Source organism: Streptomyces sp. NPDC053665, from assembly GCF_055585285.1.
Map to the genome: position 1 here is coordinate 1,679,405 of NZ_JBVJKK010000001.1, position 57,671 is coordinate 1,737,075.

General features: G+C 71.8%; 48 protein-coding genes (2 of these 48 running past the window's edge). 19 read left to right on the plus strand and 29 right to left on the minus strand.

Features of this window, described 5'->3' with window-relative positions; genetic code table 11:
• Both ACZ6ZN_RS07310 and ACZ6ZN_RS07315 read left to right on the plus strand, forming a co-directional pair.
• Positions 1-1,151: the 3' portion of a trypsin-like serine peptidase gene (locus tag ACZ6ZN_RS07310; RefSeq protein ID WP_469643798.1), read on the plus strand. Its footprint begins 73 nt before the window's first position; the window shows 1,151 of its 1,224 coding nt (coding positions 74-1,224); its start codon lies off the left edge, out of view; its stop codon occupies positions 1,149-1,151.
• Positions 1,152-1,206: 55 nt separating this feature from the next.
• Positions 1,207-2,418, plus strand: coding sequence for a trypsin-like serine peptidase (locus ACZ6ZN_RS07315; protein WP_469643800.1), 1,212 nt, complete (start codon positions 1,207-1,209; stop codon positions 2,416-2,418).
• 103 nt (positions 2,419-2,521) lie between these two features.
• On the opposite strand, the gene hflX is transcribed toward ACZ6ZN_RS07315, so the two are convergent.
• The 6 genes from hflX to miaA form a co-directional block, all read right to left on the minus strand.
• Positions 2,522-4,015 (minus strand): GTPase HflX, encoded by a 1,494-nt coding sequence (gene hflX, locus ACZ6ZN_RS07320; RefSeq protein ID WP_398109880.1) that lies wholly within the window; start codon positions 4,013-4,015, stop codon positions 2,522-2,524.
• Between the two features lie 454 nt (positions 4,016-4,469).
• Positions 4,470-6,194, minus strand: coding sequence for a M1 family metallopeptidase (locus ACZ6ZN_RS07325; protein WP_469643803.1), 1,725 nt, complete (start codon positions 6,192-6,194; stop codon positions 4,470-4,472).
• Between the two features lie 187 nt (positions 6,195-6,381).
• Positions 6,382-8,571, minus strand: a complete 2,190-nt coding sequence (locus ACZ6ZN_RS07330) for a RelA/SpoT family protein (RefSeq protein WP_469643805.1) — start codon at positions 8,569-8,571, stop codon at positions 6,382-6,384.
• Between the two features lie 299 nt (positions 8,572-8,870).
• Positions 8,871-9,743, minus strand: coding sequence for a diaminopimelate epimerase (gene dapF / locus ACZ6ZN_RS07335; RefSeq protein ID WP_469643808.1), 873 nt, complete (start codon positions 9,741-9,743; stop codon positions 8,871-8,873).
• Positions 9,744-9,853: 110 nt separating this feature from the next.
• Positions 9,854-10,366: a hypothetical protein gene (locus tag ACZ6ZN_RS07340; RefSeq protein ID WP_451876901.1), complete on the minus strand. Its 513-nt coding sequence runs from the start codon at positions 10,364-10,366 to the stop codon at positions 9,854-9,856.
• Between the two features lie 108 nt (positions 10,367-10,474).
• A complete protein-coding gene (gene miaA, locus ACZ6ZN_RS07345; protein WP_469643812.1) occupies positions 10,475-11,413 on the minus strand; it encodes a tRNA (adenosine(37)-N6)-dimethylallyltransferase MiaA in 939 nt (312 codons plus the stop codon).
• Positions 11,414-11,595: 182 nt separating this feature from the next.
• Between miaA and ACZ6ZN_RS07350 the strand changes: the two genes are divergently transcribed.
• Together ACZ6ZN_RS07350 and ACZ6ZN_RS07355 are read left to right on the plus strand one after the other, a co-directional pair.
• Complete coding sequence (locus ACZ6ZN_RS07350) at positions 11,596-11,886, plus strand: hypothetical protein (protein ID WP_469643813.1); 291 nt, start codon at positions 11,596-11,598, stop codon at positions 11,884-11,886.
• A 28-nt stretch (positions 11,887-11,914) separates the two neighbouring features.
• A complete protein-coding gene (locus tag ACZ6ZN_RS07355; RefSeq protein WP_469643816.1) occupies positions 11,915-12,298 on the plus strand; it encodes an antitoxin in 384 nt (127 codons plus the stop codon).
• 201 nt (positions 12,299-12,499) lie between these two features.
• Here ACZ6ZN_RS07355 and ACZ6ZN_RS07360 read toward each other — a convergent pair whose 3' ends face one another.
• The 4 genes from ACZ6ZN_RS07360 to ACZ6ZN_RS07375 form a co-directional block, all read right to left on the minus strand.
• A complete protein-coding gene (locus ACZ6ZN_RS07360) occupies positions 12,500-13,213 on the minus strand; it encodes a class III extradiol dioxygenase subunit B-like domain-containing protein (RefSeq protein ID WP_469643817.1) in 714 nt (237 codons plus the stop codon).
• A gap of 60 nt (positions 13,214-13,273) precedes the next feature.
• Positions 13,274-14,791, minus strand: a complete 1,518-nt coding sequence (gene miaB, locus ACZ6ZN_RS07365) for a tRNA (N6-isopentenyl adenosine(37)-C2)-methylthiotransferase MiaB (protein ID WP_398109888.1) — start codon at positions 14,789-14,791, stop codon at positions 13,274-13,276.
• A 63-nt stretch (positions 14,792-14,854) separates the two neighbouring features.
• A complete protein-coding gene (locus ACZ6ZN_RS07370; RefSeq protein ID WP_398109889.1) occupies positions 14,855-15,508 on the minus strand; it encodes a response regulator in 654 nt (217 codons plus the stop codon).
• 25 nt (positions 15,509-15,533) lie between these two features.
• Positions 15,534-16,481: a sensor histidine kinase gene (locus ACZ6ZN_RS07375; protein WP_469643820.1), complete on the minus strand. Its 948-nt coding sequence runs from the start codon at positions 16,479-16,481 to the stop codon at positions 15,534-15,536.
• 367 nt (positions 16,482-16,848) lie between these two features.
• On the opposite strand from ACZ6ZN_RS07375, the gene ACZ6ZN_RS07380 reads away from it, so the two are divergent.
• From ACZ6ZN_RS07380 to ACZ6ZN_RS07390, 3 genes are all read left to right on the plus strand, one after another.
• Positions 16,849-17,334 carry a cation:proton antiporter regulatory subunit gene (locus tag ACZ6ZN_RS07380; protein WP_333935699.1) on the plus strand — a complete coding sequence of 162 codons (486 nt, stop codon included), beginning with the start codon at positions 16,849-16,851 and terminating at the stop codon, positions 17,332-17,334.
• Positions 17,335-17,338: 4 nt separating this feature from the next.
• The gene (locus tag ACZ6ZN_RS07385; RefSeq protein WP_469643823.1) at positions 17,339-18,580 is read left to right on the plus strand and encodes a cation:proton antiporter; all 1,242 of its coding nucleotides are present in this window, start codon (positions 17,339-17,341) and stop codon (positions 18,578-18,580) included.
• 168 nt (positions 18,581-18,748) lie between these two features.
• A complete protein-coding gene (locus ACZ6ZN_RS07390; RefSeq protein WP_398109892.1) occupies positions 18,749-19,750 on the plus strand; it encodes a TAXI family TRAP transporter solute-binding subunit in 1,002 nt (333 codons plus the stop codon).
• 100 nt (positions 19,751-19,850) lie between these two features.
• On the opposite strand, the gene ACZ6ZN_RS07395 is transcribed toward ACZ6ZN_RS07390, so the two are convergent.
• Positions 19,851-21,257 carry a sensor histidine kinase gene (locus ACZ6ZN_RS07395; protein WP_469643826.1) on the minus strand — a complete coding sequence of 469 codons (1,407 nt, stop codon included), beginning with the start codon at positions 21,255-21,257 and terminating at the stop codon, positions 19,851-19,853.
• Positions 21,258-21,266: 9 nt separating this feature from the next.
• A complete protein-coding gene (locus tag ACZ6ZN_RS07400) occupies positions 21,267-21,953 on the minus strand; it encodes a response regulator transcription factor (protein WP_398109894.1) in 687 nt (228 codons plus the stop codon).
• A gap of 290 nt (positions 21,954-22,243) precedes the next feature.
• On the opposite strand from ACZ6ZN_RS07400, the gene ACZ6ZN_RS07405 reads away from it, so the two are divergent.
• From ACZ6ZN_RS07405 to ACZ6ZN_RS07440, 8 genes are all read left to right on the plus strand, one after another.
• Positions 22,244-23,020 (plus strand): amino acid ABC transporter ATP-binding protein, encoded by a 777-nt coding sequence (locus ACZ6ZN_RS07405; RefSeq protein WP_398109895.1) that lies wholly within the window; start codon positions 22,244-22,246, stop codon positions 23,018-23,020.
• 77 nt (positions 23,021-23,097) lie between these two features.
• Complete coding sequence (locus tag ACZ6ZN_RS07410; RefSeq protein WP_469643830.1) at positions 23,098-23,937, plus strand: glutamate ABC transporter substrate-binding protein; 840 nt, start codon at positions 23,098-23,100, stop codon at positions 23,935-23,937.
• Between the two features lie 128 nt (positions 23,938-24,065).
• Positions 24,066-24,743 carry an amino acid ABC transporter permease gene (locus tag ACZ6ZN_RS07415; protein ID WP_451876890.1) on the plus strand — a complete coding sequence of 226 codons (678 nt, stop codon included), beginning with the start codon at positions 24,066-24,068 and terminating at the stop codon, positions 24,741-24,743.
• Positions 24,740-25,648, plus strand: a complete 909-nt coding sequence (locus ACZ6ZN_RS07420; RefSeq protein ID WP_469643833.1) for an amino acid ABC transporter permease — start codon at positions 24,740-24,742, stop codon at positions 25,646-25,648. The genes ACZ6ZN_RS07415 and ACZ6ZN_RS07420 overlap by 4 nt, the downstream gene beginning before the upstream one ends.
• A 275-nt stretch (positions 25,649-25,923) precedes the next feature.
• The gene (locus ACZ6ZN_RS07425) at positions 25,924-27,543 is read left to right on the plus strand and encodes an FAD-dependent monooxygenase (RefSeq protein ID WP_469644022.1); all 1,620 of its coding nucleotides are present in this window, start codon (positions 25,924-25,926) and stop codon (positions 27,541-27,543) included.
• A 108-nt stretch (positions 27,544-27,651) separates the two neighbouring features.
• Positions 27,652-27,723: a putative leader peptide gene (locus tag ACZ6ZN_RS07430; protein WP_309544753.1), complete on the plus strand. Its 72-nt coding sequence runs from the start codon at positions 27,652-27,654 to the stop codon at positions 27,721-27,723.
• Positions 27,724-27,820: 97 nt separating this feature from the next.
• The gene (locus ACZ6ZN_RS07435) at positions 27,821-28,378 is read left to right on the plus strand and encodes a cupin domain-containing protein (RefSeq protein WP_469643835.1); all 558 of its coding nucleotides are present in this window, start codon (positions 27,821-27,823) and stop codon (positions 28,376-28,378) included.
• A 2-nt stretch (positions 28,379-28,380) separates the two neighbouring features.
• Positions 28,381-28,794 carry a rhodanese-like domain-containing protein gene (locus ACZ6ZN_RS07440; protein ID WP_469643839.1) on the plus strand — a complete coding sequence of 138 codons (414 nt, stop codon included), beginning with the start codon at positions 28,381-28,383 and terminating at the stop codon, positions 28,792-28,794.
• 130 nt (positions 28,795-28,924) lie between these two features.
• On the opposite strand, the gene recX is transcribed toward ACZ6ZN_RS07440, so the two are convergent.
• The 4 genes from recX to ACZ6ZN_RS07460 form a co-directional block, all read right to left on the minus strand.
• The gene (recX, locus tag ACZ6ZN_RS07445; RefSeq protein ID WP_469643840.1) at positions 28,925-29,743 is read right to left on the minus strand and encodes a recombination regulator RecX; all 819 of its coding nucleotides are present in this window, start codon (positions 29,741-29,743) and stop codon (positions 28,925-28,927) included.
• Between the two features lie 3 nt (positions 29,744-29,746).
• A complete protein-coding gene (recA, locus tag ACZ6ZN_RS07450) occupies positions 29,747-30,871 on the minus strand; it encodes a recombinase RecA (RefSeq protein ID WP_469643842.1) in 1,125 nt (374 codons plus the stop codon).
• 227 nt (positions 30,872-31,098) lie between these two features.
• Entirely contained in the window at positions 31,099-32,373 is a 1,275-nt protein-coding gene (locus ACZ6ZN_RS07455; RefSeq protein ID WP_469643843.1) for an AI-2E family transporter, read from the minus strand.
• A 147-nt stretch (positions 32,374-32,520) separates the two neighbouring features.
• Positions 32,521-32,715, minus strand: a complete 195-nt coding sequence (locus ACZ6ZN_RS07460; RefSeq protein ID WP_398109903.1) for a DUF3046 domain-containing protein — start codon at positions 32,713-32,715, stop codon at positions 32,521-32,523.
• A 79-nt stretch (positions 32,716-32,794) separates the two neighbouring features.
• On the opposite strand from ACZ6ZN_RS07460, the gene ACZ6ZN_RS07465 reads away from it, so the two are divergent.
• Entirely contained in the window at positions 32,795-33,739 is a 945-nt protein-coding gene (locus ACZ6ZN_RS07465) for a hypothetical protein (protein WP_469643845.1), read from the plus strand.
• Here the strand turns inward: ACZ6ZN_RS07465 and ACZ6ZN_RS07470 are convergent, their stop codons facing one another.
• The 3 genes from ACZ6ZN_RS07470 to ACZ6ZN_RS07480 are packed head-to-tail and all read right to left on the minus strand — an operon-like array spanning position 33,740 to position 35,660.
• Positions 33,740-34,048: an AzlD domain-containing protein gene (locus ACZ6ZN_RS07470; RefSeq protein ID WP_398109905.1), complete on the minus strand. Its 309-nt coding sequence runs from the start codon at positions 34,046-34,048 to the stop codon at positions 33,740-33,742. It abuts the gene before it with no gap.
• Positions 34,045-34,806, minus strand: coding sequence for an AzlC family ABC transporter permease (locus ACZ6ZN_RS07475; protein WP_469643848.1), 762 nt, complete (start codon positions 34,804-34,806; stop codon positions 34,045-34,047). The genes ACZ6ZN_RS07470 and ACZ6ZN_RS07475 overlap by 4 nt, the downstream gene beginning before the upstream one ends.
• 23 nt (positions 34,807-34,829) lie before the next feature.
• Positions 34,830-35,660: an AraC family transcriptional regulator gene (locus tag ACZ6ZN_RS07480; protein ID WP_467740918.1), complete on the minus strand. Its 831-nt coding sequence runs from the start codon at positions 35,658-35,660 to the stop codon at positions 34,830-34,832.
• Between the two features lie 91 nt (positions 35,661-35,751).
• On the opposite strand from ACZ6ZN_RS07480, the gene ACZ6ZN_RS07485 reads away from it, so the two are divergent.
• On the plus strand, positions 35,752-40,680 hold the full coding sequence (locus ACZ6ZN_RS07485; RefSeq protein WP_469643851.1) for an ATP-dependent helicase: 4,929 nt from the start codon (positions 35,752-35,754) through the stop codon (positions 40,678-40,680).
• Between the two features lie 28 nt (positions 40,681-40,708).
• Positions 40,709-41,539, plus strand: a complete 831-nt coding sequence (locus ACZ6ZN_RS07490; RefSeq protein WP_469643853.1) for an Fpg/Nei family DNA glycosylase — start codon at positions 40,709-40,711, stop codon at positions 41,537-41,539.
• Positions 41,540-41,649: 110 nt separating this feature from the next.
• Here the strand turns inward: ACZ6ZN_RS07490 and ACZ6ZN_RS07495 are convergent, their stop codons facing one another.
• The 10 genes from ACZ6ZN_RS07495 to ACZ6ZN_RS07540 form a co-directional block, all read right to left on the minus strand.
• Positions 41,650-41,907 (minus strand): hypothetical protein, encoded by a 258-nt coding sequence (locus ACZ6ZN_RS07495; protein ID WP_451876877.1) that lies wholly within the window; start codon positions 41,905-41,907, stop codon positions 41,650-41,652.
• Between the two features lie 235 nt (positions 41,908-42,142).
• Entirely contained in the window at positions 42,143-42,613 is a 471-nt protein-coding gene (locus ACZ6ZN_RS07500) for a Dps family protein (RefSeq protein ID WP_398109910.1), read from the minus strand.
• Between the two features lie 283 nt (positions 42,614-42,896).
• Positions 42,897-43,277, minus strand: coding sequence for a helix-turn-helix domain-containing protein (locus ACZ6ZN_RS07505; protein ID WP_003993396.1), 381 nt, complete (start codon positions 43,275-43,277; stop codon positions 42,897-42,899).
• 109 nt (positions 43,278-43,386) lie between these two features.
• On the minus strand, positions 43,387-43,932 hold the full coding sequence (locus tag ACZ6ZN_RS07510; RefSeq protein WP_469643855.1) for a CinA family protein: 546 nt from the start codon (positions 43,930-43,932) through the stop codon (positions 43,387-43,389).
• Positions 43,929-44,741 carry a CDP-diacylglycerol--glycerol-3-phosphate 3-phosphatidyltransferase gene (gene pgsA, locus ACZ6ZN_RS07515; protein WP_469643856.1) on the minus strand — a complete coding sequence of 271 codons (813 nt, stop codon included), beginning with the start codon at positions 44,739-44,741 and terminating at the stop codon, positions 43,929-43,931. The genes ACZ6ZN_RS07510 and pgsA overlap by 4 nt, the downstream gene beginning before the upstream one ends.
• Before the next feature lie 221 nt (positions 44,742-44,962).
• Positions 44,963-46,465 carry a 30S ribosomal protein S12 methylthiotransferase RimO gene (gene rimO, locus ACZ6ZN_RS07520; protein WP_469643858.1) on the minus strand — a complete coding sequence of 501 codons (1,503 nt, stop codon included), beginning with the start codon at positions 46,463-46,465 and terminating at the stop codon, positions 44,963-44,965.
• Between the two features lie 93 nt (positions 46,466-46,558).
• Positions 46,559-47,407, minus strand: coding sequence for a helix-turn-helix domain-containing protein (locus ACZ6ZN_RS07525; protein WP_398109913.1), 849 nt, complete (start codon positions 47,405-47,407; stop codon positions 46,559-46,561).
• A gap of 257 nt (positions 47,408-47,664) precedes the next feature.
• On the minus strand, positions 47,665-50,424 hold the full coding sequence (locus tag ACZ6ZN_RS07530) for a DNA translocase FtsK (RefSeq protein ID WP_469643862.1): 2,760 nt from the start codon (positions 50,422-50,424) through the stop codon (positions 47,665-47,667).
• Positions 50,425-50,553: 129 nt separating this feature from the next.
• Positions 50,554-51,234: a response regulator gene (locus ACZ6ZN_RS07535; RefSeq protein ID WP_398109915.1), complete on the minus strand. Its 681-nt coding sequence runs from the start codon at positions 51,232-51,234 to the stop codon at positions 50,554-50,556.
• A 345-nt stretch (positions 51,235-51,579) separates the two neighbouring features.
• Positions 51,580-57,048, minus strand: coding sequence for a HAMP domain-containing protein (locus ACZ6ZN_RS07540; RefSeq protein WP_469643866.1), 5,469 nt, complete (start codon positions 57,046-57,048; stop codon positions 51,580-51,582).
• Positions 57,049-57,427: 379 nt separating this feature from the next.
• Between ACZ6ZN_RS07540 and ACZ6ZN_RS07545 the strand changes: the two genes are divergently transcribed.
• Positions 57,428-57,671: the 5' portion of a SpoIIE family protein phosphatase gene (locus ACZ6ZN_RS07545; protein WP_469643869.1), read on the plus strand. 2,510 nt of this gene lie beyond the right edge of the window; 244 of the gene's 2,754 nt are visible here — the first part of the coding sequence; the start codon lies at positions 57,428-57,430; its stop codon lies beyond the right edge, outside the window.

Here is a 57,671-nt window from a genome sequence, read left to right on the forward strand (position 1 = left end):
CCGCCGTGGCCCTGGCCTCGGCCCTCGCGCTGACCGCCACCGCCTGTGACTCGGGCGACGCCGAGGCCGGCGGTGAGGCATCGGCCTCCGCTTCGGCGTCGGACGACGGCAAGTTCAAGCTGCCGGACGACATCCGCGACCGGCTGCGGGAGCACGGGATCGACATCGACAAGTGGAAGGACGGCGCCTGGAAGAATTGGGACCGGGACGACTGGCTGCGCGAGGCCAACGAGTACATCAACCCGATCATCGAGGGCCTGTGGAACCCGGACCGCATGCGGGACGCCGAGGAGCCCGAGCAGGGCGTCGGCGAAAGCGACATCTCCGGTGACCAAGGGGTCACGGACCCGGCGCCCAAGCCTGTCCGGGCGGAGGGGGTCGCGTCGTCGTACCACGCCAACGAGCCCACTGCCGGGAAGGTGTTCTTCGACTCCCCGGAGGGCTCGGCGGTCTGCTCGGCGACGGTGGTGGAGGACCCGGCCCACCCGGGCAAGTCGAACCTGGTGTGGACGGCGGGGCACTGTGTGCACGCGGGCAAGAAGGGCGGCTGGTACCGCAACATCGCGTTCGTGCCCTCGTACAACGACGGCGGCAAGGCGGTCGAGGAGCTGGAGAACGCGACCCGTGAGGAGGTCGCCCCGTACGGCGTCTGGTGGGGTGACTGGGCGCAGACCTCGGACCAGTGGATCGAGCAGGGCGGTTCGACGGGCGGGGACGGCGCGCAGTACGACTTCGCGGTGATCCACGTGACTCCCGAGAAGGGCAGTGGCGGCAAGTCGCTGGAGGAGATGGTGGGTTCGGCTCTGCCGGTCGACTTCAAGGCGCCTGCCGTGCCCGATGTCCAGAGCGTGACGGCGATCGGTTACCCGGCCGCGCCGCCGTACGACGGGCAGAAGCTGTACCGGTGCCAGGACCGGCCCGGACGGCTGTCCATCACCGAGTCGGACCCGACGATGTACCGCATCGGATGCACCATGACCGGCGGTTCGTCGGGCGGTGGCTGGGTCGCGACGCGGTCGGACGGCAAGCCGGCGCTGGTGTCCAACACCTCGATCGGCCCGGTGACGTCCGGCTGGCTCGCCGGGCCGCGCCTGGGCGAGGTGGCCAAGGGCGTGTACGACTCGGTGAGCAAGAAGTTCGCGGGGCAGTGAATCGGCGCTGAGCGTACGGAGCACCAGCGCGCACCATCAACGGGGGATCAGCACCATGCGTTCACGTTCCACACTTCTGTCCATGCCCAGGCGCGGGCGGCGCTCCGTCCTGGCCGCGATCGGCCTCGTCGGCGCACTGGGCTTCACCGCCACCGCGTGTGGTGGTGCGGCGGACTCGGCGAGCGACAAGCCCGACGCCACGAGCTCGCGGACCGCTGACGCCGCCGGCGGCGGCAAGGTCGAGATCCCGGCCGACCTGGCGGGCCGACTCAAGGAACACGGCATCGACGTCGACCGGTGGAAGGACGGCGGCTGGAAGCACTGGGACAGGGACAAGTGGCTCAGTGACGCCGAGGACTTCGTCAACCCGGTGATCGAGGGGCTGTGGAAGCCGGAGCGGATGCAGTCCGCGGAAGAGGCCAACAAGACGGTCACGACCAAGGACGCCGCGGCCGGCCAGGGTGTCAGCGACCCCGACCCGGCGCCCGTGCGGGCCCAGGCCGAGAAGACGCCGTACCACCGCAACGCTGCGCCGGTCGGCAAGGTCTTCTTCGACTCGCCCGACGGCCCGGCGGTCTGCTCCGGCACCGTGGTCAAGGACGTCAATCACCCGGGCAAGTCCAACCTGGTGTGGACGGCGGGCCACTGCGTGCACGCCGGCGGCAACGGCGGCTGGTACCGCAACCTGGTCTTCGTCCCCGCCTACAACGACCTCGACAAGTCCGAGGCGGAGCTGAGCAACGCGAACCCGACGGAGATCGCCCCCTACGGCAACTGGTGGGCGGACTGGGCCTCCACCTCGAACCAGTGGATCCGGGGAGGTTCGGAGTCCGGCGGTGACGGTGCCGCCTACGACTACGCCGTGCTGCACGTGAAGCCCGAGCGGGGGACGAAGTCCCTGGAGGAGACGGTCGGCGCCGCCCTGGACGTGGACTTCTCCGCTCCGTCCGCCGCCGAGGCGGCCAAGATCGGCGCCTGGGGTTACCCGGCCGCGCCGCCGTACAACGGGCTGCAGATGTTCCGGTGCGTCGACGTCCCGGGCCGGTTCTCCCTGTCCCCGGCCCTGCCGACCATGTACCGCATCGGCTGCACCATGACCGGCGGTTCCTCGGGCGGCGGCTGGTTCCGCGTGCTGAACGGCAAGTCCGTGCTGGTCTCCAACACCTCGATCGGCCCCGCCGACAACACCTGGCTGGCCGGCCCGCAGTTGGGCCGCGACGCCGAGGCGCTCTACCAGAACATGAGCAGGACCTACGGCGGTCGCTGATCCCGGCAGACAGATCCGCACACGGCGCCGAGCGCCCGGACGAACGAACGAAGGCCCGCCCCCGATGACCTCGGGGGCGGGCCTTCGCGATGACCGGGAGGGGTCAGGCGAGCGGTGCGGGGACGTACGGCGCGAGTTCCGCCGCCAGTTCCTCGTGCACCCGCAGCTTGAGCAGCGTGCCCTCCGCGGTGTGCTCCTCGGAGAGGACCTCGCCCTCGTCGTGCGCACGGGCGACCAGCTTGCCGTGGGTGTACGGCACGAGCGCCTCGATCTCGACCGACGGGCGCGGCAGCTCGCTGTCGATCAGCGCGAGCAGTTCCTCCATGCCCTGGCCGGTACGGGCCGAGACGGCGATGGACCGCTTCTCGACACGCAGCAGCCGCTGCAACGTGAGCGGGTCGGCCGCGTCGGCCTTGTTGATCACGACGATCTCGGGCACGCCGGTGGCGCCGACGTCCCTGATCACCTCGCGCACGGCCGCCAGCTGCTCCTCCGGCGTCGGGTGCGAACCGTCGACCACGTGCAGGATCAGGTCGGACTCGCCGACCTCCTCCATCGTGGAGCGGAACGCCTCGACGAGGTGGTGCGGAAGATGGCGTACAAAACCGACCGTGTCGGCCAGCGTGTACAGCCGTCCACTCGGGGTCTCGGCCCGGCGTACGGTCGGGTCGAGAGTCGCGAACAGCGCGTTCTCGACGAGCACGCCCGCGCCCGTGAGGCGGTTGAGCAGCGAGGACTTGCCCGCGTTGGTGTAGCCGGCGATGGCGACCGAGGGCACCTTGTGACGCTTGCGCTCCTGGCGCTTGATCTCGCGGCCGGTCTTCATCTCCGCGATCTCACGGCGCATCTTCGCCATCTTCTCGCGGATCCGTCGCCGGTCCGTCTCGATCTTGGTCTCACCGGGACCACGGGTGGCGAGGCCGCCGCCCTTGCCGCCGCCCATCTGACGGGACAGCGACTGACCCCAGCCGCGCAGCCTCGGCAGCATGTACTGCATCTGCGCCAGCGCCACCTGCGCCTTGCCCTCTCGGGACTTGGCGTGCTGGGCGAAGATGTCCAGGATCAGGGCCGTACGGTCGATGACCTTGACCTTGACGACGTCCTCGAGGTGGATGAGCTGGCCCGGGCTGAGCTCACCGTCGCAGATGACGGTGTCCGCGCCCGTCTCGAGGACGATGTCGCGCAGTTCCTCGGCCTTGCCGGAACCGATGTACGTGGCCGCGTCGGGCTTGTCGCGGCGCTGGGTGACACCGTCGAGCACCAGCGCGCCGGCCGTCTCCGCGAGGGCGGCGAGCTCCGCGAGGGAGTTGTCCGCGTCCTGCACGGTTCCCGAGGTCCAGACACCGACGAGGACGACCCGCTCCAGGCGGAGCTGGCGGTACTCGACCTCGGTGACGTCCTCGAGCTCGGTGGAGAGGCCCGCCACGCGGCGCAGGGCCGCGCGCTCGGAGCGGTCGAACTGGTCGCCGTCCCGCTCTCCGTCGATCTCGTGGCTCCAGGCGACGTCCTCTTCCATCAGGGCATCGGCCCGAAGACCCTCGGGGTGGCTGTGCGCGAAGCGCTTGGTGTCCTGGGAAAAGGAAGAAGAGGAGGTCATTGGATCCTTACGTAGCTGGGAAACCGACTTCTGCGACGGAGTGCGGTGTGCCTGCCGTCACTGTCCACAACGCACGGGCGGTCCGGGAGATTCCCGGCGATCCGTGCCGCGCCGACCTGAAGATGGTCGCACGGCACGGGTCGTCTCGTCACCGGGTTATCGGGCGGGAGCAACGCCCCGTCCGGGTGGATTCCGGGGCGCGCTCCAGCCCACTCCGCTGCGTTTTCGGGAAGCGGCGGGCCGCATGGCAGCTGCACGCCCGCCCGGTCCGGCGGGCTGACCGGAACGACAGGCACGCCAGTGGGCGGCGGCCGGCCTGCCCGGCCACCACAGCGTGCCCGGTCGACCCTGCGGGCCAGGCCCGGTCCCAGACACACCCCGGCCGACGCGGTATCCCCGGCCACGTGGCAAGCCCGGCGCAAGCCGTACTCCTGCCCTACTCCACACTCCGGACCTAGGCCGCGCTCCCGGCCGACACGGTCCGCCCCACCCCACCGGCCCCACCGCCCGGCCCCGGCCCCGGCCCCCCAGCCGCCGCGGGTGTCGCGGGCGACGACGGCCCTTCAGCCGACTCCGACCCCACTGCCGACTCAGGCCCCACTGCCGACTCCGGCCTGGCAGCCGGCTCCGGCTTCCCGGGCGACTTCGGCTGTGCGGACGACTCCGGCTTCGCGGGCGACTCCGGCTTCCAGTCCGGGTGCCCCGGCATCGGCGGGGTCTTCTCCCCGTACAGCCAGCCCTGGAAGAAGTCGTCCAGGTCGCGTCCCGCGACCTCGGCGGCGAGCCGGACGAAGTCCTCGGTCGTGGCCGTAGCGTCCTGGTGGCGGCCCACCCACTCGCGCTCCAGCCGCTCGAACGCCGGCCGGCCGATCTCCTGGCGCAGGGCGTACAGGACGAGGGCGGAGCCGTCGTAGACGACGGGCCGGAAGATGCCGATCTTGTGGCCCGCCTCCGGCGGCTTGGGGAGGGCGGGCGGTCCGCCCGTGGCACGCCAGCGGTCGGAGGCGCCGTAGGCCGCCTTCATCCGGTCCCGCAGCGGCTTGCCGGCCTTCTCCTCGGCGTACAGCGCCTCGTACCAGGTGGCGTGCCCCTCGTTGAGCCACAGGTCGGACCAGGTACGGGGTCCGACACTGTTGCCGAACCACTGGTGGGCCAGCTCGTGCACCATGATCGACTCGACGTACCACGGGGGGTAGACCGGCTCGGTGAACAGTTCCCGCTCGAAGAGGGAGAGGGTCTGCGTCTCCAGTTCGAAGCCGGTGGCGGCATCAGCCATGAGCAGGCCGTACGCCTCGAAGGGGTAGCGGCCGACCTTGCTCTCCATCCACTCGATCTGGGCGGGCGTCTTCTCCAGCCAGCTTTCGAGCGCCTCGCGGAACTGGGTGGGCACGACGTCCCGGATCGGCAGGCCGTGCGGTCCGGTGCGGTGGAGCACCGTGGAGCGGCCGATGGACACCTGGGTGAGTTCGGTGGCCATGGGATGGTGCGTGCGGTAGGTCCACGTGGTCGAGCCGCCCGCCCCGTGCGTGCCGGCGGGCAGGCCGTTGGCCACGGCCGTGTACTCGTCGGGCGCAGTGACGCGGACGGTGAACATGGCCTTGTCGGACGGGTGGTCGTTGCAGGGGAAGACCAGGTGGGCCGCGTCGGCCTGGTTGGCCATGGCGAGACCGTCCCCCGTGCGGACCCAGCCGCCCTCGCGGCCGTCGGCGGACACGGGGTCACTGGTGTGCCGCACGGTGATCCGCACCCACGTGCCGTCCGACACGGAGTCCTCCGGTGTGATCACCAGGTCCTCGCCGGCGGTGCGGAACTGCGCGGGGTCGCCGTCGACCTCGACCGACTCCACGGTGCCGTGGGCGAAGTCCAGGTTGATCCGGTCGAGGTCGGCGGTGGCCCAGGCGTCGATGGTGGTCACGGCGCGCAGCGGCTCGCTGTTGCTGCCGAGGTAGACGAAGGAGAGGTCGTACGCGGCGACGTCGTAGCCGGGGTTGCCCAGGTACGGGAAGAGGCGGTCGCCGATGCCGAGCGGTACGGCGGGGGCGCTCGCGGCGACGAGGCTGACGGAGACGGCGGAGGCGAGGAGCGCGGCGGAGGTCCGGCGACGGCGGGTGCGGGCGGCTCCGGGGCTAGCGGGACGAAGGTCGTGGGGGGCATCGGGGGCGTGGGGGGCGTGGGGCATGCCCCACCGCTACCAGCGTGCGCGGGCGCGACGAGCGCGGCGCGCGCCCGCCCCACTCGATCCGGGGACCGACCCGTGCGCCGGGTGCCCGGCGGGGACGGGCCGGCGCGGGGATCGCGGGCAAGCGGGGGCAAGCCCGAGTGAACCCAGGCGGCGGGAATCGGCCGGCCTGTCCTGGTCGGACGGCTCAGCCGCCCTGCGTCTGCGGTTGCGTCCTACTCACGTCGTACACCCCGGCCACATTGCGCATGGCGCGCATCAGGGTGGGCAGGCGGGCGGCGTCGGGGAGCTGCACGGTGTAGGTGTGGCGCACCTGCTGCTGGGCCGGGGGCTCGACGGTCGCGGAGACGATCTCGGCCCCTTCGAGCGCCATGGCCTCGGTGAGGTCCGCGAGCAGATGCGGACGGACGAACGATTCAGCGACCAGCGTGACCCGGCACTCGGCGGTCTCCCCCCAGCGCACGCCCACCTCCGAGCGCTCCCCGTCCCTCATGCGCGCCACGGCGGCGCACTCCACGCGGTGCACGGTGACCGCTCCCCCGCGTACGGCGAAGCCGGTGATCTCGTCGGGTGGTACGGGCGTACAGCAGCGGGCGAGCCGGGCGCTCGCGCCGGGAAGGTCGGCGAGGACGCTCGCACCGGGACCGCGATCGGCACTCGCGCCGCGCCCGCCGGCGTCGGCGGCCAGCCCGGCGGTGGGCTGCCCGAGAGCCGTCCGCCCCTGCGCCGCCTGGCCCTGCGGCGTCTCACTGCCCTGCGCCTCGGCCTGCGCGGGATGGGCGGCCAGCCACCGCTGGATGGCGATGCGGGCAGCCGGTGTGTGCGCGTGCTCCAGCCACTCCCGCGACGGCTCGGACGCCGGGTCCTGGCCCATGAGGAGCTGGACGGTGTCGCCGTCCTTCAGCACGGTGCTCAGCGTCGCGAGGCGGCCGTTGACGCGGGCGCCGATGCAGGCGTGCGCGTCCTCCCCGTACTGCGCGTACGCCGCGTCCACGCAGCTGGCGCCCTCGGGCAGACCGATCGTGCCGCCGTCGGGACGGAAGACGGTGATCTCGCGGTCCTGGGCGAGGTCCTCGCGCAGGGTGGACCAGAAGTGGTCGGGGTCGGGCGCCGCCTCCTGCCAGTCGAGGAGCCGGGACAGCCAGCCGGGGCGGGTGGGGTCGACGCGCTCTCCGTCGGCCGGGTCGTCGGGGGCCGGTGCGTACGGGTTGCCGAGGGCGACGACGCCGGCCTCGGCGACCTTGTGCATCTGGTGGGTGCGGATGAGGACCTCGACGACCTGGCCGTCCTCCCGGGCGACGGCCGTGTGCAGGGACTGGTACAGGTTGAACTTCGGCACGGCGATGAAGTCCTTGAACTCCGAAACCACCGGCGTCATGCAGGTGTGCAGTTCGCCCAGGACGCCGTAGCAGTCGGCGTCCTCGTTCACCAGGACCAGGACCCGGCCGAAGTCCGAGCCGCGGAGCCGGCCGCGCTTGCGGGAGACCCGGTGCACGGACACGAAGTGGCGCGGGCGGATGAGGACTTCGGCCGCGATGTCCGCCTCGCGCAGCACACCGCGCACCTCGTCGGCGACCTCCGCGAGCGGGTCGTCCGTCCGGTCGGCGTTGCCGACGATCAGTTCCCTGGTCCGCGCGTACTCCTCGGGGTGCAGGATCGCGAAGACCAGGTCCTCCAGTTCGGTCTTCAGGGCCTGGACGCCGAGGCGTTCGGCGAGCGGGATGAGCACGTCACGTGTCACCTTGGCGATGCGCTCCTGCTTCTCGGGGCGCATGACGCCCAGGGTGCGCATGTTGTGCAGCCGGTCGGCGAGTTTGATCGACATGACGCGCACGTCGTTGCCGGTGGCGACGAGCATCTTGCGGAAGGTCTCGGGCTCGGCGGCGGCGCCGTAGTCGACCTTCTCCAGCTTGGTCACGCCGTCGACGAGGTAGCGGACCTCCTCGCCGAACTGGTCGCGGACCTGGTCCAGCGTCACGTCCGTGTCCTCGACGGTGTCGTGGAGCAGTGAGGCGGTCAACGTCGTGGTCTCCGCGCCGAGTTCGGCGAGGATCAGCGTCACCGCCAGCGGGTGCGTGATGTACGGCTCGCCGCTCTTGCGCATCTGGCCCCGGTGGGAGGACTCGGCCAGGACGTACGCGCGGCGCAGCGGATCGAGGTCCGCGTCGGGGTGGTGCGCGCGGTGGGCCTCGACGACATGGCTGATCGCGTCGGGCAGCCGGTCCCGCGCGGCGGGGCCGAGCAGGGCGGCTCTGCCGAGGCGGCGCAGGTCGATCCGGGGGCGGGCCTTTCTGCGCGGCGCTGTCGGCGTCAGCGATCCCGACACCGCGCCCGGCATCGGGCCTGGGGTCACGGAATTCGTGGCCTCCGCACTCATGGGCACCTCCGGCTGCGTCAACCGGCGGACGGGGTGCCCCAGGGCGGACACGGCTCAGGGGGCGGCTTCGGTCCCCCGTCCGGGCCGGTGCTTGATGCTACCGAGCCCACCACGCGTGGCTGGCCGCCTCTCGCCGAGCGTGAAACTGATCACCCATTCGAGGGACGAATGTGAAGTTTGCACCCCTGCATGACGCGACCGCGCCGATCGACTTCCCGCCAATTGGCTTGATCTTTACGATCTTTAGGATTCATTCGGGCCCGCGTGGCCGACAGCACACCGCGGTGACCGGATCGGCCTCACGCGCGCGTGGCGGCGTCCAGCCAGTCCGCGTCGATCTCGCCCTCGGCCACGATGACGGCCGGGCCCGTCATCTCGATCTCCCCGTCGGGCCGCTCGGTGATCACCAGGGTGCCGCCGGGCACGTCCACGGTGTACGTCACCGGCGTGCCGGTGACCGTCGGGTCGGCGCCGTCGCGGCGGGCGGTGGCCACGGCGACCGCGCACGCGCCCGTGCCGCAGGAACGGGTCTCACCGGAGCCGCGCTCGTGCACACGCAGCGCGACGTGCCGCGGGCCGCGGTCGGTCACGAACTCCACGTTCACGCCGTCCGGGTAGGCCGAGGCGGGGCTGAAGGGCGGCGGGGAATGCAGGTCGCCCGCGTGGGCCAGATCCTCCACGAAGGCGACAGCGTGCGGGTTGCCCATGTTGACGTTGCGCGCCGGCCAGCTGCGCTCACCGACACGCACCGTGACGTCGCCCTCGGGGAGGACCGCCTTGCCCATGCCGACGGTGACGTCGCCGTTCTTGGCGAGGTGCACGGTCTTCACGCCCCCGCGCGTGGCGACGGCGAGGTCGCCCTCGGTCGCGTACCCGGCGCGCTGGAGGTAGCGGGCGAACACGCGCACGCCGTTGCCGCACATCTCGGCGACCGAGCCGTCCCCGTTGCGGTAGTCCATGAACCACTCGGCCTCGGCCGCCATACCGCGCGCCTCCGGATGCGCCGCGGAGCGCACGACGTGCAGCAGCCCGTCGCCGCCGATGCCCGCGCGGCGGTCGCACAACGCGGCGACGGCGGCCGGGGGGAGGTCGATGGCGTTCTCGGGGTCCGGGACGATCACGAAGTCGTTCTCGGTGCCGTGCCCCTTGAGGAAGGCGATCCGCGTGCTCATGCCCTCGATCGTACGGGCTGCCGGGCGACCACCACCCTGCGGGATTCACACCCCGGCGCGACGGGCGCGGGCGCGGGCAGGGGGCTTGCGCTGTTCGGGCGTGCGCTGCTCTACCGGAGCCGCGCCACGCGCCACACGGCCAGGACGACCACGGCGGCGACCACCAGCGCGTACGCCAGGACCACCCGCCAGTCGGGTCTGCGGCCGGAGCCGCGGGCCGGCAGGCCGGGCCAGGTGGAGCCGACGCGGCGGGCCGCCATCATGCCCCAGCCCGCCGCCGTCGAGCAGATCAGCAGACCGAGCATGGCGATGACGGCCCCGCTGTCGCCGAAGTCGAAGGCGAGCGGGAACGCGAACATCAGGGATCCGAGCGCCGCCAGGGCCACGATCGGGGCGAGTTGCCACAGACGCAGCCGACGCTGCGGGCGCAGTTCGACCTCGACCTCGTCGGCGAACATCTCCTCCGGCTCGGGGCCGTCGTCCGTCACGCTCGGTGTCTCGTCGGGCCCGTCGTCGCTGAGGCGGTCGGTCTCCGGCTCCGGTCCGTCACCGAACACCGCCCCGTCCCGCTCGGCGGTGACGCGGTCGGTGCTTCGTGCGGTGTCGCGAGGGCCGGCCTCCATCGCCACGCGCCCTCCCAACTTGGACTCAACTCGGTCGATCGAAGCTCGATGATGGCACGCCGCCGAAGGCCCCGATGACGGCCTGGGCGTCCCGATGCCAGGACGTGATCAGGCTGTAACCGGTCGTTCGACCAAGGACAGTGCGAGCTGCGGAAGTCGGGGGAGATCCGCCGCGGCCCCACTCAACCAGTGCACCCGGGGATCGCGCCTGAACCATGAATCCTGACGGCGCGCGAAGCGCTTGGTGGCACGGACGGTCTCGGTGCGCGCTTCCTCCAGGGTGCACTCCCCGGCGAGCGCCGAGAGCACCTGCTGGTAACCGAGCGCACGCGAGGCGGTCCGCCCGTCGCGCAACCCCTGCGCCTCCAGTGCGCGTACCTCGTCGACGAGCCCGGCGTCCCACATCCGGTCGACGCGGCGCGCGATGCGCTCGTCGAGTTCCGGTCGCGCCACGTCGACGCCGATCTGCACGGTGTCGTACACCGAGTCGTGCCCGGGGAGGTTGGCGGTGAAGGGCTTGCCGGTGATCTCGATGACCTCCAGGGCGCGGACGATCCGGCGGCCGTTGCCGGGCAGGATGGCCCGGGCGGCCTGGGGGTCGGCGGCGGCCAGCCGGGCGTGGAGCACGCCGGATCCGTGCAGCGCGAGCTCCTCCTCCAGCCGGGCGCGGACCTCGGGGTCGGTGCCGGGGAACTCCAGGTTGTCGACGGCCCCGCGGACGTACAGCCCCGAGCCGCCGACCAGGACCGGCCAACGGCCCTGCGCGAGCAGCGCGTCGATCCGCTCCCGGGCCAGGCGCTGGTACTCGGCGACGGAGGCCGTGACGGTGACGTCCCAGACGTCCAGCAGGTGGTGCGGGACTCCTCCGCGCTCCTCGGGCGTCAGCTTGGCGGTGCCGATGTCCATCCCTCGGTAGAGCTGCATGGAGTCGGCGTTGACGACCTCGCCGCCGAGACGCCGGGCCAGGAAGGCGCCCAGATCGGACTTTCCGGCCGCGGTCGGTCCGACGACGGCGATGACGCGGGGGGCGGGGGGTGCGCTGCTCACCGGGACAGTCTCGCAAACCTCGAAGCCGGCTCTCGAACGAGTTACGTGACGCCGCGGTCGCGGGGTCGTTGCCCGTTGCGAGGTTCCTGCCGCCGGATCACGGAGGCGGCGGCCCGGGCCGTGCAGACGGACGCACCGGGCAACGCGGGGTTTCGCCCGCACGAGTAACGTATGGAGTGGATATGGGCGTGTTTGCACGACTCTTCCGGCGGTCAAAGGCCACGGCGGAGGCGCCTGCCGCCGAGGCCCAGGCCGAGCCGGCGAAGGCCGGGACCGAGGCGGAGGAGGCGGCGGCGGCCGGGACCGCGGAGACGAAGGGCGCGGACGCGACCGCGAAGGCGGACGAGCCGGCCGCCGAGGCCATCGCCGAGGCCATCGCCGAGAAGGCCGAGCCGGAGGGCGTCGACATCCCCAAGCAGCAGTCCACCGAAGAGGCGGCGGACAACGAGGCCGGTGAGGGCGCCCGTACGTGACCGCCCCCCGCGCGAGGGAAGGTGAACCATGGGTCTGCTGGACAACGTGAAGGCCAAACTGGGCCCGGCCAAGGACAAGGTCTCGGACCTCGCGCAGCGACACGAGGACAAGATCCATCACGGTCTGGACAAGGCCGCCGAGGCCGTCGACAAGAGCACCAAGGGCAAGTACAGCGACCGGATCCAGTCCGGCACGGGCAAGGCCAAGGGCGCCATGGGCCGGCTCGCGCACAAGGAGGACGGCACACCGGGCACGGGCGGCACGGCAGCGGCGACGGGAACGACGTCGACGCCGGGCACCCCTCCCGGGCCGAGCGCGGGAGCCACACCCGCGGACGCGGGCGGCACGGCTCCGCCGCGTGACACGGGAGGCACCACCCCGCCGGACGACGTACCTCCGCCCACCTCCTGACGCGCGCCCGGCACGGGCACGGCACACCGGAGTCATCCCGCACGGCACACGGGCGTCATCCCGCACGGCACACGCGGGACACCCCGGACGGCCGCGGAGCACCCCCGCTCCCGGCCGTCCGCCGTCGACCGTCGGTCCGGGCCTCAGCCGTCTCCGCCGTGCGCGCCGTGTGCGCCGTGTGCGCCGTCTCCGACCGCGTCCCTACGACCAGGTGGCGACGAGGTATCCGACTCCGTACGGCGCGTCCTCATACAGCAGTGATCCGCCGAGGCCGGCGCTCTCGGCCGCGCCGGCCAGCACCTGCCAGGGAGCCCGGCCGGACACCTTCAGCTCGTGCGCCAGCCCCGTGTCCAGACCGCTGAGGGCGGTCACGTCGGCCGCACCGAGCGCGCGGGCCACCCCGGCGTCGAACGGCGCGGCGCGTTCGTCGAGGTACCCCGGGGCCTTGAGCGTCCGGCACGCGCTGGCGTCGCCCATGACCAGCAGCGCGACCCGTCCGGCCCGGTCGGCGACCTCACGCCCGATCCCGAGGCACCGCTGCGGGGCGAGCTGCTCGCCGACGCCCAGTCCTTCGACGGGCGCGTCACGCCATCCCGTGCGCTCCAGCAGCCAGGCGGCCACGGCCAGGGAGTACGGCAACCGCTGTGCCCCCTGCGCGTCCCCGGCCGGTCCCAGCCGTACGCCGAGATCGACACCGAAGCCCCGGAACGAGCCCGCGGTGCCCTGCGCGTACGACGCGGACCCCGTGCCCTCCACCGGCCCGACCACCACGAGCCGGTCGGGGCGGGCGGCGGCGAGCACGCCCAGCGCATCCACGCAGGCGGCTCGCGCGGCGTCCAGTTCCGGTGCCGCGCCCGCGGCGACCTCGGGCACGAGCAGGGGTGGGCAGGGGCAGGCTGCGGCGGCGACAAGCATGATCGGCAGGGTAACGCTCGAGGAGCGCCGCCACCGCAGGCGGCAGCGCTCCGGCCCCGGTCAGTCGCAGCCGCAGCCGCCCGCCGCCACGGGCAGCGGCTCGGGAGCGCCGATCTTCGGCAGGCCCAGCATCACGCCGACGGGCTTGGACTTCTCGGCCGCGTTGCGCTTCTCCCAGGCGTCACCCGCGCGCGTGCGGCGCACGCCCAGGGTCGGCCCCTCGGCGAGGAGGTGGTGCGGGGCGGCGTAGGTGATCTCGACCGTGACGACGTCGCCCGGGCGGACCTCCTCGTCCGGCTTGGTGAAGTGGACGAGGCGGTTGTCGGGGGCGCGGCCGGACAGGCGGTGGGTGCTGTCGTCCTTGCGGCCCTCGCCCTCGGCGACCATCAGCTCCAGGGTGCGGCCGACCTGCTTCTTGTTCTCCTCCCAGGAGATCTCCTCCTGGAGGGCGACGAGGCGCTCGTAGCGCTCCTGGACGACCTTCTTGGGGATCTGGCCGTCCATCTCGGCGGCCGGGGTCCCGGGGCGCTTGGAGTACTGGAAGGTGTAGGCCTGCGCGAAGCGGGCCTCGCGCACCACGTGCAGCGTCTGCTCGAAGTCCTCCTCGGTCTCGCCGGGGAAGCCCACGATGATGTCCGTGCTGATGGCGGCGTGCGGGATGGCGGCGCGGACCTTCTCGATGATCCCGAGGAAGCGCTCCTGGCGGTAGGAGCGGCGCATCGCCTTCAGGACCGGGTCCGAGCCGGACTGCAGCGGCATGTGGAGCTGCGGCATCACGTTCGGCGTCTCGGCCATGGCGGCGATGACGTCGTCGGTGAAGTCACGCGGGTGCGGTGAGGTGAAGCGCACGCGCTCCAGCCCGTCGATCTTCCCGCAGGCGCGCAGCAGCTTGCTGAAGGCCTCGCGGTCGCCGATGTCCGAGCCGTACGCGTTGACGTTCTGACCGAGCAGCGTGACCTCGGAGACGCCCTCGGCTACCAGGGCCTCGATCTCGGCGAGGATGTCGCCGGGGCGGCGGTCCTTCTCCTTGCCGCGCAGCGCCGGGACGATGCAGAAGGTGCAGGTGTTGTTGCAGCCGACGGAGATCGACACCCACGCCGCGTAGGCGCTCTCGCGGCGCGTGGGCAGGGTCGAGGGGAACGCCTCCAGCGACTCGGCGATCTCGACCTGCGCCTCCTCCTGCACGCGGGCGCGCTCCAGCAGGACGGGGAGCTTGCCGATGTTGTGCGTGCCGAAGACGACGTCCACCCAGGGCGCCCTCTTCACGATGGTGTCCCGGTCCTTCTGCGCGAGGCAGCCGCCGACCGCGATCTGCATGCCCGGGCGGGCGGCCTTCTTCGGCGCGAGGTGGCCGAGGTTGCCGTACAGCTTGTTGTCGGCGTTCTCCCGGACCGCGCAGGTGTTGAAGACGACGACGTCGGCCTCGCCGTCGGCGCCCTCCGGGGCGCGGACGTAGCCCGCGTCCTCCAGCAGTCCGGACAATCGCTCGGAGTCGTGGACGTTCATCTGGCACCCGTAGGTGCGTACCTCGTACGTGCGCGTGCCGCCCACTGACTGGCTCCGGTCGATGCTGCTCATGACGACAAGGGTAGGCGCTCGGCGCACATGGCTCGGCCGCCTGTGGACAACTCCGCTCGGGGCTCAGGGCTCGATGAGCCCGGCCCGGATGGCGTACCGGGTCAGCTCCAGGCGGTCGCGCATGCCGAGCTTCTGCAAGAGGTTGGCCCGGTGGCGTTCGACCGTCTTGGCGCTGATGAAGAGCAGTTCGCCGATCTCCTTGGAGGTGTGGCCCTCGGCGACCAGCTTGAGGATCTCCTCCTCGCGCTCGGTGATGGCCCGCTCCGGCACGCCGTCGCCGCGCCGGAGCCGTTCCAGGTAGGAGCGGACCAGGGCCCGCTCGGCGCCCGGGTAGATGAACGGCTCGTCGCGCACGGCCGCCCGGCACGCCTCGACCAGGTCCCGGTCGGCGACGGACTTCAAGACGTAGCCGCTGGCCCCGGCCCTGAGCGCCTCGAAGAAGTACTGCTCGTTGTCGTACATCGTGAGGATGAGGATGTGCAGGCCGGGCAGCCGGCGCGAGAGCTCGCGGGCCGCCTGGAGGCCGGTCATCCGGGGCATGGCCACGTCCAGGACCGCCAGGTCGACGGGGGTCTCCCGGGCCTTGGCCACGGCCTCCGCCCCGTCCCCGGCCTCGGCGACGACGGTGAGGTCCGGTTCGCCGTCCAGGATGAGACGGACCCCGCGCCGCACCAAGGTGTGGTCGTCGGCGAGCAGGACGCGGATCGGGGTGGACATCAGCGGGGTCCTTCGGTGACGGACATCAGCGGGCCTCTTCCGTGACGGGGATGCGCAGCAGCACGTCGGTGCCCCCGCCGGGGGCGGGTTCCAGACCGAGTGCGGCGCCGATCAGCAGGGCGCGTTCGCGCATGCCGGTGATGCCGGAGCCCTCGGCGGCCCCGGTGAGGCCGGTGCCGTTGTCGCGCACGAGGAGTTCGACGCCGCCGGGGACGGGCCGCAGCCGGAGTTCGGCGCGGTCGGCCGCGGCGTGCCGGGCGGTGTTGGTCAGGCTCTCCTGGGCGACCCGGTAGACGACCAGTTCGGCTTCCGGGCTGAGGGCGGGCAGGTCGCCGGTGACGTGGTGGCTCACGGTCAGCCCGTGGGTGGTGAACTCCCCGGCCAGCGAGCGCAGGGCACTGGCCAGGCCCAGCTCCTCCAGGACACCGGGGCGCAGCCGGCGTGCGATCCGGCGGATCTCGTCGAGGCCGGCCCGGGTCGCCTCCTGGGCCTGGCCGACCTCCTCGCGCAGGTCCCCGGGCACCCGGTCGGCGACGCGCTTGAGCTGGAGGAGTACGGCCGTGAGGGTCTGCCCGACCTCGTCGTGCAGCTCCCGGGCGATCCGGTGCCGCTCCCGCTCCTGCGCCGACAGGGCCCGGGCGGCGCCCTCGGCCCGCTCGGCCTCCAGCCGGTCGAGCATCGTGTTGTACGTGGTGATCAGGCCGGCCGCCTCCGCCGGGCCGCTGACCTCGGGGCGGTGTCCCGGGCGCAGCAGGTCGGCGGTGGCCATGGCCCGGTCCAGCCGCTGGAGGGGGACGAGGCCGAAGCGCAGCACGAGCGCGTTGGCGGTGAGCAGCAGCACCAGACCGCCGAGCAGGACGAGGGCCTCGCCGGGCAGGACGGGCGTGGACACGGTGACCGGGCCGAGCAGCAGGGCGGTGGCCACGACCAGGCCCGCGGCGTTGAGCGAGAAGATCCGCCAGAACAACGACACGTTCCCGGACCCGCTCCTTCCGCCCCTCGCGTACGACACAGCCCGTCCCAGCCTCTCCGACCTCCGGCCGTGGCGTATATCCGTCACGACACCCATGTCGTCACCGTACGGCCGGATGGGAGCATGCGGAGACGGCCGATCCGATGATCGGCACGGCGGTTCACCGGAGCCCCGGGCCGTACGGACCTCGGCTCCGGTCCTTCCGGAGCCGGACGCGGGTCCGGGTTCCTCGTGGGCTGGACGCAGATCCGGGTCCTCGGGGCCGGACGCAGATCCGGGTCCCTCGGGGGCAGGACGCTGGTCCGCTCCCAGCCGAACACGACAAAAACGACAAACAACATGAACACGACGAACAAGGGGAAGCAACGTGTCAGCTCCGCGCCTGAGGGCGACGCCGCTACCGGGTATCGGGGTCCAGTACGACCTGGAGACCCGGGAACACCGCCATCTGTCGGTGGTGGCGCACCGCGACGGCACGCGCACGGTGAACGTGTACCGGGCCGACGACCCGGACTCCTGCGCGCACTCCCTGCGGCTGACCGGCTCCGAGGCGGGTTCGCTGATCGACGCGCTCAAGCCGTCGCACCACAGCCCGAGCCTGCTGTACACGACGGATCTGGGGCTGGTCGCCGAGCGGATCGAGGTACCCGCCACCTCCCGCTGGAACGGGCGGGTGCTGGGCGACACCAAGATGCGGACGGAGACGGGCGCGTCGGTCGTGGCGGTGCTGCGGCGGGCGGAGGCCATTCCGTCGCCGGCGCCGGACTTCCGGCTGGCGGGCGGGGACCGGCTGATCGTCGTCGGGACCCGCGAGGGCGTGGACGCGGCCGCGACGATACTCGAGCGGGAGTGAGCCGGTGCACTCCGCGGTCCTGCTGATCGAGTTCGGTTCCATCATCCTCGGCCTCGGCCTGCTCGGACGGTTCGCCGCCCGCTTCCGGCTGTCGCCCATCCCGCTGTACCTCCTGGCCGGCCTGGCGTTCGGTGAGGGCGGTCTGCTGCCGCTGGGCGCGAGCGAGGAGTTCGTCGCCACGGGTGCCGAGATCGGCGTCATCCTGCTGCTGCTGATGCTGGGCCTGGAGTACACGGCGAGCGATCTGGTCTCCAACCTCAAGACGCACTACCCGTCCGGCCTGGTCGACTGCGCGCTCAACGCGCTGCCCGGAGCGGCGGTGGCGCTGCTGCTGGGCTGGGGCCCGGTGGCGGCCGTGGTGCTGGCCGGTGTCACCTGGATCTCGTCGTCCGGCGTGATCGCGAAGGTGCTGGGCGATCTGGGCCGGGTCGGCAACCGCGAGACGCCGGTGATCCTCAGTGTGCTGGTGCTGGAGGACCTGGCGATGGCGGTCTACCTGCCGATCGTCACCGCGCTGGTGGCGGGGGCCGGGCTGCTGGCCGGAAGCCTGACGCTGGCGATCGCCCTGGGCGCGGCGGGGCTCGTGCTGTTCCTCGCGGTGCGCTACGGCCGCGTCATCTCGCGGTTCGTCTCCAGCGACGACCCGGAGAAGCTCCTGCTGGTCGTGCTGGGCCTGACCATCCTGGTCGCGGGCGTCGCGCAGCAGCTGCAGGTGTCGGCCGCCGTGGGAGCCTTCCTGGTGGGCATCGCCCTGTCCGGGGAGGTCGCCGAGGGCGCGCACACGCTGCTCAGCCCCTTGCGTGACCTGTTCGCCGCGGTCTTCTTCGTCTTCTTCGGGCTGCACACCGACCCGTCGAGCATCCCGCCCGTGCTGGTGCCCGCTCTCGGACTGGCCGTCCTCACGGCGCTCACGAAGATCGCCACCGGCTACTGGGCGGCCCGGCGCGCGGGGATCTCCGTCAAGGGCCGCTGGCGTGCCGGTGGTGCGCTCGTGGCGCGGGGCGAGTTCTCCATCGTCATCGCCGGGCTCGCGGTCGCGGCCGGTGTCGAGCCGTCCCTCGGCCCGCTGGCCACGGCGTATGTGCTCATCCTGGTCGTCCTGGGTCCGCTCACCGCGCGCTACACCGAACCGGTGGCCTCCTGGTGGGCGCGGCGCCGCGAGCCTCGCACCCCGGAGCCGGCGCCCCGGATGGCAGAGGCGGAGGCGGACGCAAAGGCGGAGGCGGAGGCTCCGGTCGCCGACTGAGCGGTCGGGCGGGGCGGGCCGGGCGGACGGGGCGAGCGGGGCGGGTGGGACGTCGGTCAAGCCACGGCTGCGGGACGAGGCGCGACCGCCGTCCCAGGCGCCGCCGGCCGTCGCGGTGACGCCCCCTCCCCTGGTCAGCGAGGCCCCTCGGCTGGCAGGATCGCGCGCATGTCCCAGAAGTTCCCCCGTGTCGGCAGGCGCCGGGCCGCGCAGGGCGGCACCGCCGCCGTCCTGGTCCTCGGCCTGCTGCTGTGGTGGCTGCGCCCCTGGGCGGAGGAGCCCCCGTCGGGGTCGATCGACTTCAGCACCGGCACGCGCGCGGGGGTCTACCACGAGTACGGCGAGCTGCTGCGCACCGCGATCGACAAGGACATGCCCGACCTGCAGGTGCGGTTGCTGACCAGCGCCGGTTCGCAGGAGAACGTCGCGGACGTGGCCTCGGGCGAGGCCGACTTCGCGATCGCGGCGGCGGACGCGGTCGCCACGTACATGCACGACAACCGCCCGGGGGCCGGCCAACTGCGCGGGGTCGCGCGGCTGTACGACGACTACGTGCAGCTCGTCGTGCCGCCGGACTCGGACATCCGCTCGGTAGCCGACCTGCGGGGCAAGCGCGTGGCGATAGGGCTGCCCGACTCCGGGGTGCGACTGATCGCGAACGGGGTGCTCAGGGCGGCCGGCATCGATCCGGAGAAGGACATCGAGCCGGCCTCGGACGGCATCGACACCGGGCCCAAGCGGCTGGGACACGGCCTGGACGCGTTCTTCTGGTCGGGCGGACTGCCCACGGACGGGCTCAGCCGGCTGGCCAAGAAGTCGGCGTCGGCCTTCCGGTTCGTGCCGATCGACGCCACGCTGGTGGCCGCGCTGCACGAACAGGGCGGAGCCACGCGCTACTACCGCGCCACGAAGATGCCGGAGTCGGCGTACCCCTCCGTGCAACACGGCCACCCGGTGCCCACCCTGGCGGTCTCCAACCTGCTGATCACGCGCAGCGACACGGATCCCCGGCTCACCGAGTGGCTCACGCGCACGGTGCTCGACAGCCGGGACCGCATCGGTGCGACCGTCCACTCGGCGCAACTGGTCGACGTGCGCACGGCGATCTACACGGATCCCCTGCAACTGCACGTCGGCGCCCAGCGGTACTACCAGTCGGTCAAGCCGTAGCGGCAGGGGCGGCGCGCCCCGGCCGGGACCGGTGTCTCGCCGCAGGGCGATCGTCCGGTCCGCACAGGGGGCCGCACCACATCGAGGGTGCCGAGGGCGGTCAGGCGGCGGGCGCGGATCGCGGCACGCGTACGGTCACCCGCAGCCCGTGCGGCTCATGGTGGTCATAGGCGATCGTGCCGCCGCCGGCCGCGAGGAGCGCCCGGGAGATGGACAGGCCGAGGCCGGACCCCTTGATGTTCTGGTGGCGGCCGCTGCGCCAGAAGCGGTCGCCGACGCGGGCGAGTTCCTCGTCGGTGAGGCCGGGCCCGTGGTCGCAGACGGTGACGGTGACGGTGTCCCCCTCCGAGGCGACGGCCACCTCGACGGTCTCGCCGTCGGGCGTGAACTTCACCGCGTTGTCGACGACCGCGTCCAGCGCGCTGGACAGGGCGACCGGATCGGCCCAGGCAGTGGTGGGCGGGCAGTCGCCGACCAGGGTCACGCCCTTGGCCTCGGCGGTCGGGGACCAGGCCGCCAGGCGTTCCGCGGTCAGCTCGCCGATGTCGGTGACCCTGAGGTCGGCCTCGCTGTGCTCGGCCAGCGCGAGGTCGAGCAGGTCGTCCAGGACCTGGGCGAGGCGCTTGCCCTCGGCCTGGACGGAGGCGATCTCCTTGTTGCCCTCGGGCAGTTCGAAGGAGAGCAGCTCGATGCGCAGCAGCAGCGCCGCGAGGGGGTTGCGCAACTGGTGCGAGGCGTCGGCGACGAAGGCGCGCTGCTGCTCCAGCACGTCCTCCACGTTGTCCGCCATCTCGTTGAACGACCGGGCCAGCCGTCTGAGTTCCGGCGGGCCCCCGGCCGCGGCGACCCGGGACTTCAGCCGCCCGGTGGCGATGTCGTGGGTGGTGGCGTCCAGCACCCGTACGGGCTTGAGCACCCAGCCGGTGAGCCGCAGGGCGGCGCCGACGGCCAGCAGCATGGCGGCGAACTCGCCCGCGCCGATGACCAGCCAGCCGTGCAGGGTGCGGGAGCGCAACTGGCCCGTGGGCGAGTCGGTGACGACGACCGCGACGACGTCGCCGTCCCGGATGACCGGCGAGGCGACCACCAGGTTGCGCTGCTGCCAGGGCCAGACCTGCTGCGGGTCGTGGCTGCGGCGGCTGAGCTTCGCCTCGTCGAAGGCCTCGCGGACCTCGCCCTCCTCGGGCAGGGACCAGCGTGCCGGTGCATGGGCCATGGCGCTGCCGTTGCGGTAGAAGACGCCCGCGCGGATGCCGTAGACCTCGTGGTAGCTGCGCAGTTCGCTGCTGAGGGTGGCCAGCCGCTCGTTCTCGAAGGCCCCGGTGGGACCCTCGGGCGAGTCGGTGACGAACTGGGCGAGGGCCGCGAACCGGGCGGTGTCGTCGATCCGGTCGACGACGACCTTCTGCTGCTGGGCGCCGGCCAGGCTGACGGCGAGCGGCACCCCGAGGGCGAGCAGGACGGCCGCCATCAGGACGATGAGCAGCGGGAGCAGACGCGTGCGCACCCGGCCCCGCTATCCGGCGGGGGCGACGAGCCGGTAGCCGACGCCGCGCACGGTCTCGATGAGGGCGGGCATGCGCAGTTTGGCCCGCAGGGACGCGACGTGCACCTCCAGGGTGCGCCCGGTCCCCTCCCAGCTGGTCTGCCACACCTCGCTGATGATCTGCTCCCGGCGGAACACCACGCCGGGCCGCTGCGCGAGGAGGGCCAGCAGGTCGAACTCCTTGCGGGTCAGCTGGACCACCGCGCCGTCCACGCTGACCCGGCGGGTGGGGAGCTCGATGTGCACGGTCCCGAGCCGCAGGGCGGTCTCGATGCCGCTCGAGGTGTCCTCGTGCGAGGTGCGCCGGCTGACCGCGTGGATCCGGGCGAGCAGCTCCCCGGTGTCGTACGGCTTCACCACGTAGTCGTCGGCGCCCAGGTTGAGGCCGTGGATGCGCGAGCGCACGTCGGAGCGGGCGGTGACCATGATGACGGGGGTGGCGGTGCGCTTGCGGATCTTGCCGCACACCTCGTACCCGTCCTGGTCGGGCAGGCCGAGGTCGAGGAGGACGACACCGAAGCCGTCGCTCTCGGGGACGAGTGCCTGGAGGGCCTCCTCACCGCTGCGCGCGTGCGTGACGTCGAAGCCGTGCCGCGCCAGGACCGCCGACAGGGCGGCGGCGACGTGGTTGTCGTCCTCGACGAGCAGCAGTCTCACCCGGGCCCCCTTCGGTTCACTGGTCGTACGATCCAGGTGTGTACAAAAACGCGTGCACGCGCGCGCGTGCACCTTGTGCAGTCACGCTGATGGATGAGCACGCCGTCAAGAGGGTTCCGGTTGCAAGGAGCTTCCGTTACCCGGCTGGTATGAGCGCTGCTCGCAAGTGCTACGACATGTGTCCGATTGCTATCGGATCGTGATGCTCAGATTCCCCTCAGATGTAATGACGCAGGTCGTAGAGGGTTACTACTGTCCTCCGAAACCGAGGAGGACGGAGCCTGAGAGCGATGACCGAAGTATCGGTGGCCAAGGAAGATGTGGCCGCGACCGGCGATCTGGTCGTCCTGAAGAGCGTCAACAAGCACTTCGGCTCGTTGCACGTACTCCAGGACATCGACCTGACGATCGCCCGCGGTGAAGTCGTCGTGGTCATCGGACCCTCCGGGTCCGGCAAGTCCACCCTGTGCCGCACCATCAACCGGCTGGAGACGATCGACTCCGGCTCGATCACGATCGACGGCAAGCCCCTGCCCGCCGAGGGCAAGGCGCTGGCCCGGCTGCGCGCCGACGTCGGCATGGTCTTCCAGTCCTTCAACCTCTTCGCGCACAAGACCGTGCTCGAGAACGTGATGCTCGGCCAGATCAAGGTCCGCAAGAAGGACAAGAAGGCGGCCGAGGACCGGGCCCGCTCCCTGCTCGACCGGGTCGGTGTGGCCGCGCAGGCCGACAAGTACCCGGCACAGCTCTCCGGCGGCCAGCAGCAGCGCGTGGCGATCGCGCGGGCGCTGGCCATGGAGCCGAAGGTCATGCTCTTCGACGAGCCGACCTCCGCGCTCGACCCCGAGATGATCAACGAGGTGCTGGAGGTCATGCAGCAGCTCGCCCGCGACGGCATGACGATGATCGTCGTCACCCACGAGATGGGTTTCGCACGATCGGCTGCAAACCGCGTGGTGTTCATGGCGGACGGCCGAATCGTCGAGGAGGCTGCGCCCGACCAGTTCTTCAGCAACCCGCGCAGCGACCGTGCCAAGGACTTCTTGTCGAAGATCCTGCACCACTAGGCGCGCGCGTTGCTCCGGCGACGCCCCGCCTCACCCGTAACGACGGTTCTTTCTCTTCACGGCAAAGGATGTTCACGATGAAGCTCCGCAAGGTCTCCGCCGCGGCCGCCACGGCTCTCGTCCTCGCTCTCACCGCCACCGCCTGTGGTGGTGACGACAGCGGTGACTCGAACAGCTCCGGCGGCGGCAAGACGATCAAGATCGGCATCAAGTACGACCAGCCCGGTCTGGGCCTGAAGGAGCCCGACGGTTCCTTCTCCGGTTTCGACGTGGACGTCGCGACCTACGTGGCCAAGGAGCTCGGCTACAAGCCCGACCAGATCGAGTGGGTCGAGACGAAGAGCGCCGACCGCGAGAACGCGCTGTCCCGCGGTGACGTGAAGCTGATCGCCGCCACGTACTCGATCACCGACGAGCGCAAGCAGAAGGTCGACTTCGCCGGTCCGTACCTGCTGGCCCACCAGGACCTGCTGGTGAAGAAGGACTCGGACATCACCAAGGCGACGGACCTCAACGACAAGAAGCTGTGCTCGGTCGCGGGTTCGACGTCGGCGCAGAACGTCAAGAAGGACTTCGCCCCGAAGGCCCAGCTGGATCAGCGCGGTGGCTACTCGGAGTGCCTCTCCGCCCTCCAGAGCGGCGCTGTCGACGCGCTGACCACCGACGACTCGATCCTCGCCGGCTACGCCGCGCAGGACCAGTACAAGGGTCAGTTCAAGCTCGCCGGCCTGAAGCTCAGCAACGAGAACTACGGCGTGGGCGTCAAGAAGGGCGACAAGGCGACCCTGGACAAGGTCAACGCCGCCCTGGAGAAGATGGTCAAGGACGGCGCCTGGGAGAAGGCCGTTCAGGACAACTTCGGCCCGGCGAACTACAAGAACGAGCCCGCCCCGAAGATCGGCCAGATCGTCCAGTAACGCGGAACTCCGCCGACGCAGGCTCCCCGCAGTCATTGCGGGGATCCACAGACGCGCCGCCGTCGCTGCTCTGACGGCGGCGCGCCACGTCCGCCCCCTACGCCACACACCCGGAAGCGCGGGAGATCGTGTTCGACTTTCTTTCAGACTATGACGACCCGACCCTGCTGGGCGCTTTCTGGGTCACCATCCAGCTCACCGTCTTCTCGGCCATCGGTTCGCTGATCTGGGGCACCATCCTGGCGGCTATGCGGGTCAGCCCGGTTCCGCTGATGCGCGGCTTCGGCACGGCCTACGTGAACATCGTCCGGAACATTCCGCTGACCGTCATCATCGTCTTCACGTCCCTGGGCCTCGCCGACATCTTCGGCGTGACCATGGGCGCGCCCGACGACTTCAAAACGAAGTTCTTCCGCTTGGCCGTGCTCGGCCTCACCGCGTACACGGCCGCCTTCGTCTGTGAGGCCATCCGCTCCGGCATCAACACTGTGCCGGTCGGACAGGCCGAGGCGGCGCGGGCCATCGGGCTCAGCTTCAGCCAGGTGCTGCGGCTTGTGGTCCTGCCCCAGGCATTCCGTTCCGTCATCGGTCCGCTGGCCAACGTCCTGATCGCGTTGACCAAGAACACGACGGTCGCGGCTGCGATCGGTGTGGCGGAAGCGGCGCTCCTGATGAAGGAAATGATCGAGAACGAGGCCCAGACGCTGCTCATCGGCGCGATCTTCGCCTTCGGATTCGTGGTACTGACCCTGCCCACTGGCCTCTTCCTCGGTTGGCTGAGCAAGCGACTGGCGGTAAAGCGATGACCTCCGTTCTTTACGACACCCCTGGCCCGAAGGCCAAGCGGCGGAACCTGATCTTCACGGTCGTCTTCTCCGTCCTGCTCGCCCTGCTCCTGTGGTGGGTCTGGCAGACGCTGGACGACAAGGGTCAGCTGAAGTGGTCCCTCTGGAAGCCGTTCACGACGTCCGAGGCGTGGACGACGTATCTGCTTCCCGGGCTGGCCGACACGCTGAAGGCCGCGGGCCTGGCGATGGTGATCGCCCTTCCCCTGGGCGCCGCCCTGGGCATCGCACGCATGTCGGATCACCGCTGGGTACGCATCCCGGTCGGTGCGGTCGTCGAGTTCTTCCGGGCGATCCCGGTCCTGCTGCTGATGCTGTTCGCCAACGAGCTGTATGTCCGCTCCACGGGCATCCCCAGCGACGAGCGGCCCCTGTACGCCGTGGTGACCGGCCTGGTGCTCTACAACGCCTCGGTCCTCGCCGAGATCGTGCGGGCCGGCATCCAGTCCCTGCCCAAGGGGCAGTCGGAAGCCGCCATGGCGATCGGCCTGCGCAAGAGCCAGACGATGGCCGGCATCCTGCTTCCACAGGCGGTCGCGGCCATGCTGCCCGCCATCGTCAGCCAGTTGGTCGTCATCGTGAAGGACACCGCGCTGGGCGGCGTGATGCTCGGGTTCACCGAACTGCTCAACTCCCGGAGCACCCTCGCAGCCAACTACGCGAACGTGATCCCCAGCTTCATCGTCGTGGCGGTCATCTTCATCATCCTGAACTTCATCCTCACGTCCTTCGCCTCCTGGCTCGAGGGCCGGCTGCGCCGAAGCAAGCGGAGTTCGGGAGCCGTCCTCGGTGCGGACAAGGTCGACGACCTCAACGCGGCCGAGGTGGGCGGCAGCTACGGCACGGGGGCCGGCGGCACGATCTGACAGCCCTCCTATGTGCGCACGATGGCCCGCCGGGGAACCGGCGGGCCATCGCCGTCCGCGGCCCCGGCTGTGACCCTCGACCGGGCGCGGGGGCTGATGGTGACGAAGGCGCGGCCTGTTGCTCACGATCCGGCAGCATGATCGCCACCACCCGCCGGTCACTTGACGCAAGCACCCGCAATAGGTTGCATACGTTCTGTGATCGTGCACCCTGCTCCACCTTCGTGTTCGCCTACGTCTTCCAGGACAACACCACGGGCAGGGGGCGCCGCGTCGTGGATCCGGTGATCGTCGTCGGAGCGGGGCCCGTGGGGCTCACGCTCGCCCTGGCGCTGGCACGGCAGGAGGTGCCGTGCGTGGTCCTCGACGAGGGCCCGGGCAAGGACGAACCCCGTGCCGCGCGGACCGTGGTCCTGCGCGAGGACACCGCCGCCCTGATGGAACGGCTCTCCGGTGTCCCCCTGTCACGCCTCGGCGCGCATTGGGCCGGATGGCGGTCGATGCGGCGCAAGCAGGTGATGCGCGAGGTCGTCTTCGACGGCCCCGAGTCCTCCCCGCTGCCCTCCCCCCTGCACATCGCCCAGCACGTCCTGACCGGCGCCCTGCGCGAGGCCCTCGCGGAGGAACGGCTCGTCAAGATCGCGGTGGAGAGCCGGCTCGACGCGCTGGAGCAGGAGCCGTCGGGCGTCACGGCCCACACCCGCGGCCCCAAGGGCACCTGGTGGCGGGGCAGTTATCTGGTGGGCTGCGACGGCCCCCGCTCGACCGTGCGCAAGCTCCAGGACATCCGCTTCCCGGGCCGTACGGCGGTGGAACGTCACGCCGTCGCCGCGCTGCGGACGGAACTGCCCTGGCACGACGAGGCGTTGTTGCACCGCATGCCCCCCTGGCGCATGTCGGGCCCCTCGGCCGGTGAGGTCACCGCCCGTCCGCTGCCGGACGGCCTATGGCGCCTGGACTGGCTGCTGCCCCCCGGCAAGGACCTGGTCACTCCGGAGCTGCTGCTGAACCGTATCCGCGAGACCCTGGCCGGCTGGTCGGGCGGCACGGTCCCGCCGTACGAGCTGCTGGACACCGGTGTCCACACGGTCCACCACCGCCTGGCCCGGCGCTGGCGCGCCGACCGCGTCTTCCTCGCCGGGGACGCGGCCCACCTGCTCGGCGCCCTGGGCACGCACGGTCTCGACGAGGGTCTGCGCGACGCCGACAACCTCGCCTGGAAACTGGCCGTGGCCTGGCACCACGGTCCGCACGAGGCCCTCCTGGACAGCTACCAGGCCGAGCGCAGGGCAGTCGTCGCCGCCCGGCTGCGCGCCGCCGACCAGGCGCTGCCGGTGCTGCGCGGCGGCGGAGGACTGCGTTCCTACGTGCCCGGCTCGTCCAAGGGCCACGACACGCTCCTCACCGAAGGGCATCTCGGGCACGGCCAACTGGGCGCGCCGGGCGCGTACGGCGACTCCCCGCTCGCGCCGCGCGATCTGGAGGGCGAGACCCCCGTGGACACGGCGCCCGGGGCGCCCGTCACCGACGTGCGGGTCACCGCGGAGGACGGCACCTTCGTACGGCTGCGGGACCGGCTCGGCCGGGGCGCACTGCTCGTGGTGCTGATCGCGCCCGGCACCGGCGTGTGGGAGCGCAAGCACTGGGCCAAGGCCGGCCTCATGCCCCGGCTCGCGGCGGCCGTGACGGCGCTCCCGCACCCGGCCGAACTGCTGGTCGCCGAGGCCTACCCGGGTGCGGCCGCCCACACGGTCCTGCTGGTGCGCCCCGACGGCCATCTCGTCACCGCGCTGAGCGGAGTGCGCCCCGCCGATCTGTACGCCGCGGCGGAGGCCGCCGTGGGCGGACCGGTGAACGCCCGGGCCGGGGCCGGTGCCTCCGTCGGGGCGCCCTGACGCGGCACCGCCTCCGACGTGCTCACTGTCACCGTGCGTCCGCATGGTGACAGTGAGTTGACCGGCTTGGGCGGCCGTGGTGTACTCCGGTGCGTGACCGACACCTGTGTGCGCCTGTGGCGGAGGGTCCATATGGACCTCGTCCGCTATGCGGGCTGCGTGTGTCGCCCGTCCTGCTGACTTCGCACTTTCCCTCTCCCTGCGCGCGCCGCGGCCCCTTCGCGTCGGCTGCCGCGCCCTCTTCGCGAACCCTCACCAGGACTTCAGGACGGCACCCGTGTCTGTATCCCCCTCAGCGTCCCCTTCCGCATCACCTTCTGCGTTTCCTTCCGCTTCCCTCTCCGGTTCGGCTCCCACCCAGGCCAATCTCTACGACTTCGTGCGGCGGACGGCCGCCGACAGCGAGCTGATCTCCTCCCTGCCGCTCGACCCCGAGGGTCGTACGTGGGTACGACTCGACGGTCCCGGCGGCAGCGAGGCCTGGCTGATCGGCTGGCCGCCGGGCACGGGCACCGGCTGGCACGACCACGCCGACTCCGTCGGCGCCTTCCTGACCGCGTCGGGTGAACTCAAGGAGAACTCGCTCGCCGCCCGGCTGCCCACCGACGGCTGGAAGACGCTCGAGCTCAGCGAGGGCGTGGACCGGGAGCGACGGCTGGGCGCCGGCCAGGGCCGGGCCTTCGGCCGGCACCATGTGCACGAGGTGCTGAACGAGTCCACCGACCGGCATGCGATCTCCGTCCACGCCTACTATCCGCCCCTGCCGCAGATCCGCCGCTACAGTCGAAGCGGCCCCGTGCTGCGACTCGAGCAGGTCGAACGACCGGAGGACTGACAGTGAGTGCCACGGAAGGTGCCGGCCGCGCACAGCCGCCCGTGGGGATCGACGAGCTCTTGGAGCGGGTGCGCGCCGGTTACGCGCGCATCGCGCCGCAGGAGGCGTACGAGGAGGCCCGGGCGGGGGACGCGCTGCTGGTCGACATCCGCTACGCGGCCCTGCGTGAGCGGGACGGTCTCGTCCCGGGCGCGGTTGTCGTCGAGCGCAACGAATTGGAGTGGCGTCTCGATCCGCAGGGCTCGCACCGCCTTCCCGAGGCGACGCGTCATGATCTGCGCATCGTCGTCTTCTGCAACGAGGGCTACGCCTCCAGCCTGGCGGCCCACTCCCTGCATCAGCTGGGTCTGCACCGGGCCACCGACCTGGTCGGTGGCTTCCAGGCCTGGAGAGCGGCCGGGCTACCGGTGGAGTGACCCGTCCCCACCAGTGCCCTCCGTTCGCTCGGGCTCTCCGTGGTGCCCGGCACCGAGCGGGAGTGGCGGGCGGCAGAGGAGAGGCGGCAGCGCCGTGTCCACGTCCTGCTGCGCCTGACGGCGCTCCCGCTCAGTACTCTTCGCCTCCCAGGAACTCCGTGTCCTGTCCCTCCTCCTCCAGTGCCTGCCGGACCACTCTCAGGGCCATGCCCTCGGGGTAGCCCTTGCGGGCGAGCATGCCGGCGAGGCGGCGGAGCCGCTTGTCGCGGTCGAGGCCCTGGGTGGAGCGGAGTTTGCGGGCGACCAGCTCGCGGGCGGTCGCCTCCTCCTGCTCGGAGTCCAGTTGGGAGACGGCCTCGTCGATGAGGGTCGCGTCGACGCCCTTGGTGCGCAGTTCCCTGGCGAGGGCGCGCCGGGCCAGGCCCCGGCCGTGGTGACGGGACTCGACCCAGGCGTCCGCGAAGGCGCCGTCGTTGATGAGGCCGACCTCTTCGAACCGCGACAGCACCTCCTCGGCCGCGTCGTCCGGGATCTGCCGCTTGCGCAGGGCGTCGGCGAGCTGCTTGCGGGTCCGCGGAGTCCCGGTGAGCAGGCGCAGGCAGATCGCCCGAGCCTGCTCGACCGGGTCCGCCGGAGGCGCCCCCTGCTCTGCCCTCGAAGAGGAGGGGGCGCCTTCGTCCTCGGCACCGGCCGTCTCGCCGAAGCCGCGCCGGCGACGCCCTCGCCGGCCGCGCGGCCCGCCGTCACGCGAGCCACCCCGAGGAGAGCCTTCCTCGGGCGAACCTCCCTCGGGCGAGCCGCCCCCGTGCGACTCGTCATCCCCGAAGGGCGCACTCCCGTACCCGTGCTCCGCGTCCCCGGCCGAGCCGGTGTCGCCTCCGGTGCCCCTCCCCCGGGGGGCACCGGAGGCGGCGTACTCGTACTCCGCCCAGTCGGTTCGTCGTGTCACGGGTCAGCTCTTGGCTGCGGCGGCCTTGGACTTGCTGGTCTTCGCCGCTGCCGGGGCGGGAACGGCCGGCGTCTCGGCCGGGGCGGAGACCGCGGTGTCGGTGCCCGGCTCGGCGGTGGCCGGCTCCTCCGGACGCACCCCGACGCCCAGCTTCTCCTTGATCTTCTTCTCGATCTCGTTGGCCAGGTCGGGGTTGTCCTTCAGGAAGTTGCGCGCGTTCTCCTTGCCCTGGCCGAGCTGGTCGCCCTCGTACGTGTACCAGGCGCCGGCCTTGCGGACGAAGCCGTGCTCCACGCCCATGTCGATCAGACCGCCCTCGCGGCTGATGCCCTGGCCGTAGAGGATGTCGAACTCGGCCTGCTTGAAGGGCGGCGCGACCTTGTTCTTGACGACCTTGCAGCGGGTGCGGTTGCCGACCGCCTCGGTGCCGTCCTTCAGGGTCTCGATGCGGCGGATGTCGATGCGCACCGAGGCGTAGAACTTCAGCGCGCGGCCACCGGTCGTGGTCTCCGGGGAGCCGAACATGACGCCGATCTTCTCGCGGAGCTGGTTGATGAAGATGGCGGTGGTCTTGGACTGGTTGAGCGCGCTGGTGATCTTCCGCAGGGCCTGGCTCATGAGCCGGGCCTGCAGACCGACGTGGCTGTCGCCCATCTCGCCCTCGATCTCCGCGCGCGGGACGAGCGCGGCGACGGAGTCGATGACGATGAGGTCGAGGGCGCCGGAGCGGACCAGCATGTCCACGATCTCCAGGGCCTGCTCGCCGTTGTCGGGCTGGGAGAGGATGAGGTTGTCGATGTCGACGCCGAGCTTCTTCGCGTACTCGGGGTCGAGGGCGTGCTCCGCGTCGACGAAGGCGACCTGGCCTCCGGCCTTCTGCGCGTTCGCCACCGCGTGCAGGGTGAGGGTGGTCTTACCGGAGGACTCCGGTCCGTAGATCTCCACGACGCGGCCGCGCGGGAGGCCGCCCACGCCGAGAGCCACGTCCAGGGCGGTGGAGCCGGTCGAGATGACCTCGATGGGCTCCTTGGACCGCTCGCCCATGCGCATGACCGCGCCCTTGCCGAATTGCCGTTCAATCTGTGCGAGAGCGGCATCCAGCGCCTTCTCGCGGTCGGTTCCTGCCATGGGTTCCACCCGATTTGCTTGAGTCGATCGCTTCACGTCAATGACGCTAACGCCTGCCACTGACAATGCGTCCTGACGCACGTCCGGCCTGTGGATAACTCGGGCACTTCTCCACCCAAACTACGTCGAAACGCCCGCCGTTGAGCCCTGCCGGTGCACCCCATAAGAATGGATGTTCGATTTTGGTGTCAAGCGCACCACGCGGGCCCGCCGCCGAGGACGCGGCGTCAGGAGGAGTCCCCTCCGGTGCCCTCGTCGTCGTGTCGTTCCGCTCCCGTGCGGCGCCGCGTTCCCCACAGTCCCCTGGCGCGCACGAGCAGCCCCGGCCCCTCGCTGCGCCACCGATGCCCCTGCACCCGCGGGTCGTCCGTGACGTCGTAGCGCTTCACGTACGCGCCCAGGAAGGCCTGCAGCGTGGCGACGGCGGGAATGGCGATCAGGGCGCCGACGGCGCCGAGCAGGGCGGTGCCGGCGATGACGGAGCCGAAGGCGACGGCGGGGTGGATGTCGACGGTCTTGGACGTGAGCTTGGGCTGCAGCACGTAGTTCTCGAACTGCTGGTAGACCACGACGAAGATCAGCACCCACAGCGCGTACCAGGGGTCGACCGTGAACGCGATCAGCATCGGAAGAGCGCCGGCGAGGTACGTGCCGATGGTGGGGATGAACTGCGACACCAGTCCGACCCACACGGCGAGCACGGGCGCGTAGGGCACGTCCAGGGCCTGGAGCAGCACGAAGTGCGCCACGCCGGAGACCAGGGCCATCAGACCGCGCGAGTAGATGTAGCCGCCGGTCTTGTCGACGGCGATCTCCCACGCGCGCAGCACCTCGGCCTGGCGGGCAGGCGGCAGGACGGAACAGATCGTGCGGCGCAGCCGGGGGCCGTCGGCCGCGAAGTAGAACGAGAAGAGCGCGATCGTCAGCAGCTGGAACAGGCCTCCGATGACCTGGGCGGACACGTCCAGGACGCCCGTGGCGCTGTTCTGCACGTAGTTGCGCAGCCAGTCGGAGCGGAGCAGGCCCTCCTGGATGTCGACGCGCTTCAGATCGGTCTTGAAGTGGGCGTTGACCCAGTTGATGACGGAGTCGAGGTAGTCGGGGAAGCCTTCGACCATCCTGATGATCTGGCCCGCCAGCATCGAGCCGAGCAGCGTGACGAAGCCGGCCGCCACGATCAGCACGCCGATGAAGACGACGAACGCGGCGAACCCCCTGCGCATGCCGCGCGCGGCCATCCAGCCCACCGCGGGCTCGATGGCGAGCGCCAGGAAGAACGCGATGAGGACGTTGATCAGCAGCCCGGTGAGCTGGTGGAAGGCCCAGCTGCCGAGCTGGAACGCGGCGACCAGGGCGAGCGCGAGCACCAGGGCGCGCGGCAGCCAGCGCGGCATGCGGCCGCTCGGACCGGCCGGGCCGGCCGGGGCCCGGTCGGACGGCGGCGTCGTACCGGACGCGGAGGACTGGAGGGCTGCCTGCCCGGACTCGTCAGTGGGTGCCACGGACCAAGTCTCGTACACACCACCGACAGCCGTCTGCCCGCCTGCGATCTTCGTGCCCGGCGGGCCACTGCGCCCTCGCACCGCCGGTACCGTCCGGCTTCCCGGGAGGCCTTCCGAGCCGCTCCCCCCGGCCACCCCTCAGCCGGGTCAGCGGCGCTCCCGTGGCACGTCCATCACCGTGCAGACCACCTGCCACACGTCCTTGGCGTCCCAGCCGGCGTCCAGCGCTTCGTTCACCGTGCGCCCGCCGAGCTCCGACATCACGTGGTCGCGCGCGAAGGTGTCGGCGTAGCCCGCACCGAAGTGCTCCGCCATCCGCTGCCAGAAGACCGTCAACCGCATGACTCCAGTATCCCGCCCCTGCGGGTGGGCCTGAGCCGGGACCGCCACCCGGCGCCGTGTTGCGCCCTACGGTCGTCCCATGGCCGATACCGGAGCGTCCGCACTCCACCCGACCGTCCCGGCGCACAGCCCCGTCACGCGCGCGGAGCGGTTCGTCTGGCTCACCGCGCGCGTGCTCGAGCAGCGCCTGTTCGCCCACCACTTCCGGGGCGCTCCGGCCGAGCCGGTGGAGGCGGCGCTGGAGGCCTACCGCAACGAGGACGGCGGGTACGGCCACGCCCTGGAGCCGGATCTGCGCGGCCCGGTCAGCCAGCCGCTGCACGCCGCCCACGCGCTGCGCGTCCTGGACGCCGTGGGACGCTGCGCCGGGCAGCGTGTGGAACGCCTGTGCCGCTATCTGACGTCCGTCTCCACAGCGGACGGTGCGCTCCCGGCGGTGCACCCGAGTCAGCAGGGCTTCCCGGCGGCGCCCTTCGTGACGGTCGTGGACGATCCGCCCGGCGACCTCCTGGCGACCGGGCCGGTGGTCGGTCTGCTGCACCGCAACGAGGTGTGGCACGCGTGGCTCTTCAGGGCCACGGACTTCTGCTGGCAGGCGGTGGAGTCCCTGGAGAAGTCGCACCCGTACGAGGTCCAGGCCGCGGTGGCCTTCCTGGACTCCGTCCCCGACCGTCCCCGCGCGCAGGCGGCCGCCGACCGGCTGGGCCGGCTGGTGCGGGAACACCGTCTGGCGGCGCTCGACCCGGAGGACCCGGACGCGTACCCGGTCTCCCCGGGCTACGCGCCGGGCGAGCACCACTTCGCCCACGACTACGCGCGGAGCCCGCACTCGCTCGCGCGCGCGTGGTTCACCGACGAGGAGATGGACCGCTCGCTGGACCATCTCGCGGCGCAGCAGCGGGACGACGGCGGGTGGCCGGTGCGGTGGCGGCACTGGGCGCCCGCTCCCGCCCTGGAGGCCCGTCCCCTGGTGACGATCGAGGCGCTGCGCACGCTCGGCGCGTACGGCCGCCGCATCGCCTGATCAGCCGCCCAGGGCCCGTACGCCCGCCGTCACGACGACGGCCGCCGCGACGACGAGGAGGAACGGCGCGCGCAGCAGCAGTGCGACGGCGGCGGCGCCGACCCCTGCGGCCCGGGCGTCCAGGACCAGCGTCTGCCCCTCGGCGAAGGTCTGCTGGGCCGTGAGGGCGGCGAGCAGAGCGACGGGCAGCAGGGCGGCCAGCCGCTTGACTACAGGCCGCTCCAGGGCGTGCGCGGGCACCAGGAGCCCGGCCAGCTTGACGGCGTAGCACCCGAGGACGGTCACGCCGATGGCGATCCAGACGTTCACAGCGCCGCCCCTTGCGACTGGTCGCGGCCCTGTTCGCCGTCGGGCCCGCGTCCCGTGCGGCGGCCGCTCGCCCACAGCACCAAGGGCGCCGCGAGCGCGGCCAGCAGGACCGGGACGCCGGCGGGCAGCACGGGCAGCAGTCCGAGGCCGAGCAGGACGGCGAGTGCGGCGACGGCGCGCTCCGCGCCGCTCTTGAGCATCGGCGCGAGCAGGGCCAGGAACACCGCCGGTCCCGCCGCGTCCAGCCCCCACGCGTCGGTGTCCCCGATGGCCTCGGCACCGAGAGCACCGAGCAGGGTGGTGAGGTTCCACAGGACGTACAGGGTCAGGCCCGTCACCACGAAGCCCAGGCGCGCCCCGCGGCGTGTGCGCTGCGCCAGCGCGACGGCCGCCGTCTCGTCGATCACCCACTGGGCGGCGATCGGCCGCACCGCGCGCGGGAGGGCCAGCACCTGTGACAGGCGCAGGCCGTAGAAGGCGTTGCGGACGCCGAGGAAGAAGGCCCCGGCCGCGGCCGTGAAGGGGGCGCCGCCGGCCGCGAGGGCACCCACCAGGGCGAACTGCGAGGCGCCGGTGAACACCAGGAGGCTGAGCGCGCAGGTCTGCGCCAGGGTGAGTCCGCTGCCGGCCGAGGTCACGCCGAAGGCGAACCCGGACAGCCCGACGGCCACTCCGACGCCCAGCGCGTCCCGTATGACGGCCCGGTCCGCCGTCTTCCCGTCCGTCCTCGTGTCTTCGAGAGTCGTTCGATCCACCACACCCCGCACGGTACGGGCGAGGGTCAGCGCACGTCTTGTACGTTCTTGCGCTCCCGCTGGTACGCGCCCGGCGGCACGCCGACGATGCGGCCGAAGTGCCGGTTCAGGTGCGGCTGGTCGGTGAAGCCCACGGCCACGGCGACCTCCGAGGGCGCCGTTCCCAGGTCGAGCAGGGCCCGGGCCCGGCGCACGCGCGCGTCGGTGAGCCAGGTGTGGGGCGGCATCCCGTAGGTGTCCCGGAAGGCCCGCAGCAGGGCGAAGGGGCTCGTTCCGAGGTCGGCTGCCAGGCGCTCCAGGCTCGGCGGTCGTGCCATGCGTTCCTCCAGCACCCCACGCGCGCGTGCCGCGATACGGGCCCCGGCGGTACGCACCTCGCGTTGCGGCAGGGGTCCCCCGTTGAGCCGCAGCAGCCTGGTCACGGCGACCCGCAGCAGGGTGTCCGCGGCGAGCGCGTTGCCCTCGTCGGCCGCCCGCAGCACCTGATGCACCAGCCCCACGGCGTACGGGTCGTCCACCACCGGGCTCACGAAGCCCGGTGTCCCGCGCAGTGACGTGGTCTCGGCGGCGATCTCCGCGACGACGTCGGGAGACGGGTACACCGCTCCGTACCGCCAGCCCTCGGGCACGCCGGCCCTCCCGGTGTGCGGCGTGTCCGGGTTGACCAGCGCCAGGGCCCCGGCGCCCGCGTACTGGTCGCCGCCGCCGTGGTGGAAGACCTCCACGCCGTCCGCGATGGCGGCGATCACGAAGTTCTCGTGCGTGTGCCGCACGAAGGTCTTCCGGACGTACCGGGCCCGCAGCAGGTCGACCCCGGGCAGCTCGTCGTACTGCCAGTGCCGCGCGCGCTCGTTCATATGACCATTGTCCGGGTGCCCGGGGGCCGGACGCCGGGCCCCGCCGGTCCGTGTCCGGCCGGATGTCAGTGGCGGGGTGCACGATGGACGCATGGCCAGCACTGCACCCGGACCCCTGGACGGCTTCTCCCCCGCGACCCGCGCCTGGTTCACGGGCGCCTTCTCCGCGCCCACCACGGCCCAGGCGGGGGCCTGGCAGGCCATCCACGAGGGCTCGGACGTGCTGGTCGTCGCCCCCACCGGCTCCGGCAAGACGCTGGCGGCCTTCCTGGCGGCCCTGGACCAGTTGGCGTCGACGCCCCCTCCGGCCGATCCCAGGAAGCGCTGCCGCGTGCTGTACGTCTCGCCCCTGAAGGCGCTGGCCGTGGACGTGGAGCGCAACCTCCGCAGTCCGCTGACCGGCATCCGTCAGGAGTCCGTGCGCCTGGGCCTGCCCGAGCCCGAGGTGAAGGTCGGTATCCGCTCGGGCGACACCCCGCCCGCCGAGCGCCGTGCCCTGGCGACCCGCCCCCCGGACATCCTGATCACGACGCCGGAGTCGCTGTTCCTGATGCTGACGTCGGCCACCCGCGACGCGCTGGCCGGTGTCGAGGCGGTGATCCTCGACGAGGTGCACGCGGTCGCCGGCACCAAGCGCGGCGCCCACCTCGCCCTCTCCTTGGAGCGGCTGGACGAGCTCCTGCCCAGGCCGGCCCGGCGCATCGGCCTGTCGGCGACCGTCCGGCCGGTCGACGAGGTGGCCCGCTTCCTCTCTCCGCGCCGCAAGGTGGAGATCGTCCAGCCCGAGTCGGGCAAGGAGTTCGACCTGTCCGTGGTGGTCCCGGTCGAGGACCTGGCCGAGCTGGGCGGCTCCCCGGTGGCCGACGGCCAGGAGGGCGCCGAGCGGCCCTCGATCTGGCCGCACGTGGAGGAGCGAATCACCGACCTCGTCCAGTCGCACCGCTCCACGATCGTCTTCGCGAACTCCCGCCGCCTCGCGGAGCGCCTGTGCAACCGCCTGAACGAGATCGCCTACGAGCGGGCCACGGGTGAGCCCCTCGAGGAGCACCACTCCCCCGCCGCGCTCATGGGCGGCTCGGGGGCCGCCCAGGGCGCGCCGCAGGTCATCGCCCGGGCGCACCACGGATCGGTGTCCAAGGAACAGCGCGCCCTCGTCGAGGAGGACCTGAAGGCGGGCCGCCTGCCGGCGGTGGTGGCCACGTCCAGCCTCGAACTGGGCATCGACATGGGCGCGGTCGACCTCGTGGTCCAGGTCGAGTCGCCGCCCTCGGTGGCCTCCGGCCTGCAGCGCGTGGGCCGGGCGGGCCACCAGGTGGGGGCGGTCTCCACCGGCGTCGTCTTCCCCAAGTACCGCGGCGACCTGGTCCAGGCGGCCGTGGTCACCGAGCGCATGCGGACCGGCTCCATCGAATCCCTCCGGGTGCCCGCCAACCCGCTGGACGTCCTGGCCCAGCAGATCGTCGCCATGACGTCCCTGGACACCTGGCAGTTCGACGACCTCCTCGCCGCCGTCCGCCGGGCGGCCCCCTTCGCCTCGCTGCCCGAGTCCGCGTTCACCGCGGTCCTCGACATGCTGGCGGGCCGCTACCCGTCCGACGCCTTCGCGGAGCTGCGCCCGCGCGTGGTGTGGGACCGCGTCACCGGTGAGATCACCGGCCGTCCCGGCGCCCAGCGTCTGGCCGTCACCTCGGGCGGCACGATCCCCGACCGCGGTCTGTTCGGCGTGTTCCTCGCGGGCTCCGACCCGAAGAAGGGCGGCGGCCGGGTCGGCGAGCTCGACGAGGAGATGGTCTACGAGTCCCGCGTCGGTGACGTCTTCACCCTGGGCACCAGCTCCTGGCGCATCGAGGACATCACCCGCGACCGCGTGCTGGTCTCACCCGCCCCCGGCGTCCCGGGCCGGCTGCCCTTCTGGAAGGGCGACCAGCTGGGCCGCCCGCTGGAGCTGGGCCGGGCGGTGGGCGCGTTCCTGCGCGAAGTGGGCTCGCTGTCCGAGGAGGACGCCCGGCTGCGCCTGCTCGCCGCCGGACTGGACGCCTGGGCGGCCGACAACGTGCTCTCCTACCTGGCCGAGCAGCGCGAGGCGTGCGGTCACGTCCCGGACGACCGGACGATCGTCGTGGAGCGGTTCCGTGACGAGCTCGGCGACTGGCGCGTGGTGGTGCACTCCCCCTTCGGCGCCCAGGTGCACGCCCCCTGGGCGCTCGCGCTCGGCGCCAAGCTGTCCGAGCGGTACGGCATGGACGCCCAGGTCATGCACGCCGACGACGGCATCGTGCTGCGCCTGCCGGACGCCGACCTGATGGGCCTGGACCTGCTCGACCAGGACCCGGTGAAGACGGGCCGGGAGTACGACGCGGAGCAGGCACCCGTGGGCGCCGCCGACGTCGTCTTCGACAAGGGCGAGGTCGACCAGGTCGTCACCGACCAGGTGGGCAGCTCGGCGCTCTTCGCCTCCCGGTTCCGCGAGTGCGCCGCCCGCGCGCTGCTGCTGCCGCGCCGCAACCCGGGCAAGCGCACCCCGCTGTGGCAGCAGCGGCAGCGCGCGTCCCAGCTGTTGCAGGTGGCGAGCGAGTTCGGCTCCTTCCCGATCGTCCTGGAAGCGGTCCGCGAGTGCCTCCAGGACGTCTTCGACGTGCCCGGCCTCGTCGAGCTGATGGGCGACCTGGAGTCCCGCAAGGTCCGCCTCGTCGAGGTGACCACCCCCGAGCCGTCCCCCTTCGCCCGCTCCCTGCTGTTCGGCTACGTCGCCCAGTTCCTCTACGAGGGCGACTCCCCGCTCGCCGAGCGCCGGGCCGCCGCCCTGTCACTGGACTCGCGCCTGCTGGCCGAGCTGCTCGGTCAGGCGGAACTGCGCGAACTGCTCGACGCGGAGGTCCTGACCGAGCTGGAGCGCGAGCTGCAGTGGCTCACCGAGGACCGCCGGGTCAAGGACGCCGAGGGCGTCGCGGACCTGCTCCGCATGCTGGGTCCGCTCACGGACGCGGAGCTCGCCGAGCGGGGCGCCGAACCCCAGTGGGCGCAGGAACTCGCCGGTGCGCGCCGGGCCATCCGCGTCAGGATCGCCGGAGCCGACCATTGGGCGGGGATCGAGGACGCGGGCCGTCTGCGCGACGCCCTGGGCACGGCCCTGCCCGTCGGCGTCCCGGAGGCCTTCACCGAGCCCGTCAAGGACCCCCTGGGCGATCTCCTCGCCCGCTACGCCCGCACCCACGGCCCGTTCACCTCCGCCACGGCGGCGGCCCGCTTCGGTCTGGGCGTGGCCGTCACCGAGGGTGCCCTGCAACGGCTCGCCGCGGCGGGCCGGGTCGTCCAAGGCGAGTTCCATCCGGCCGGCATCGGCCAGGAGTGGTGCGACGCGGCCGTGCTGCGCCGCCTGCGCCGCCGCTCCCTGGCCGCCCTGCGCCACGAGCTGGAGCCGGTGCCGCCGCCCGCGCTCGCCCAGTTCCTCCCCCAGTGGCAGCACATCGGCAAGGGGCACGCGCTGCGCGGCATCGACGGGCTGGTGCGCGCCGTCGAGCAGTTGCAGGGCGCGTCCGTGCCCGCGTCCGCGCTGGAGAAGCTCGTCCTGCCGTCCCGGGTCGTGAACTACACACCGGCCATGCTGGACGAGCTGACCGCAGCCGGGGAGATCGTCTGGGCCGGGGCGGGCTCCCTGCCCGGCAAGGACGGCTGGGTCTCCCTCTACCTGGCGGACGCGGCCCCACTGCTCCTGCCGCCCCCGCACCCCCTGGAGCTGACCGCCCTGCACCAGTCGGTCCTGGACACCCTCTCCGGCGGCTACGGCCTGTTCTTCCGGCAGATCGCCGACCAGGTCCGGGCCACCACCCACCCCGAGGCCGGCGACCAGCAGCTCGCCGATGCCCTGTGGGACCTGGCCTGGTCGGGCCGTCTGACCAACGACACACTCACCCCCATGCGTTCCCTGCTCGGCTCGGGCCGCACCGCCGGGTCCACGGCCCACCGCGCCAAGCGCGCCGTCCCGCGCGGCCGCTACGGCTCCCTGACCGCCGCCGCCCGGACCGCCTCCCGGTCCGGCCCGCCGACGGTCGCCGGCCGCTGGTCCCTGCTTCCCGCCCACGAGCCGGACCCGACGGTCCGGGCCCACGCCCTCGCCCGCACCCTGCTCGACCGGCACGGCGTCGTGACCAGGGGCGCGGTCGCCGCGGAGGGCGTCGAGGGCGGCTTCTCGGCGACGTACCGCGTCCTGTCGGTCTTCGAGGACAGCGGCCAGGCCCGCCGCGGCTATGTGGTGGAAGGGCTCGGCGCCGCCCAGTTCGCGATGGACGGCGCCGTGGACCGGCTGCGCGCGGTGTCCAACGCCCGAGACCGGGGCGACGGCCTGCCCACCCCGCCCGCGGGGACCGGCCAGGACGAGTTCGCCGCCCACGACTTCGCCGGCCCGGACGACCCCGCCGCCCCGCCCGCCGACGACCACACCGCTCACCCGGGCCTCGACGGCTTCCCCGCCGCCGACTTCCCGGACGCCCCGTTCGGCGCCTCCCCCCGCGCCCGGGACGAGTGGGTATCCCCGCGCGACCACCCGGCCCAGGACACACCGCCCTGGCACAACGGCGGCGGGAGTCCGTACGGATCCGGGTTCTCCGCCCGCCGCGACCGTTCCGACGCGTCCCGTGCCGTCGTCCTGGCCGCAGCCGACCCGGCGAACGCGTACGGCGCCGCCCTGCCCTGGCCCGAGCCGCCGACCGGCGCCGGGCACAAGCCCGGCCGGAAGGCCGGCTCCCTGGTGGTGCTCGTCGAGGGCGAACTGACGCTCTACATGGAGCGCGGCGGCAAGACCCTGCTCGCCTGGGCCGCCGACCCGGACGGCGCGCCCACCGACGATCCACGTCTGCGCATCGCGGCGGAAGCGCTCGCCGCTGCCGCCCGGGCCGGCTCCCTCGGCACGGTGACCGTGGAGCGCGTCAACGGCGCCCAGGCCCTCACGTCCCCCATCGGCACCCTGCTGGAAGGAGCGGGCTTCATCGCGACGCCCCGCGGTCTGCGGCTGAGGGTTTGATCCCCGGCCGGCGTGCGACTCTTGAACCATGCCCGAAGGTGACACGGTCTGGCAGGCCGCGAGGCGGCTGCACGACGCCCTCGCGGGCAGGGTGCTGACCCGCAGCGACCTCCGGGTGCCCCGCTTCGCCACGGCCGACCTCACCGGCCGCACGGTCCTGGATGTCACGCCCCGCGGCAAGCACCTCCTCACTCGCATCGAGGGCGGGCTGACCCTCCACTCACACCTGCGGATGGACGGCGCCTGGAAGATCTACGAGAACGGCCGCCGCTGGACCGGCGGGCCGGGGCACCAGATCCGCGCGATCCTCGGCACCACGGAGCGCACCGCCGTCGGCTATCGCCTGCCCGTCCTGGAACTGCTGCGCACCGCCGACGAGTCCCGCGCCGTGGGCCACCTCGGCCCCGACCTGCTGGGCCCCGACTGGGACCCCGACCGCGCCCTCGCCAACGTCCTCCAGGATCCGGCGCGCGCCCTCGGCGAGGCCCTGCTCGACCAGCGCAACCTCGCCGGTATCGGCAACGTGTTCAAGTGCGAGATGTGCTTCCTCCTCGGCGTCACCCCCTGGCTCCCGGTCGGGGACCTGCCCGCCGACCGGGCCGCGCACCTGCCCGAGCTGGCCAAGAAGCTGCTGGAGTTCAACCGCGACCGCCCGATCCGCGTCACCACGGGCCGCCGCGGCCAGGACCTCTACGTCTACGGCCGGGCGCGCCGCCCCTGCCTGCGCTGCGGCACACCGATCAGGCTCGCCGACCAGGGCGACGGCTCACGCGAACGCCCCACGTACTGGTGCCCCACCTGCCAGCCGGGCCCGTCCCCGGCCCCCTCCCCCGCCCGCAGGCGCAGCCACACCATGTGACGGCGTGTGCCGTACGCGCCGCGGGCCCCCGGTTCCGCTCAGAGCCGCCGACACCTCCGCGCCCCACACGACTGCCCCAAGAGCAAGACCTATCCCTCCCGCGCGTGGACTCACCCCCGCCGCGCGTCCGCCCGTCGCCGCGCAGTCGCCCACCCACCCCGCCTGCGCCCGGCAGCCACGGTCCCCGGTGCCCGCCGCTTCGGCACGCAGTGCACCGGCAGCACGCTCAGCCCCCAGCCCCCGGCGGCGACCGCCGCCTCCAGCAACCCCGCCTCGGACTCCGTCACCAACCGCAGCACCGCCCACCACCACAGCGCACCGAAGCCGAGCGCGGTACCGCGCATCCCCCAGCGTGCTATGCCTGTCACGACCCCCACCCCCGCCCCACATCCGGACGGCGACCACCACGCGCTCCTCGGACGGCGGGCGGCGGCGCACCCCGGGTACGCCCCGACGCGCCGCGCACCCCTGAACGCACCCCTGCACGCCGAACGACGCGGGCCACGTCCCACCCGCCGGGCCCACACGCACCCCGCGGCCCGTACGCCCCACAGGGCCCCCACGGCTCGCCCGGCCCGGCACCCACCGTGGCGCCCGCCCGGTTCACCCGTTCTCGGCCTGGAACATCCAGTGATGCTTCTCCAGGGCCGCTGTCATCCCGATGAAGATGTCCTGGCTCACGGGATCCGGTTCGCCGGTCGTCTCGATCCGCTCCCGCATCCGCGCGATCACCGCGCCCAGCGCCTCGACCAGCGTCCCCACCGCGGTGGTGTCGTCGACCCAGCCCTCCGGGGTGACGCCGATGCCGCTGCCGACGGCCACGGTCGCCGCCCGCCCGTCGGGCGAGATGCCCAGGGCCGCGGCCCGCTCCGCCACGGTGTCGGAGTAGGTGCGTGCGGTGTCGACGACCTCGTCGAGCTGAAGGTGCACGGAACGGAAGCGCGGCCCCACCACGTTCCAATGGATCTGCTTCGCAACGAGGGCGAGGTCCACCAGGTCGACCAGGGCGCCCTGCAGTGCCTCGGACACGGTCTTCAGGTTCGCGTCCGACAACGGGCTCTTCACGACGTACATCCGCACCTCCGAGAACGGCCCCCGCCATCCCCTCAACGATGACCGCCCCACGCCCCACCGGCAAACGCAGACAAACCGGACAGCAAGCAGCCGGCAACCGGCAGGCCCGGCGTCCGACGTTCGACGTTCGACGTCCGGCGTCCGACGCCCGCGTCGACGTCCGGCGAGGCGCACCCCGGGGCCTCACCGCTCCCCGCGCAAGCGAAAACCCCGGACCGGTACCCCTCCGGATCTCCGGAGAAGCCCGACCGGGGCCTCGATCATGCCGTGTGAGCGTGGAGCCTCACGCGGCGACGACGTCCACCGCCTCGGCAGGCGCCTTGATGGTCACCCGTTCCGGTGGCACACCGGTCACCGAGACGGAACCCAGCATGGGTCGTACCGGTGTGGGCACAGGCTCGCTGGGGGTGGCCGCAGCAGACTGGGCCAGCTCGGCGAGGGCGAGCTCGTCGCTCACTTCCCGCATGAGCTCGGACATCCGTACGTCCAGCGCGTCGCAGATGGCGGAGAGCAGCTCGGAGGAAGCCTCCTTCTGCCCCCGCTCCACCTCGGAGAGATAGCCGAGTGAGACTCGGGCGGACGAGGAGACTTCGCGCAGAGTACGGCCCTGGCGCTGGCGCTGCCGACGCAGCACGTCACCCAGCAGGCGACGGAGCAGAATCATCGGTGGCTCCCTCCTCGGACCGCGTAGCCGCATCCATTACGCCCCACCGTACCGCCTTGCGCCGCGGCCGTGCGGGGAGCGATGTCGTGTTCACTCAGGGCTGCAAACATCAAAACCCCCCGTTCCGTTCCGTATCCTGTGCCCGCTCATTCCTGGTCTGTTCGCCCGCGAGCTCCTTCAGGAGCAGTGCGAGTACGCTCCGTACACTCTCTCTACGAATTTCCTCGCGGTGGCCGTTCAACCGCAGACCCTCCACTTTTCCGCCGCGGGCAGAACCGGAATCCGGTCCGGTGGGCCCGTCCACGGCGACGTAGACCGTCCCGACGGGCCGGCCGTCCTGCGGCTCCGGACCCGCGACTCCGGTGGTCGCAATCCCCCAGTCAGCACCGAGCGCCGCGCGCACGCCCGCCGCCATCTGGGCCGCGACCTGCGGATCCACCGCTCCCTGTGCCGCCAGCAGAGTGGCGTCGACGCCGAGCAGCTCGTGCTTGAGGTCGGTGGCGTAGGCGGTCACCGAGCCTCTGAAGACCTTGGACGCCCCGGGGACCGATGTGATCTCCGCGGCCACGAGGCCACCCGTCAAGGACTCCGCGACAGCGAGCGTCCTGCCCCTCACCGTGAGTAGTCGCACCACGTCGGTGGCCGTGGAACTCACGCTTCCGTCTCCTCCAACGCAGCCTTGCGCTCGGCGATTCCCCGCCGGCGCAGCACAATGGCCTGTTTCACATAATCGAGCCCGGTCACCACGGTGAGCACGACCGCCGCGGCCATCACCCACCACCTCAGGGTGGCCAGCCAGCCCGTCAGCGCCAGCACGTACATCCCGACGGCCACGCCCTGGGTGAGGGTCTTCAGCTTCCCGCCGCGGCTGGCGGGGATGACGCCGTACCGGATGACCCAGAAACGCAGCAGGGTGACGCCGAGTTCCCGGCCGAGGATGACGCCGGTGACCCACCAGGGCAGATCGCCGAGGGCGGACAGGCAGATCAGCGCCGCCCCCATGATCGCCTTGTCGGCGATGGGGTCGGCGATCTTCCCGAAGTCCGTGACGAGGTTGTACGTCCGGGCGAGATGGCCGTCGAACAGGTCGGTGATCATGGCGATGGCGAAGGCCGCCCAGGCCAGCGAGCGCCAGGCCGGGTCGTATCCGCCGTCGGCGAGCATCAGCGCGACGAAGGCCGGCACCAGGACGAGCCGGAGCATGGTCAGCAGATTGGCGATGTTCCAGACGCTGGCCTGGTTGACGGCCGCGGCCGCCAGCTTCGCGCCCCGCGGGTGCCGTCCGTCGCCGCCCCTGCCCTCGAGGCCGTCGGCCTCCCCGAGCAGCACGCCACCGTCACCGGCGACCGCGCGACCGTCGCCGGCCCTGCCCACCGCGCCACTGCCTCCGGCCGTGCCACTGCCGCCGGGCGCGCCGTCCACGGCGGCACCGGCCTCCCCGGCGACCGCCTCACGACCGGGCATCGCGCCGGCGGCACCACCACACTCCGCCTCGTCGGGCGCTCCGGACCCGGCTGCGAACGAACCGCCGTCGGCCGAGGGAGCCGCCGCGCGCCCCGCCACCGCCCCGGGAACCGTCCCCGAGGCCACGACGGCCGGAGACACCGTTCCGGCCGGGGTCACCGCACCGGCCGCGGCCCTCCGCGCACCGGAGGGACCACCCGCCGCGGATGCCGGGACACCGGTCATCTGCCCGCCTCCTCACTCCACGCAGGCAAGGCGAACGAGCTCTGCAGCGGCTCGGCCACCAGGTCGACACCTTCCGTGCCGACCACCTTCGCCTCGACCATACGGCCGATGCTCAGACCCGCGCCGCTCGTGAGCAGCACCTGGCCGTCCGTCTCGGGCGCCTGGTGCTCCGCGCGCCCGTACACGCCCTCCTCGTCGTCCACGGACTCGACGAGGACGTGCACCGTCTGGCCGACGCGCTCCTCGGCGCGCTGCGAGACGAGTTCCTCCGCGAGCCGCGAGACGCGGGCCAGCCGCTCGTCGACGACGTCCTGGTCGAGCTTGCCGTCGTAGGTCGCGGCCTCGGTGCCCTCCTCGTCGGAGTAGCCGAAGACGCCGATGGCGTCCAGCCGCGCGCCGTTCAGGAACCGCTCCAGCTCCGCGAGGTCCGCCTCGCTCTCGCCGGGGAAACCGACGATGAAGTTGGAGCGCACGCCCGCCTCGGGCGCCTTGCTGCGGATGGTGTCGAGCAGTTCCAGGAAGCGGTCGGTGTCGCCGAAGCGGCGCATCGCGCGCAGCACGCCGGGCGCGGAGTGCTGGAAGGACAGGTCGAAGTAGGGGGCGACCTTCGGGGTGGAGGTCAGGACGTCGATCAGGCCGGGCCGCATCTCGGCCGGCTGGAGGTAGCTGACGCGCACCCGCTCGATGCCGTCGACCTCGGCCAGCTCGGGCAGCAGGGACTCCAGCAGGCGGATGTCGCCCAGGTCCTTGCCGTAGGAGGTGTTGTTCTCGGAGACCAGCATGATCTCCTTGACGCCCTGCTCGGCCAGCCAGCGCGTCTCGTTCAGCACGTCCGAGGGGCGGCGCGAGATGAAGGAGCCGCGGAAGGACGGGATGGCGCAGAAGGAGCAGCGGCGGTCGCAGCCGGAGGCGAGCTTCACCGAGGCGACCGGCGAACCGTCCAGCCGGCGGCGCAGCGGCGCGCGGGGTCCGGAGGCCGGAGCGAGGCCCTCCGGGAGATCGGCGGGCGCGGTGGCGGGCTCGGCGGGGCCGTGCCCGGGCAGTGCGACCTCGGCGGCCGACTCCTGGCGCTCGGCCGGGCTGATCGGCAGCAGCTTGCGCCGGTCGCGCGGGGTGTGCGAGGCGTGGATGCCGCCGTTGAGGATGGTCTGGAGCCGGTCGGAGATGTCGGCGTAGTCGTCGAAGCCGAGGACACCGTCGGCCTCGGGGAGGGCCTCGGCGAGTTCCTTGCCGTACCGCTCGGCCATGCAGCCCACCGCCACGACGGCCTGCGTTCTGCCGTGTCCCTTGAGGTCGTTGGCCTCGAGGAGGGCGTCGACGGAGTCCTTCTTGGCGGCTTCGACGAAGCCGCAGGTGTTCACGACGGCGACGTCGGCTTCCTCGGCGTCCTCGACGAGCTGCCAGCCGTCCGCCTCCAAACGGCCTGCGAGCTCCTCCGAGTCCACCTCGTTACGGGCGCAGCCAAGGGTGACGAGTGCGACGGTACGGCGTTCAGGCATGGGCTCAAGACTACTTCGTCCCGCCGACACCCCACGTCGACGGGGTTGACCGTTTCCCGGCCAACCCCGTGCGAAGTGCGCTTTACGGACAGGTCATCCGGCTTCGGGATCACCCTTGGTGTAGGTCAGGCGTTCGACGGAACCGGGCTGGAAGTCCTCTTCGATCTTCTTGCCGTTGACGAAGAGGTCGATCGCGCCGGCGTCGCCGAGGACGAGGTGGACCTTGGTGCTGTCCTGGAAGGTCTTGGTGTCGCCCTGCTTGAGGACGCCGTCGAAGAGCATCCGGCCGTTGTGGTCCTTGGCGGCGATCCAGCTGCGGCCGTCGGCGGCGGCCACGCGGACGGTGACCTTGTCCTGCGGCGCGGCGGCGATGGCGCTGTCGGACGGCGCGGGCTTGGGGTCGGCGGGCTTCTTGGTCTTGGTGGTCGGCGAGGCGGAGTCGCTGGGCGTGGAGCCCTCGGCCACGTTCGCCTCGCTGCCGCCGTCGTCGCCGCCCTGGAACATGGTGAACCCGACGAAGCCGATCACGGCGACGATCGCGGCGACCATGGCCGCGGTCCAGTTGGGTCCCCGCCGCTCGGGACGGATGCGCTCCGCCTCGAAGAGGGGCGCCGCCGGGGTCGGCGCCGGACGCCCGCCGTGGTCCTCGCCGTACTGGGCGAGCAGGGGCTCCGGGTCGAGGTGGACGGCCCTGGCCAGGGTCCTGATGTGCCCGCGGGCGTAGACGTCCCCGCCGCAGGGCGAGAAGTCGTCCGCCTCGATCGCGTGCACGATGTTCATGCGGACCCGGGTGGCGCTACTGACGTCGTCGACGGTCAGCCCGGCGGCGATACGGGCCTGCCGCAGGGCGTGGCCGATGGAGGGGCGGGCTTCCTCGTGATCTGCTGCGACGCTGTCGTCTTCGAACGGACGCTCGTCTTCAGGTGAGTTGCCGATGGACACGGGGGCGCCTTTCGAGCGTGTAGCCGCCTGTGCTGGAGGTTCAGTCTAGGGGGAGGGCAAAAAGATGGGGCAACCGGGCGGTGACACTTTGTACGCCATCGGAATGGCCCGACAGTCCGATGGTGGGGTCGCTGCGTTTCGCTTCCCTCAACTTGACGTACGCCGAAGGGAAACGGTTGCCCGCTGATCCTTACGGGTGAGTCACGATCGGACCACCCGATTGCCGTACGGCCCGACGATCACCGTGCCCCGTTTCCCTACCCTCCAGACTCCCCCCGGATCAGGGCGAGCACGCCATCCAGCTCGTCAGGCTTCACAAGAACGTCACGAGCCTTCGAACCCTCGCTCGGTCCGACGATGTTCCGCGACTCCATGAGGTCCATCAGCCGCCCGGCCTTGGCGAAGCCGACGCGCAGTTTGCGCTGGAGCATGGACGTCGAGCCGAACTGCGTGGAGACGACCAGTTCGGCCGCCTGGCACAGCAGGTCGAGGTCGTCGCCGATGTCCTCGTCGATCTCCTTCTTCTGCTTGGTGCCCACCACGACGTCGTCCCGGAAGACCGGCGTCATCTGGTCCTTGCAGTGCTGCACGACCGCCGCGACCTCGGCTTCGGTCACGAAGGCGCCCTGCATACGGGTGGGCTTGTTGGCCCCCATGGGCAGGAACAGCCCGTCGCCCTTGCCGATGAGCTTCTCGGCGCCGGGCTGGTCGAGGATGACGCGCGAGTCGGCCAGCGAGGAGGTGGCGAACGCCAGCCGAGAGGGAACGTTCGCCTTGATCAGGCCGGTGACGACGTCCACCGAGGGGCGCTGCGTGGCCAGCACCAGGTGGATGCCGGCCGCGCGCGCGAGCTGCGTGATGCGCACGATCGCGTCCTCGACGTCGCGGGGCGCGACCATCATCAGGTCGGCCAGCTCGTCGACGATCACCAGCAGGTAGGGGTACGGCTGGAGTTCGCGCTCGCTGCCCTCGGGCGGCTTGACCTTGCCCTCGCGCACGGCCTTGTTGAAGTCGTCGATGTGCCGGTAGCCGTAGGCGGCCAGGTCGTCGTAGCGCAGGTCCATCTCGCGCACGACCCACTGGAGCGCCTCGGCGGCCCGCTTGGGGTTGGTGATGATCGGCGTGATCAGGTGCGGGATGCCCTCGTAGGCGGTCAGCTCGACCCGCTTGGGGTCGACCAGGATCATCCGCACGTCCTCGGGGGTCGCCCGCATCATGATCGAGGTGATCAGGCAGTTGATGCAGGAGGACTTGCCGGAGCCGGTGGCGCCGGCCACCAGCATGTGCGGCATCTTCGCCAGCGAGTGCATGACGTAGCCGCCCTCGACGTCCTTGCCGAACGCGACCAGCATCGGGTCGTCGTCCTCCGCGGACTCCGCGAGGCGCAGGACGTCACCGAGGTTGACCATCTCGCGGTCGGTGTTGGGGATCTCGATGCCGACCGCGGACTTGCCGGGGATCGGGCTGATGATCCGCACGTCCGGGGAGGCGACGGCGTAGGCGATGTTCTTGGCCAGCGCGGTGATGCGCTCGACCTTCACGGCGGGGCCGAGTTCCACCTCGTAGCGCGTGACCGTCGGCCCGCGCGTGAAGCCGGTGACCCGGGCGTCGACCTTGAACTCGGTGAAGACGGTGGTCAGCGCGGCCACTATGGCGTCGTTGGCGGCGCTGCGGGCCTTGCCCGGGCCGCCGCGCTCCAGCAGGTCGAGCGACGGCAGGGAGTAGGTGATGTCACCCGAGAGCTGGAGCTGCTCCGCGCGCGCGGGCAGTTCGCGCGGCTCGGCGGGCGGCGCCTTCGTCAGGTCGCGGACGCCGGCCCTCGGCTTCTGGGGCTGCGGCTCGGCCTGCGGCGGCCGGTCGGGCTGCGGCTGGTCCTGCTGGGGCCGGGCGGCCGGGACGGGTGTCGGGGTGGTGACCTCCTGGTCGCCGGTGCGCACGCCCTGGGTGAGGTCGGCGACGACCGGCGAGGGCGGCATGCCGTGCAGCACGGCACCGTCGAGCGCGGCGGCGGCCGCCGCGGCGACGTCCACGGCGTCCCTGGGGCGGTCCATGTCGGGCTGCGGCACCGCCGAACGCCTGGGCCGTCCCCGGCGCTGCGACAGGGCCTCCTGCTCGGCGCCGTCGGGGTCGTACGCCCCGGGCGCCGGCGCACGCCTGCCGCGCGGGCGCGCGGGCAGGGCCTCACGCCACTGCTCCTCGTAGCGCTCGTCGTCGTCGGCGTAGCCGTAGTCGTCGTACTCGGCAGGGTCCCGGACGATGCCGAGCCGCACCCCGAGCAGCCGCAGCCGCTGCGGGATGGCGTTGACCGGCGTGGCGGTGACGACGAGCAGCCCGAAGATCGTCACCAGCACCAGCAGCGGCACCGCGAGCACATCGCCCATGGCGTACGACAGCGGCGTCGCCATGGCCCAGCCGATGAGGCCGCCGGCGTCCCGTATGGCCGTCATGCCGTCACCGCGCGCGGGTGAGCCGCACGCCACGTGGACCTGGCCGAGCACGCCGATGACGAGCGCGGACAGGCCGATGACGATGCGTCCGTTGGCCTCGGGCTTCTCCGGGTGGCGGATGAACCGCACCGCGACGACCGCGAGCAGTATCGGCACGAGCAGGTCGAGCCGGCCGAAGGCACCGGTCACCAGGATCTCGACCAGGTCGCCCACCGGGCCCTCGAGGTCGGCCCAGGTGCCCGCGGCGACGATCAGGGCGATGCCGAGCAGCAGCAGGGCGACGCCGTCCTTGCGGTGGGCCGGGTCGAGGTTCTTGGCACCCTGCCCCAGGCCGCGGAAGACGGCGCCGACGGCGTGCGCCACACCGAGCCACACGGCGCGCACGAGGCGGTACACGCCCCCGGTGGGACTGGGCGCCGGCCTGGGCGCGACCTTCTTGGCCGCGGCCTTCCTGGCGGGCGCCTTCTTCGCGGGGGCCTTTCGGGCAGCGGCCTTCTTCGCCGGAGCCTTCGCCGAAGCGGCCGCCTTCTTCGCGGGCGGCTTCCTGGCTGCGGAGGGACGTGAGGCCATGGGTGTGAGGTTACCGGTGGAGACGGCAAGGGACACGTGTGCCCACTGCTTCACCCGTTCGTGTCGCTCCCGGAGGAGGCGCGCAGCTGACGCGCGGTCACCGGGCGGGCAACCGGGCCTGCGCGCGCGTCAGTTCTGCGAGGACACCGAGGAGGTGCTTCCGGTGCCCGGCTCCAGCGCGTCCAGCGCCCGCCGCAACCCCGTGAGCTTGCGCTCCAGATGAGCCGCCGTGGCCACCGCGGCGGCGTCGGTCGACTCGTCGTTCAGCTGCTTGGTGAGCGCCTCGGCCTGCTCCTCGACGGCCGCGAGGCGAGCGGAGAGCTCCGCGAGCAGGCCGGCCGACTCCTTGGCCTCGCCGCCCGCGTCCTTGCCGCTGCCCTCCAACTGCAGCCGCAGCAGGGACGCCTGCTCACGCAGCTGGCAGTTCTTCATGTACAGCTCGACGAAGACGGAGACCTTCGCGCGCAGCACCCACGGGTCGAACGGCTTGGAGATGTAGTCGACCGCGCCCGCCGCGTAGCCCCGGAAGGTGTGGTGCGGGCCGTGGTTGATCGCCGTGAGGAAGATGATCGGGATGTCCCTGGTCCGCTCACGCCGCTTGATGTGCGCGGCGGTCTCGAACCCGTCCATGCCCGGCATCTGCACGTCCAGCAGGATGACCGCGAAGTCGTCCGTGAGCAGCGCCTTGAGCGCTTCCTCCCCGGACGATGCCCGCACCAGCGTCTGATCGAGCGCCGAGAGGATCGCCTCCAGCGCCAGCAGATTCTCCGGCCGGTCATCGACCAGGAGGATCTTGGCCTTCTGCACCATGGCCCGCCCTCCTCGCCCCGGCGTGGGGCCTCCCCTGTCCGCAGGACCTGGGGAAGCGTCGGTGGGTGCCGCCCCAGGGGACGACTCCCTTGCGCCGTCCGTCCTTGTGCCGGTCATCGTAGCCGCACCCCGCCCGTCGCCACACCCTGTCACCGTGTTGTCACTGTGCACAGAGCGGAAACGCAGCGGGAGACCAGAAGGTTCCCCGGATCTTCCCGTTCTACACGGCTGCGCGCCCACCGAGTTCGGCCCGGCCCGGCGTCCACACCGGGCCGGGCCTTCACAGCCCGGCGTCCACACCGGGCGCGGCTTTGACAACCCGCCGGACACCCGGCGGGCCCTGCCTCACTCCCCTCGCATCCACTGCTGCATGACCGTCAGCAGGTGATCGGGGTCGACCGGCTTCGTCACGTAGTCGGAGGCACCCGACTCGATCGCCTTCTCCCGGTCGCCCTTCATCGCCTTCGCGGTCAGCGCGATGATCGGCAGCCCCGCGAACTGCGGCATCCTGCGGATCGCCGTCGTCGTCGCGTACCCGTCCATCTCGGGCATCATGATGTCCATCAGCACGACCGCCACGTCGTCGTGCTGCTCCAGGACCTCGATGCCCTCCCGGCCGTTCTCGGCGTACAGCACCGACAGGCCGTGCTGCTCCAGGACGCTGGTCAGGGCGAACACGTTGCGGATGTCGTCGTCGACGATCAGGACCTTCTGGCCGCCGAACCGGATGCCCCGCTGCGGCTTCGGCGCCGGCTCCTGCTCGGCGGGGACCCACTGCTCGGGCTGGGAGGGCCGCGCCGGCAGCTCGGGCGCCCTGCGCCGCCGCCGGAACAGCGCGGCCGGCCCGTTCTGCGTCTCGCGGTACGACGTCACCTCCGCCGGCGTCTCGACCTCCGCGGCCGACGGCTCCGAGACCTCGCCCGCGGACACCACCTCGGCCGCCTCCAGGGCGGGCAGCTGCTGCTGGTAGCCCTGCGGCGGCAGCTCACTGGGGTGCAGCGGCAGGTACAGCGTGAAGGTCGAGCCGCGTCCCGGCTCGCTCTGCGCGTGGATCTCACCGCCCAGCAGCTGCGCGATCTCCCGCGAGATCGACAACCCCAGGCCCGTGCCGCCGTACTTGCGGCTGGTGGTGCCGTCGGCCTGCTTGAACGCCTCGAAGATCACCCGCATCTTGCTGGAGGCGATGCCGATACCGGTGTCCGTCACGGAGAACGCGATCAGCTCGGCGTCCGGATCGGTCAGCGACCCGGTCTCCAGCAACTGCTCCCGGATCTTCTGCGGCACGTCCTCCCGCGCCGGCCTGATCACCAGCTCCACCGAACCCGAGTCGGTGAACTTCACCGCGTTCGACAGCAGGTTGCGCAGCACCTGCAACAGGCGCTGCTCGTCGGTGTGCAGGGTGGCGGGCAGCTCCGGCGAGACCCGCACCGACAGGTCCAGGCCCTTCTCGGCGGTCAGCGGACGGAAGGTGGCCTCCACGTAGTCCACCAGCTGCACGAGCGCGATCCGCGTCGGGGAGACGTCCATCTTGCCCGCCTCGACCTTCGACAGGTCCAGGATGTCGTTGATGAGCTGGAGCAGGTCGGAGCCGGCCCCGTGGATCGTCTCGGCGAACTCCACCTGCTTCGGGGAGAGGTTCCCCTCGGCGTTGTCCGCGAGCAGCTTGGCGAGGATCAGCAGCGAGTTCAGCGGCGTACGCAGCTCGTGCGACATGTTCGCCAGGAACTCGCTCTTGTAGCGCATCGACACCGCGAGCTGCTCGGCGCGCTCCTCCAGGACCTGGCGCGCCTCCTCGATCTCGGTGTTCTTCACCTCGATGTCGCGGTTCTGCTGCGCCAGCAGCTCGGCCTTCTCCTCCAGTTCGGCGTTGGACGCCTGAAGGGCCTTCTGCCGCTGCTCCAATTCGGCGGAACGCTCGCGCAGTTGCTCGGTCAACTCCTGCGACTGCGCCAGCAGCGACTCGGTCTTGGTGTTGACGGAGATGGTGTTGACGCTGGTGGCGATCATCTCCGCGATCTGGTTCAGGAAGTCCTTCTGGATCTGCGTGAACGGCGTGAAGGACGCCAGCTCGATGACCCCGAGGACCTTCCCCTCGAACAGCACCGGCAGCACGATCACCTGCGCGGGCGGCGCCTCGCCGAGCCCTGACGAGATCCTCAGGTAGCCGCTGGGCGCGTTCTCCACCAGGATCGTGCGCTTCTCCGTGGCGGCCGTCCCGATCAGCGCCTCACCGGGCTCGAACGACGTCGGCATGGAGCCCGGTGAGTAGCCGTACGAACCGACCATCCGCAGCTCGTACTGGTCGTCGGCCGCGACGTTGATGTCCTCGCCGTCGACCAGCGGCATGGCCAGGAAGAACGCGCCGTGCTGCGCCGAGACCACCGGGGTCAGCTCGCTCATGATCAGCGAGGCCACGTCCTCCAGGTCCCGGCGGCCCTGCATCAGCCCCGAGATCCGGGCGAGGTTGCCCTTGAGCCAGTCCTGCTCCTTGTTGGCGATGGTGGTGTCGCGCAGGTTGGCGATCATCTTGTTGATGTAGTCCTGGAGTTCCTGGATCTCCCCGGACGCGTCCACGTCGATCTTCAGGTTGAGATCGCCGCGGGTCACCGCCGTCGCCACGCGCGCGATGGCACGCACCTGCCGGGTCAGGTTCCCGGCCATCTCGTTCACCGACTCCGTCAGGTCCCGCCAGGTGCCGTCGACGTCACGCACGCGTGCCTGCCCGCCGAGCTGCCCCTCGGTGCCCACCTCGCGGGCCACGCGCGTGACCTCCTCGGCGAACGAGGACAGCTGGTCGACCATCGTGTTGATGGTCGTCTTCAGCTCCAGGATCTCGCCCCGCGCATCGATGTCGATCTTCTTCGTCAGATCGCCCTTGGCGATGGCCGTGGTCACCATCGCGATGTTGCGCACCTGACCGGTCAGGTTGGACGCCATCTGGTTCACCGACTCGGTGAGGTCCTTCCACGTACCGGCCACACCCGGCACGTGCGCCTGACCTCCGAGGATGCCGTCCGTGCCCACCTCGCGGGCCACCTTGGTGACCTGCTCGGCGAACGAACTCAGCGTCTTCACCATCGTGTTGATGGTGTCGGCGAGCTGCGCGACCTCACCGCGCGCCTCGATGGTCACCTGCCGCGTCAGGTCACCGTTGGCGACCGCCGCCGAGACCTGGGAGATGTTGCGCACCTGCGTGGTCAGGTTCTTCGCCATCAGGTTGACGTTGTCGCTCAGGTCCTTCCAGATGCCCGTGACGCCCGGCACGTGCGCCTGGCCGCCCAGGATGCCCTCGGTGCCCACCTCGCGGGCCACCCGGGTCACCTGCTCGGCGAACGAGGACAGCTGGTCGACCATCGTGTTGACGGTCGTCACCAGCTCGAGGATCTCGCCCTTGGCGTCGACGGTGATCTTCTTCGACAGGTCGCCCCGGGCGACCGCGGTCGTGACCTCGGCGATGTTGCGCACCTGGATGGTCAGGTTGTTCGCCATGCCGTTCACGGACTGGGTGAGGTCCTTCCAGGTGCCGGAGACGCCCTGCACCTCGGCCTGGCCGCCCAGGATGCCCTCCGTACCCACCTCGCGGGCGACCCGCGTGACCTCCTCGGCGAACGACGACAGCTGGTCCACCATCGTGTTCAGGGTGTTCTTCAGCTCCAGGATCTCCCCGCGGGCGTCCACGGTGATCTTCTGGGACAGGTCGCCGCGCGCCACCGCCGTGGCCACCTGGGCGATGTTGCGCACCTGGCCGGTCAGGTTGGACGCCATGCCGTTCACGGAGTCCGTCAGGTCGCGCCACACACCGGCCACGCCCGGCACCTGCGCCTGACCGCCCAGCCGGCCATCCGTACCCACCTCCCGGGCGACCCGGGTCACCTGGTCGGCGAAGGCCGACAACTGGTCCACCATCGTGTTGATGGTGTTCTTCAGCTCCAGGATCTCGCCCCGCGCGTCCACGTCGATCTTCTGCGACAGGTCGCCCCGGGCCACCGCCGTCGTCACCTGGGCGATGTTGCGCACCTGGGAGGTGAGGTTGCCGGCCATCGAGTTGACGGAGTCGGTCAGCTCCTTCCACGTGCCCGACACGCCGTCGACCCGGGCCTGACCGCCGAGACGGCCCTCCGTGCCCACGTCCCGCGCCATCCGGGTCACCTGGTCGGCGAAGCTCGACAGCTGGTCGACCATCGTGTTCACGGTGTTCTTCAGCGCCAGCATCTCGCCGGAGACGTCGACCGTGACCTTCTGCGACAGGTCGCCGTTCGCCACCGCCGTCGTCACCTGGGCGATGTTCCGCACCTGCCCGGTGAGGTTGCGGAACGCGGTGTTGACGGAGTCCGTCAGGTCCTTCCACGTCCCGGCCGCCCCGGGCACCTGAGCCTGACCGCCCAGCTCACCCTCGACACCGACCTCGCGGGCCACCCGCGTCACCTCGGCGCCGAAGGCGGACAGCTGGTCCACCATCGTGTTGACGGTGTTCTTCAGCTCCAGCATCTCGCCGGCCACGTCGACCGTGACCTTCTGCGACAGATCGCCGTTCGCCACCGCCGTCGTCACGGCCGCGATGTCCCGCACCTGCGTGGTCAGGTTCCGGAAGACCGTGTTCACCGAATCGGTGAGGTCCTTCCACGTCCCCGCCGCACCCGGCACGTTCGCCTGACCGCCGAGCCTGCCCTCGGCACCGACCTCGTTCGCCACCCGCGTGACCTCGTCCGCGAAGATCCGCAGCGTCTCGGTCATCTGGTTGATCGTCTCGGCGAGCTGCGCGACCTCACCACGCGCCGGCACCGTCACCTTCCGCGACAGGTCACCGTTGGCCACCGCGGTCGTCACCTCGGCGATCCCGCGCACCTGGGCCGTGAGGTTCCCGGCCATGGTGTTCACGGAGTCGGTGAGCTCCTTCCACACCCCGTCCACGCCGGGCACCTGCGCCTGACCGCCCAGCGCGCCCTCGGTGCCCACCTCCCGGGCCACCCGCGTCACCTCGGAGGAGAACGCCGACAGCTGGTCCACCATCGTGTTGACGGTGTTCTTCAGCTCCAGCATCTCGCCGGCCACGTGCACCGTGACCTTGCGCGACAGATCGCCCCGGGCCACCGCCGTCGTCACCAGCGCGATGTCCCGCACCTGGGCCGTCAGCCGGTGCGCCATCGTGTTGACGGAGTCGGTGAGGTCCTTCCACGACCCCGACATGCCCCGCAGCCTCGCCTGACCGCCCAGCTTGCCCTCGGTGCCCACCTCACTGGCCACCCGCGTGACCTCGTCGGTGAACGTCGACAGCTGGTCGACCAGGTTGTTCACGGTCCGGCCGACCTTGAGGAACTCGCCCCGCAGCGGCTGCCCGCTGCCCTCCGGCACGTGCGTGCGCAGTTCCATGCGCGGCGACAGATCACCGTCGGCCACCGCCGACAGCACCCGGCTGACCTCGGAGACCGGCCGCACCAGGTCGTCCACCAGGGCGTTCGAGTTGTCGATCGCGGTCGCCCACGAGCCCTCGCAGACGCCCGTCTCCAGCCGCTCGGTCAGCTTGCCCTCACGGCCCACCATCCGCCGCACCCGCGACAGCTCACCCGTCAGGTGCAGGTTCCGGTCGGCCACCTCGTTGAAGACCGCGGCGATCTCCGACATCACGCCGTCGCCGGACACCGTGAGCCGCTTGCGGAAGTTGCCGTCCCGCATGGACACCAGAGCCGACAGCAGTCTGTTCAGCGCCGCCGTGTCCACCTCGGTCGTGCCGTTGCGCGCTGTGCCCTGGTTGCTCGGGGACTGTCCGCCTTTCGCGCGCGTCCTGCTGCCACGCGTCGCTGCGCCAGACTCCACTGTGTCCCTCCCGCAGGGGTCGACCGTCACTGCTGTGCTCGGGTTCCACTCTCGGCGTACCGGTTACTACTGCGTATTCTCCGCCCTGCGCACCGAGGCGGTCCCAGGGGCTGCTGCCCGCCGTACGCCTCCGGCACTCAGCCTGCCCGGACCCGTACAAGAAGCCTGCCCAGTGTTTCACCCCGGCCGAACCAGGCCATAACAGTTCGGCAGCTTCGCACATCGTCCGCACACCCTCCGGACGGAAACACTGCAGACCGGCACCCGCTCGGACCGCGAAGGTAAGTAACCTTGCATCCGGCTGTCCAGCCACGCCGGTCCGTCCGGCCTGGGCGGTGGCACGAAGACGAGCGGGCATCGGAGGGGCGGCCGCAGACACATGACCACCGGACTGATCCCGGGGGAACAACCCTCGGACCCCCGGCCGACGGGCGGACTGCCGCACCAGCGGCACGAACCGGACGGCCCCGCAGCCCAGCACGACGAGAACCGGTCGAGGAGTTCTGTGATCACCGCGCGCGCGGCCGCCAGTTTCGAGCCCGTCGGGCGCTCGGTCGCGAGCGCCCGCTCGTTCGTCCGGGACACCCTCCAGGGCTGGGGGTTCGCCGACATCGTCGACGACG

Coding starts and splice junctions, on each gene's coding strand:
- ACZ6ZN_RS07460 (WP_398109903.1), bottom strand. CDS start 32,715: ATGCGGTTGACGGTCTTCTGGCAGCGGATGGCGGAGCACTTCGGTGCG.
- recA (WP_469643842.1), bottom strand. CDS start 30,871: ATGGCAGGAACCGACCGCGAGAAGGCGCTGGATGCCGCTCTCGCACAG.
- dapF (WP_469643808.1), bottom strand. CDS start 9,743: ATGAGCACGCGGATCGCCTTCCTCAAGGGGCACGGCACCGAGAACGAC.
- ACZ6ZN_RS07500 (WP_398109910.1), bottom strand. CDS start 42,613: ATGTACGTCGTGAAGAGCCCGTTGTCGGACGCGAACCTGAAGACCGTG.
- ACZ6ZN_RS07480 (WP_467740918.1), bottom strand. CDS start 35,660: ATGAACGAGCGCGCGCGGCACTGGCAGTACGACGAGCTGCCCGGGGTC.
- ACZ6ZN_RS07360 (WP_469643817.1), bottom strand. CDS start 13,213: ATGCTTGTCGCCGCCGCAGCCTGCCCCTGCCCACCCCTGCTCGTGCCC.
- ACZ6ZN_RS07370 (WP_398109889.1), bottom strand. CDS start 15,508: ATGTCCACCCCGATCCGCGTCCTGCTCGCCGACGACCACACCTTGGTG.
- ACZ6ZN_RS07390 (WP_398109892.1), top strand. CDS start 18,749: ATGTCCCAGAAGTTCCCCCGTGTCGGCAGGCGCCGGGCCGCGCAGGGC.
- ACZ6ZN_RS07325 (WP_469643803.1), bottom strand. CDS start 6,194: ATGCCCCACGCCCCCCACGCCCCCGATGCCCCCCACGACCTTCGTCCC.
- ACZ6ZN_RS07315 (WP_469643800.1), top strand. CDS start 1,207: ATGCGTTCACGTTCCACACTTCTGTCCATGCCCAGGCGCGGGCGGCGC.
- miaB (WP_398109888.1), bottom strand. CDS start 14,791: ATGAGCAGCATCGACCGGAGCCAGTCAGTGGGCGGCACGCGCACGTAC.
- pgsA (WP_469643856.1), bottom strand. CDS start 44,741: ATGCCCGGTCGTGAGGCGGTCGCCGGGGAGGCCGGTGCCGCCGTGGAC.
- ACZ6ZN_RS07405 (WP_398109895.1), top strand. CDS start 22,244: ATGACCGAAGTATCGGTGGCCAAGGAAGATGTGGCCGCGACCGGCGAT.
- hflX (WP_398109880.1), bottom strand. CDS start 4,015: ATGACCTCCTCTTCTTCCTTTTCCCAGGACACCAAGCGCTTCGCGCAC.
- ACZ6ZN_RS07505 (WP_003993396.1), bottom strand. CDS start 43,277: ATGATTCTGCTCCGTCGCCTGCTGGGTGACGTGCTGCGTCGGCAGCGC.
- ACZ6ZN_RS07490 (WP_469643853.1), top strand. CDS start 40,709: ATGCCCGAAGGTGACACGGTCTGGCAGGCCGCGAGGCGGCTGCACGAC.
- ACZ6ZN_RS07485 (WP_469643851.1), top strand. CDS start 35,752: ATGGCCAGCACTGCACCCGGACCCCTGGACGGCTTCTCCCCCGCGACC.
- ACZ6ZN_RS07350 (WP_469643813.1), top strand. CDS start 11,596: ATGGGCGTGTTTGCACGACTCTTCCGGCGGTCAAAGGCCACGGCGGAG.
- ACZ6ZN_RS07330 (WP_469643805.1), bottom strand. CDS start 8,571: ATGAGTGCGGAGGCCACGAATTCCGTGACCCCAGGCCCGATGCCGGGC.
- ACZ6ZN_RS07355 (WP_469643816.1), top strand. CDS start 11,915: ATGGGTCTGCTGGACAACGTGAAGGCCAAACTGGGCCCGGCCAAGGAC.
- rimO (WP_469643858.1), bottom strand. CDS start 46,465: ATGCCTGAACGCCGTACCGTCGCACTCGTCACCCTTGGCTGCGCCCGT.
- ACZ6ZN_RS07340 (WP_451876901.1), bottom strand. CDS start 10,366: ATGGAGGCCGGCCCTCGCGACACCGCACGAAGCACCGACCGCGTCACC.
- ACZ6ZN_RS07410 (WP_469643830.1), top strand. CDS start 23,098: ATGAAGCTCCGCAAGGTCTCCGCCGCGGCCGCCACGGCTCTCGTCCTC.
- ACZ6ZN_RS07530 (WP_469643862.1), bottom strand. CDS start 50,424: ATGGCCTCACGTCCCTCCGCAGCCAGGAAGCCGCCCGCGAAGAAGGCG.
- ACZ6ZN_RS07465 (WP_469643845.1), top strand. CDS start 32,795: ATGGCCGATACCGGAGCGTCCGCACTCCACCCGACCGTCCCGGCGCAC.
- ACZ6ZN_RS07535 (WP_398109915.1), bottom strand. CDS start 51,234: ATGGTGCAGAAGGCCAAGATCCTCCTGGTCGATGACCGGCCGGAGAAT.
- ACZ6ZN_RS07420 (WP_469643833.1), top strand. CDS start 24,740: ATGACCTCCGTTCTTTACGACACCCCTGGCCCGAAGGCCAAGCGGCGG.